We start from the raw sequence: 57,671 nt of genomic DNA, 5'->3' as shown, positions 1-57,671 counted from the left end.
TCCGTTGCCGGCCCCTGTGTCTCAGTAGCTCAATTGGATAGAGCATCCCCCTCCTAAGGGGAAGGTTGGCAGTTCGAACCTGCCCTGGGACGCCATTCACACCCTCCATTACCCGCCAACTCAACGCTGTTCGCCGACGCGCGCTCCTGTGTGGGCGGTGTGCGGTCGGGTGTAACCGAGCGCGAAGAAGGCGACCAGGCCGAAAATCAGCCCCCAGAACGCGGCGCCCAGGCCAAGGAAGCTCATGCCAGAGGCCGTGACCAGGAACGTGATCAACGCAGGCTCACGCTGCTTTTCATCGGCCATTGCACCGGTCAGCCCGGTTGCGATGGCGCCGAACAGCGCCAGGCCGGCGAGGGCGGCGATCATTTCCCGGGGCAGGGCGGCGAACACCGAGGCCAGGGTGGCGCCGAAGGTGCCCATCAGCAGATAGAAGGCGCCACAGGCAATGCCGGCGATATAGCGCTTGTCGGGGTTCTCGTGGGCTTCGCGGCCGGTGCAGATGGCTGCGGTGATCGCTGCCAGGTTGACCCCGTGGCAGGCGAACGGTGCCAGCAGCAGCGAGCCGATGGCGGTCACCGAGACGATCGGGCGTGCGGCGGTCTGGTAACCGGCGGTACGCAGCACGGCGATACCCGGTACCGACTGGCCTGTGAGCGACACCAGCGCCAGCGGCAGGCCAATGTTGACGATGGCATGCCAGCTCCACTCCGGCGCGGTCCAGAGCGGGACGGCCAGCTCCAGCACCAGTGCGCCCGTATCGAGTTGGCCCATGCTGGTGGCGAGCCCGCAGCCAACCACCAGCACCGAGAGGATGGCGTAGCGGGGCGACAGGCGCTTGAACAGCAAGTACGCCGCGAGCATCGAGAGGACCAGCAAGGGTTGCAGGCGGATGGAGCTGAACAGCTCGGCGCCGAAGCGGAACAGGATGCCGGCGAGCATGGCGGCGGCAATCGCCTTGGGCAGGCGGCGCATCAGCTTGTCGAACGCGCCGCTCAGCGCGATCACGGCGATCAGCAGCGAGGCAACGATGTAGGCCCCCACGGCCTGCGCCAGTGACACGGTCGGCAGCATCGACACCAGCAGCGCCGCGCCGGGTGTCGACCACGCGGTGATCACCGGCACTCGCAGTTTCCAGCTCAGCAGCAAGCCGGTCAGGCCACTGCCGATGGAGATCGCCCAGATCCACGAGGCGGTCGCCTCATTGCTGAGCTGGGCCTGATGGGCGGCCTGGAACACGATGATCAACGGGCCGGCGTAGGAGATGATCACTGCGATCAGGCCGGCGACCAGCGCCGAAAGCGAGAAGTCTTGTCTGAGTCTGTCCATGACGAATTGCCGATTCCCTGTAGCAAGGCGATTGAGGTGGGCTGGATTGAATCCCGATACTTGCCCGCTGTCGAGTGCTGCAGGGGCGCCAGGGGCAGCCTGTCCTGCCTCGAGAGGCGTGGCCCTGGGAAGGCCACGGTCTGGCTTAGAGCTCGATAGCCTTGAGCTCGTCGCTTTGCTGTGCGCCCTGCGCCTGCTGGTCGAGCTTGGCCAAGGCCTTGGACTCGATATCATCCTGCATTCGCTGAGCGATCTGCTCATCGATCAGCGCTTTCTTCTCCGGTGGCAGCGCGTCGTACTCCTCCTCGGTCAGGCCTAGCTCCTGGAGGAATTTCTCCTTGATCTTCTCCGCCGGCGACTTGTCCATGTAGTCGCGGAATTCCTGCAGTGCATCGCTGGGCTGCTGCTTGTCGACGCTGGCCTGCTGGCGTGCGGCAACGTCCGGGTTCTGCAGCATGACCATGAGCTTGGCAAAGGCCTCCTTACGGTTGTCTTCGCTGTTGTGCTGCGAGGTGCTGCCCTGGCTGTTCTGCTGTGCGGTGGCGCCGCTGGCGGCGGCGATCGGCTGGAACGGCAGCGCCTGTGCCAGCGCCTGTTCGTTGCCGGTGCGGCTGGATGGCTGCACTGCGGGCTGCCAAGGCATCCCGTTGATTGAACTGAGCATGTCTCCTCCTTGAATGGGTCAATAAACGCGTTCGAAGTGGCAAAAGCTGTGCCAGCGCGCCAACTCGTCGAAATAGCCCGCCCGGGCTATTCCGGCAGCGCTGTACTGGGCATATGCTTGCCCCCCAGAGGAACAGGATTGCCGACTGCGGCAATCACGATGAACATCCGCAGCACCGTGACCGGGGCGCAGTTGCCGGATACCAAGGAGAGCGTCCATGAGTCAGGCACCAAGGCCGGTACCGGCCGGCTTCAGCGAGCAGCAACTGCACACTTTGTTCGATCTGATCAGCGACGGCATCTGGGACTGGGATGCCAACACCGGCTACGTCTACCGCAACCCAGGCTGGTACGCGATGCTGGGTTACGTCAGCCACTCGATGGCCAATTCGGTCCTGACCTGGGAGAGCGTGATCCACCCGGAAGACTTCCCCCGGGTGATGGCCCACTTCGAGGCCTACATCAACCAGCGCAATGAGCGCTACCGTATCGAGTACCGCTGCCGCTGCCAGGACGGCAGCTACCTGTGGATCGAGGACAGCGGCCACATCATCGCCCGTAACGAAGATGGCTCGGTGGCACGCATGCTCGGTGCCCATCGCAACATCGATGCCGGCAAGCGCCTGGTCGCCGAGCTGGAGCAACGCAATCAGTCGCTGGAAAGCCAGGTGGCCGAGCGCACCCGCGAGCTGTCCTGGGTCAACCAGCAGTTGCAGCGTCAGCTCGACGAAAACCGTGAACTGGCCGAGCGTGATGCGTTGACCCGTACCGCCAATCGCTATCGCCTGGAAAAGACCCTGGAGCAGGAATGCGAGCGCGCCCGTCGCTACCGCCAGCCCCTGGCGGTCATCGCCATGGACCTGGATGACTTCAAGCCGATCAATGACCTGCACGGTCACGCCCGTGGCGATGCTGCGCTGGTCGAGGTGACCGAGTGCATCCGCGAGTGCCTGCGTGCCCAGGACCTGCTGGCACGTTGGGGCGGGGATGAGTTCGTGGTGGTCCTGCCGCAGACGGCCTTGGAGCAAGCAAGCGAAGCGGCGCGCAGGATACGCCAGGCCGTGGCGTCCATCGCACCGGTGGGCGATTGCCAGCTGACCATGAGCTACGGCGTGGTGCAATGGCAGGGCGGGGAGGATCAACACGCCGTGCTGGCCCGTGCCGACAAGGCGCTGTACCGGGCCAAGGCGGCCGGCAAGAACGCCATCGTCGAATAAAAAAATGCCCGCAGCGTCTGGTAACGCTGCGGGCCAAATCGGCTATTGCCGCTTCAGTGTCTCTAGATGTGCAGTGCGTGGCCAAGGGCGCGCAGCGCCGCTTCCTGCACGGCTTCACCCAGTGTCGGGTGGGCGTGGATGGTGCCGGCGATATCTTCCAGTCGAGCGCCCATCTCCAGTGACTGAGCAAAGGCGGTGGACAGCTCGGACACCGCCACCCCCACCGCTTGCCAACCGAGGATCAGGTGATTGTCGCGGCGCGCCACCACCCGCACGAAGCCGCTCTTCGACTCCAGGCTCATGGCCCGGCCGTTGGCGGCAAACGGGAATTGCGCGACGATGCAGTCCACGCCCTGTTGGCTGGCCTGTTCCGGCGTAGTGCCGGCCACCACCACTTCCGGGTCGGTGAAGCACACGGCGGCGATTGCGCTGGGCTCGAAGCGCCGCGCCTTGCCGGCGATGATTTCCGCCACCATCTCGCCCTGGGCCATGGCCCGGTGCGCCAGCATCGGCTCGCCGGCCACGTCGCCGATGGCCCAGACGTTGCGCATGCTGGTCTGGCAGCGCTCATCGATGGCGATGGCCGCCCCGTTCATCTTCAGGTCGAGGCTTTCCAGGCCAAAGCCCTGGGTACGCGGGCGACGACCCACGGCCACCAATACCTGATCGGCCTCCAGGCGCAGTTCCGCGCCCTGGCCATCGCGCGCCAGCAGGCAGCCGTCGGCATAGCCCTCGACGCTATGGCCCAGATGAAGCGCGATGCCCAGCTTCTTGAGCGAGTCGGCCACCGGTGCAGTGAGCTCGGCGTCGTAGGTGGGCAGGATGCGATCGCGGGCTTCCACCACGCTGACCTTGGCGCCCAGCTTGCGGTAGGCGATGCCCAGCTCCAGGCCGATATAGCCGCCGCCGACCACCACCAGGTGCTGCGGCAGGGCCTTGGGGGCAAGGGCTTCGGTGGACGAGATGATCGGCCCGCCGATCGGCAGCATCGGCAGTTCCACGCTGTTCGAGCCGGTGGCCAGCAACAGGTGCTCGCACTGGATGCGTTGGCCATCCACCTCGACGCTCTTGCCATCGAGGATCTTCGCCCAGCCGTGGATGACTTTCACGCCGTGTTTTTTCAGCAGGGCGGCGACGCCGCTGGTGAGGCGGTCGACGATGCCGTCCTTCCACTCGACGCTGCGGCTGATGTCCAGGCGCGGCGACGATACGCTGATGCCCAGTGCCGACGGCTCGCTGTAGCGGCTGGTCTGGTGGAACTGCTCGGCCACATGGATCAGCGCCTTGGACGGGATGCAGCCGATGTTCAGGCAGGTGCCGCCTAGCGCCTGGCCTTCGACCAGCACGGTGGGGATGCCCAGTTGCCCGGCGCGGATGGCGGCCACATAGCCGCCAGGGCCGCCACCGATGATCAGCAGGGTGGTGTCGATGATCGGTTGCATGGTCACTCCACGAACAGGCAGGCAGGTTGTTCCAGCAGGCCGCGCACGGCCTGGATGAACAGTGCGGCATCCATGCCGTCGACCACGCGATGGTCGAACGAGCTGGACAGGTTCATCATCTTGCGCACGACGATCTGGCCATCGATCACCACCGGCCGTTCGACCATGCGGTTGACGCCGACGATCGCCACTTCCGGGGTGTTGACCACTGGCGTGCTGACGATGCCGCCCAGCGCGCCGAGGCTGGTCAGGGTAATGGTCGAGCCGGACAGTTCTTCACGGGTGGCTTTGTTGTTGCGTGCGGCATGGGCCACGCGGGCAATCTCGCTGGCGTTGCTCCACAGGCTGCCGGCTTCGGCATGGCGCAGCACCGGGACCATCAGGCCGTTGTCGCCCTGGGTGGCGATGCCCACATGCACCGCACCGTGGCGGGTGATGACCTGGGCCTCGTCGTCGTAGGTGGCGTTGATCTGCGGGAAGTCGCGCAGGGCGACGACCATGGCGCGCACCAGGAACGGCAGCAGGGTCAGCTTGCCACGGCTATCGCCGTGCTTGGCGTTGAGTTGCTGGCGCAGGGCTTCGAGCGCAGTGACGTCGATTTCCTCGACGTAGCTGAAGTGGGCGACGCGACGCTTGGCGTCCTGCATGCGCTGGGCGATCTTGCGGCGCAGGCCGATCACCGGCACCTGCTCGCTGTCGGTGCGCTTGCCGTAGCCGCCCGGTGCTTGCCCGCTGGTGCTCTGCGGTTTGCTGATGAAGGCGTCGAGGTCCTCATGCAAGATGCGCCCGGCAGGGCCGCTGCCATGCACGTAACGCAGTTCGATACCGGCATCCAGCGCACGTTTGCGCACGGCGGGCGAGGCCAGTGGCTTCTCGTGCGCTTCGCGCGGCACGATCACTGCGGCGGTGTGGCCCGCTGCAAGCTGAGGCGCTGTTTCGACGCGGGGCTCGGGCTTGGCTTCGGCCTTCACTGGTGCGGCAGGCGCTTCCACCGGCTTGCTCTGTGGCGTATCGACATGGTTGCCGCTGCCTTCGACTTCGATGCGGATCAGCTCGCTGCCGACCGCCATCACTTCACCCGGCTGGCCGCCCAGGGCCAGCACCTTGCCGCTGACCGGCGAAGGGATTTCCACGGTGGCCTTGTCGGTCATGACATCGGCCACCACCTGGTCTTCGGCGATCATGTCGCCGACCTTGACGAACCACTCGACCAACTCGACCTGCGCGATGCCTTCACCGATATCCGGCATCTTGATGACGTGCGTGCCCATTCAGACCTCCATGACCCGTTTCAATGCCGCGCCTACCCGTGAAGGACCAGGGAAATAGGCCCACTCCTGTGCGTGAGGGTAGGGGGTGTCCCAACCGGTGACGCGCTCGATCGGCGCTTCGAGGTGATGGAAGCAATGCTCCTGGACCAGCGATACCAGTTCGGCACCGAAGCCGCAGGTGCGGGTCGCTTCGTGCACGACCACGCAGCGGCCGGTCTTTTTCACCGACTCGACGATGGTCTCCAGGTCCAGCGGCCAGAGGCTGCGCAGGTCGATGACTTCGGCGTCGACGCCGGTTTCTTCAGCGGCCACTTGCGACACGTACACAGTGGTGCCGTAGGTCAGCACGGTGACGTCGTTGCCCGGGCGGGTGATCGCCGCCTTGTCCAGCGGCACGCTGTAATAGCCATCCGGTACGCTGCTGTGCGGGTGCTTGGCCCAGGGGGTAACCGGGCGGTCGTGGTGGCCGTCGAACGGGCCGTTGTACAGGCGCTTGGGCTCGAGGAAGATCACCGGGTCATCGCACTCGATCGAGGCGATCAGCAGGCCCTTGGCGTCATAGGGGTTGGACGGCATGACGGTGCGCAGGCCGCACACCTGGGTGAACATCGCTTCCGGGCTCTGGCTGTGGGTCTGGCCGCCATAGATGCCGCCGCCGCAGGGCATGCGCAGGGTCAGCGGCGAAATGAACTCGCCGGCCGAGCGATAGCGCAGGCGTGCCATCTCCGAGACGATCTGGTCGGAGGCCGGGTAGAAGTAGTCGGCGAACTGGATCTCGACCACCGGGCGCAGGCCATAGGCGCCCATGCCCACGGCGGTGCCGACGATGCCGCTTTCGGAGATCGGCGCATCGAACACCCGCGACTTGCCGTACTTGGTCTGCAAGCCCTCGGTGCAGCGGAACACGCCGCCGAAGTAGCCAACGTCCTGGCCGTAGACCACCACGTTGTCGTCGCGCTCAAGCATGACATCCATGGCCGAGCGCAGGGCCTGGATCATGGTCATGGTGGTGGTGGACATGGCGTTTTCCAGGTCAATGCTGTTGTTGTGATCGTTCATCTCAGACCCCCAGTTCCTGGCGCTGACGGCGCAGGTGGTCGGGCATTTCCTTGTACACGTCCTCGAACATCGAGGCCGCGCTGGGGATATGGCCATTGCTCAGGGTGCCGAACTGCTCAGCGTCCTTCTGCGCCTTGATCACCTCGGCCTCCAGCTGTGCGCTGACCGCCTGGTGCTCCTCTTCGGACCAGTGCCCGGCCTTGATCAGGTGCTGCTTGAGGCGGGCGATCGGGTCGCCCAGCGGGAAGTGGCTCCAGTCGTCCGCAGGGCGGTACTTGGACGGGTCGTCCGACGTGGAGTGCGGGCCTGCGCGGTAGGTGACCCATTCGATCAGCGTTGGGCCCAGGCCGCGACGGGCGCGTTCGGCGGCCCAGCGCGAGGCCGCGTAGACGGCGATGAAGTCGTTGCCATCGACCCGCAGCGAAGCGATGCCGCAACCGACGCCACGGCCGGCAAAGGTGGTCGACTCGCCACCGGCGATGGCCTGGAAGGTCGAGATCGCCCACTGGTTGTTGACCACGTTGAGGATGACCGGGGCACGGTACACATGGGCGAAGGTCAGCGCGGTGTGGAAGTCGGACTCGGCGGTGGCGCCGTCACCGATCCAGGCCGAGGCGATCTTGGTATCGCCCTTGATCGCCGAGGCCATGGCCCAGCCGACCGCCTGGACAAACTGGGTGGCGAGGTTGCCGCTGATGGTGAAGAAGCCGGCTTCGCGCACCGAGTACATGATCGGCAGTTGGCGGCCCTTGAGCGGGTCACGGGTGTTGGACAGCAGTTGGCAGATCATCTCCACCAGCGACACGTCGCGGGCCATCAGGATGCTCTGCTGGCGGTAGGTGGGGAAGCACATGTCGGTGCGATTCAGGGCCAGCGCCTGGCCGCTGCCGATGGCTTCCTCGCCCAGGCTCTGCATGTAGAAGGACATTTTCTTCTGGCGCTGGGCCACGACCATGCGGCTGTCGAAGATGCGCGTCTTGAGCATGGCGCGCATGCCTTGGCGCAGCACCTGCGCGTCGATGCCCTCGGCCCATGGGCCAACGGCGTCGCCGTGCTCGTTGAGCACGCGGACCAGGCTGCCGGAAAGGTCGGCAGTGTCGGCAGGTTCTACATCGATGGGCGGTTTACGGACTTGACCCGCGTCGTTCAGGCGCAGGTAGGAGAAATCGGTCTGGCAGCCTGGCCGGCCTGTAGGCTCGGGCACATGCAGACGCAGGGGGGCGTACTCGTTCATGCTTTTTACGCTCGCTCGGCTGTTGTTTTTGTGAGCTTTGAAGCGGTCGCCGCTGACTGCCGGCTTGTGACTGGCAGGTCAGCGTCTGTTACATCATAGGGGGACGGCAGGAGAATATTTCTCTCAAGTTCATTGCCTTTGTCCGATGGTGGAGATAAACATTCCGTACAAACACAAAAACCAGGTGAATTTGTCTCATGCGCAAACTGGATCGCACGGATATCGGCATTCTCAACAGCCTTCAGGAAAACGCGCGGATCACCAACGCCGAGCTTGCGCGTTCGGTCAATCTGTCCCCCACCCCCTGTTTCAATAGGGTCAAGGCCATGGAAGAGCTGGGGGTGATCCGCCAGCAAGTGACCCTGTTGTCGCCCGAGGCGCTGGGGCTGGACGTCAACGTGTTCATCCATGTCAGCCTGGAGAAGCAGGTGGAGCAGTCGCTGCACCGGTTCGAAGAAGAGATCGCCGAGCGCCCCGAAGTGATGGAGTGCTACCTGATGACCGGCGACCCGGATTACCTGCTGCGGGTGCTGCTGCCCAGCATCCAGGCGCTGGAGCGCTTTCTCGATTACCTGACTCGCTTGCCGGGGGTGGCCAACATCCGCTCCAGCTTCGCCCTCAAGCAGGTGCGCTACAAGACTGCGCTGCCGTTGCCGGCCAATGGCATGACCTTGCGTGAGCACTAGGGGGCGGCGCGCACTGCCCATCTGCTTGAAGTTTGCAACGGCCCAAGCCAATGTTGCGCCCGGCGCCATTCCCGGCCCGCCCATCCCCCAAGAAGGACAGCGTCATGACGACCGAAGGCCCGTACAACCAGGCAGAGCACCTGAAGGGCATCGACGAGATCGAGTGCGTTACCCCAGACTTCAACGGCGTGGCTCGCGGCAAGGTCATGACCGCCGAAGGCTTCTTAGAAGGCCGACGCCTGCAGATGGCGCGCGGGGTGCTGCTGCAATGCATCATGGGTGGCTACCCGGCGGCGAAATACTATGGCAGCGACGACAGCGACCTGGCGCTGGTGGCCGACCCTGCGCAGATCCATCGCCTGCCCTGGAGTGACGAGCCTCGAGCCCTGGCCATCTGCGATGCGGTCGAACTCGACGGCACGCCGTCGCAGCTGTCCAGCCGCGGCCAGCTCAAGGCGGTGATTGCCCGTTACGCCGAGCATGGCCTGGCGCCGGTGGTGGCGACCGAGCTCGAATTCTTCGTATTCGCCCCCAACAGCGACCCGCAGCAGCCGTTCCAGCCGCCGCTGGGCAAGGATGGCCGCCGGGAGATGGGCCATTCGGCATTCAGCGTCAGCTCCAACAACGGCCTGCGGCCGTTCTTCAGCGAGGTGTACCGGTGCATGGCGGCGCTGGGCCTGCCGCGCGACACCTTCATGCACGAGATGGGTGTCAGCCAGTTCGAGATCAACCTGTTGCATGGCGACCCGCTGCTACTGGCCGATCAGACCTTCCTGTTCAAGCACCTGCTCAAGGAGGTGGCGCTGCGCCATGGCCTGACCGTGGTGTGCATGGCCAAGCCGCTGGCGCATACGCCCGGCAGTTCGATGCACATTCACCAGAGCCTGGTGGACATCGCCAGTGGTCGTAACGTATTCAGCGATGAGCAGGGCAGGGCGACCGACACCTTCCATCATTTCATTGGTGGCCTGCAGGCCTGTCTGGCCGACTTCACCGCGCTGTTCGCGCCCAACGTCAATTCGTACCAGCGCTTGTGCCACCCCTACGCTTCGCCGAACAACGCCTGCTGGTCGCACGACAACCGCGCCGCGGGCCTGCGCATTCCGGCCAGTTCGCCAGTGGCGCGGCGGGTGGAAAATCGCTTGCCCGGCGCCGACGCCAACCCTTACCTGGCAATTGCCGCCAGCCTTGCCGCCGGCTTGCATGGCATCGAGCAGCAGGTCGCCCCCACGCCCGCGATCCAGGGCGAATTCGAAGTGCCCGAGCACCTGAGGCTGCCCTGCACCCTGCATGCGGCGCTGGAACGCCTCAAGCACAGTGCGCTGGCCCATGAGCTGTTCGGCAACGAGTTCATCGAAGGCTATATCGCCACCAAGACCCTCGAGCTGAGCGACTTCCTCGACGAGATCACGCCCTGGGAGCGGCGGGTGCTGGCGGCGCAGGCCTGAGCGCGACGCAAGCTGTAACGGGCCCGCCGTTGGCGATCTTTTTCGCCTGCGGGGGCCTGCGTCGCGGCAGATTTGCTTTTATGCTTGCCTGCAACCCACCGCCACCTGCGCCAGGAGCCCACGGGACGTATGCGAAATATCTGGAAGCCGTTTCAGTCGTTGTACTTCGCTGCCTTGATGATGCTGATCGGCTCGGGCCTGCTCAGTACCTACCTGGCCTTGCGCCTCGCCGCCGATCACGTCGACAGCCTGTGGATCGGCGCGCTGATGGCGGCCAACTATTTCGGCCTGGCGGTGGGCGGCAAGGTCGGCCACCGGCTGATTGGCCGGGTCGGGCATATTCGCGCCTATGCCACCTGTGCCGGTATCGTCTGTGCGGCGGTGCTCGGGCATGGCCTGACCAGCTGGCTACCGGCCTGGATCGGGCTGCGGATGATCGTCGGCCTGGGGATGATGTGCCAGTACATGGTCATCGAAAGCTGGCTCAACGAGCAGGCCGATGCCAAGCACCGTGGCGCGGTGTTCAGCGGCTACATGATCGCTTCTTATCTGGGGCTGGTGCTGGGCCAGCTGATTCTCGTGGTGCACCCACAGCTGGGGCCGGAGCTGCTGATGCTGGTAGCCATGTGCTTTGCCCTGTGCCTGGTGCCCGTGGCCATGACCCGGCGCATCCACCCCGCACCCTTGCGCCCGGCGCCGATGGAGCCGAAGTTCTTCATCAAGCGGGTGCCGCAATCGCTCTCCACTGTGCTGGGCTCAGGGCTGATCGTCGGTTCGTTCTATGGTCTGGCACCGCTGTATGCCACCAGCCAGGGCATGTCCACCGAGCAGATCGGTTTGTTCATGGGTAGCTGCATCCTGGCCGGCCTGGTGGTGCAGTGGCCGCTGGGCTGGCTGTCCGACCGCTATGACCGCGCGGTGCTGATCCGCAGCGTGGCAATCGGCCTGGCGCTGGCCTCGGCGCCCCTGGCGATCCTGCCAGGTGTGCCGCTGGAACTGTTGTTCGGTATCGGCTTCGTGATCTCGCTGCTGCAGTTCTGCCTGTATCCGCTGGCCGTGGCGTTTTCCAACGACCATGTGGAAAGCGAACGGCGGGTATCGCTGACCGCCATGCTGCTGGTGACCTATGGCGTGGGTGCCTGTATCGGGCCGCTGGCGGCCGGGGTGCTGATGAAGCTGCTGGGCCCGCAGATGCTGTATGCGTTCTTCGTGTTCTTTGCGCTGGTGCTGGTCTGGCGTATCCGGCCCAAGGCGGTTACCGGGCTGCACCAGGTACAGGATGCGCCGCTGGGGCACGTGGCCATGCCGGCGGCCGGTTCGCCACTGTCGGCGGCACTTGACCCACGGGTCGATGAGCAGACCGTGCAGGAGGTGATGCAGACGCCGGTGGCGGCAGAGGATACCGAAGCGGATGAGAAGGGCGTTGAGCCGTCTGTGCAGCCTGGCGCCGAGGTCGACAAGTCGGTCAGTTAGGTTGTGGCGGCCGACCCTTTCTTCGGTCGGTCGCTGCGCTGCAAACAAAAACGCCACCCTATGGGTGGCGTTTGTATGTCTGGCGGTTGATCAGTAGTCGTCTTTGTCGAAGCGTCGTGCTTCGCGCTGCAACTGATACACGAAACTCTCGATCTTGCGCTGTGCCTGGCCGTTGAGGTTGTGGAAGCGTACGCCGGCGAAGGTGGTGTTGATGCGCTCTTCGAAGTGCAGGTGGCGCAGTTCGACCATGGTGTCGGCCAGGCCCAGGGGGTTGGCGGCCTTGAAGCGTTCGTACACCTGGCCCAGTTGCAGGCGCTCCTCGACGTTGCCTTCGAAGCGCAATTTGCAGCCGGTGGCAGAGATGTCCAGCAGCTTGCCGCGCAGTGCGCCATTACCTTTCAAGTGGGTGCCGTCGAGGATGATGTCGACCAGCTGCGACAGCTTGAGTGCAGCGCGGAAGGCGCTGCGGCGCTGATGGTAGGTGACTTCGGTGGGCAACGGGCCGCGGTAGCAGCGGTGGCCGTCGATCTCGGTGATGGTCAGTGGCGTGTCGCACTCCCAGGCGATGCGTACGCCGTCATGGAAGCCTTCGACGCGGAACGCTTCGCCGTTCTCGATGTACTTTTCGCCATCGCGGGGGATCATTTCATCCAGAGCCAGAACGCCGGTGTCGCGGTCGATGTGCACCACATAGCTCTGGAACCGCTGGCTGCGCTCATGGAAGCTGATGATCAGCGGGTCGTGGCTCTCCAGCAGCTGGCGCAGGTTGGCCGCGATTTCCAAAGGGGTAGTGAGCACCTTTGGTGGCTGGGGGGCATCGGTTTCATTGAACACGGGTTCTCAATCTCCAGGCAAAAACGACACACGCAAGTTACGGCATTTTGCCAGTATGCTCCGTGCCTTGAACAGGGAAAATCACACTTGGCTGAGCGCCCGGGGCTTGGCCATCGGCGAGGTGGTGCCACGGCTGTCGTACAGCGAGGGAGAGTCGCCACCCATGAGGATGCTGACCTGGTTGGCCGTGGCGCGCTGCTGTATATGGATGACCTGGCCATTGGTCTCGTTGGCCTTCTGGCAGGCGTCCATCAATGCGCTGAGTGCATCGAGCCGTTGCAGCAGGGCCTCACCATTGGGCGACTGTGCGGCCAAGGCCTGCACGCCTGCGCGATCGGTGCTGAGGCCGATGTCGCGCAGCAACTGGCTGCGTCGGCGACCCTGCTGCTCGAGCAAGATGATCAACGACTGCTTACGGGCCAGAATCTGTTCCAGTAGCGGCATGTCGCGCCCGTGCAGGGCGACCGTCTCGCTTTGGAGCAGATCGAGCAATTCCTGCGTTGGCGCGATGTCGTTTTCGATCAGTTGCAGCAGAGTGATGTCGTGCATGGCTAACTCTTGGCGTGTTGCGTCCTTGAAGTCAGCGCGCCTGGAGGTTAGCGCTGGGCTTCGAAATCAAGCAGTTTACTGGCGACGCGGTCGGCGTCGACCTTGTAGCTGCCATCCGCGATCGCTTGTTTCAACTCGGCCACACGGGCGCTGTTGACGGTCGGCTGGTCGCGCAGGCTGTCGCTGATCTTCTGCAGCTGCTGGGCCTCTGGGCTGAAGTGTACTGCTTCACCGCTGGCATTGGCGCTGGGCGCTACGCTGCTGGCGTCGGTTTTGTCGACGTTGCCAGGCGCGGCATTGCCGCGAACGCCACCCGTGCTGGGCGGAGAATTATTCACACGACTGAAGTCGATGACCATGATCAAAACCTCTGGGTATTTGTACGCATACCCTGTTTTCGGCCAACCCGAAAAAAACTTTAGGCAGGAATGCAATGCTGTCTGGCAGCACGCGTGCGTGGACCCGATAACTGACACAGTTTAGGGGGACCGGTTCCCTGCCGCCAGCCTTCTGTCGTCATCCTGCGGAGAATCTTGCCTACATGGCCACTTCGACCTGCCCTGGGCCGGTGATCCGTGCCTTGACCACGCGCTTGGAGTTGAGGTTTCGCACCCGGATCTGTTCGTACAGGCCACCTTTGCTCAAGGCCTCACCCGGCATGCGTACACTGAGGGTGCCGCTGTGCGCAACAATCACCACGTGATCACCTTTGCGCACCACCTCCGCCTGTTCCAGATGTTGCTGGGTCAGTACCTGGTCGATCACCGTCGGGCGCACCAGCTTCATGCCGACAGCCTGGTCCGTTTCTGTCAGGTAGCCACGGCTCAGCGTGCCGACATCGCGCTCGCGCAGGGCGACGTCGTTCTCGCTGATCACGCTTTCACGCTGGAGCGGACGGGTCATCACGATCACTTTGCGCAGTAAGCGCACCTGTGCAGGAATGTAGATCGACCATGGGGCTGCGCTGTCGCAGCGCACTTTCACCGTGACCCGGCCTAAAGGGGTCGGGCTTTCCAGTGACGCGTCAAGTTGCTGGCTGCATTGCGGCATGCGCAGGCGGGGGTCGAGGCTGTTGACCTGGATCTCATAGCGGCCGCCGGTCTGGGTGGTCGCCAGATAATCTTCCACGGTGAACTCAAGAAACCCTTGGGTGACACCGATAAGCTGTTCAGGCAAGGTAAAAGCATCCGCCAGCGTGCGAACACCGGGTGCCATGAGGCACAGGGTGGCCAGCGAGCCGGTCAGCAGGCGCGTCAGTCGTCGGGAAAATGTCGTTTTCGTATACATGACGCTCAAAAAAGCAAAGCCCGTGCCGATTTGGTATGCAGGCAATCGTTGGAGGGGTCCGGCATGGCTGGAGTGATGGATTCGGTCAACCAGCGCACGCAGCTGGTGGGGCAGAATCGCCTGGAGCTGTTGTTGTTTCGCCTCAATGGCGACCAGCTCTACGGCATCAATGTGTTCAAGGTCCGGGAGGTGTTGCAGTGCCCGGATCTGACGGTGCTGCCCAAGTCGCATTCGGTAGTGCGTGGGGTGGCCAACATTCGCGGGGCGACCATTCCGATCCTGGACCTGTCGATGGCGACGGGCTTGCCGGGGTTGAAGGAAGACACGCGTAACAGCTTTGTGATCATCACCGAGTACAACACCAAGACCCAGGGTTTTTTGGTGCACTCGGTCGAGCGCATCGTCAACATGAACTGGGAAGAGATCCATCCGCCACCCAAGGGGACCGGGCGCGATCACTACCTGACCGCGGTCACCCGGGTCGACAATCGCATGGTCGAGATCATCGATGTTGAAAAGGTGCTGGCGGAAGTGGCGCCGTCGTCCGAGTCGGTGTCCGAGGGTGTGATCGATGCCGAGGTGCAGGACAAGGCCGTGCTGCTGCGGGTGCTGACCGTCGATGATTCGTCGGTGGCACGCAAGCAGGTCAGCCGCTGTCTGCAGACTGTCGGTGTCGAGGTGGTGGCGCTCAACGATGGTCGTCAGGCGCTGGATTACCTGCGCAAGCTGGTCGATGAAGGCAAGCGGCCGGAGGAGGAATTCCTCATGATGATCTCGGATATCGAGATGCCGGAAATGGACGGCTACACCCTCACGGCCGAGATCCGCAGCGACCCGCGCATGCAAAAGCTGCACATCGTCCTGCATACTTCGCTGTCCGGGGTCTTCAACCAGGCCATGGTCAAGAAGGTCGGGGCCGATGATTTCCTGGCCAAGTTCAAGCCGGACGACCTTGCCCAGCGGGTAGTCGACCGGATCAAGGCAACGCATTGAAACGGCCGGGGCCAGTCCCCGGCGCTAGCGATTTAGAAAGAGGCGGCACCATTGTCTACGGGTAATTTGGATTTCGAACAGTTCCGGGTCTTCCTGGAGAAAGCCTGTGGCATCCTGCTGGGCGAGAATAAGCAGTACCTGGTCTCCAGCCGTCTCAACAAGCTGATGGAGCAGCAGGGCATCAAGTCGTTGGGCGAGCTGGTGCAGCGTATCCAGGCACAGCCGCGGGGTGGTTTGCGTGAGCAGGTGGTCGATGCCATGACCACCAACGAAACCCTGTGGTTTCGTGATACCTACCCCTTCGAGGTGCTCAAGAACAAGGTCATCCCCGAGTTCATCAAGGGTAACCCGGGCCAGCGCCTGCGCATCTGGTCGGCGGCCTGCTCGTCGGGGCAGGAGCCGTACTCCATCTCCATGGCCATCGACGAGTTCGAGCGCGGCAACCTTGGCCAGCTGAAGATGGGCGCGCAGATCGTTGCGACTGACCTGTCCGGCTCGATGCTCACCAACTGCAAGACCGGCGAATACGACAGCCTGGCCATTGCTCGCGGCCTGTCGCAGGAGCGCCTGCAGCGCTACTTCGACCCCAAGGGGCCGGGGCGCTGGGCGGTCAAGGCGCCGATCCGCAGCCGCGTCGAGTTCCGCTCGTACAACCTGCTGGACAGCTATGCGCCCTTGGGCAAGTTCGACATCGTGTTCTGCCGCAACGTGCTGATCTACTTCTCGGCCCAGGTCAAGAAGGACATTCTGTTGCGTATCCATGGCACGCTGAAGCCCGGTGGCTATCTGTTCCTTGGCGCATCCGAGGCGCTCAACGGTTTGCCGGACCACTATCAGATGGTCCAGTGCAGCCCGGGCATCATCTATCAGGCCAAGTAACGCCTGAGGCTGCAAGCGAAGGCCGGTGTCGTGAGACACCGGCCTTTTTCATGGGCGTGGCAAATGACGTCAATTTTTTGGTTTGCCGCTTTTGCCGGGTGGCAATTGCCGCTTGCCTGCTGCGCGGCGGAAGCGATTTGCCGCTTTTCTGGCAATGGCGGCAGGCCGAAAAGCCCCGGGGGCCAGTGAATGCGGGGCTTTGCAAAGCTGGCATAGCCCTTGCTAAAGCTTAGCCAACGAAATTCTGGTCACCTATGAAGGTTTCCCTGATATGAGCATCAGCTTCGACAAGGCGCTTGGCATACACGAAAAGGCATTGGGCTTCCGCGCCCAGCGTGCCGAAGTGCTGGCCAACAACATCGCCAACGCCGATACGCCGAACTACAAGGCGCGTGACATGGACTTCTCGTCGGTGCTCGCCGCCGAGGCCGACAAGCAGCAGAAAGGGCGCATCGCCCTGGACCGCACCAACAATCGGCATATCGAGGCTGAAGGGTTGGCAATGGCCGACGACACCCTGCAGTACCGTACCCCGATGCAGCCGTCGATCGACCAGAACACCGTCGATGCCCAGATCGAGCAATCGAACTACACAGAGAACGCGATCGGCTTCCAGGCCAGCTTCACGTTGCTCAACAGTAAATTCAAAGGGCTGGTATCGGCCCTGCGCGGAGAGTGACCATGTCCCTTGCCAGTGTCTTCAATATCGCCGGTAGCGGCATGAGCGCGCAGAACACGCGCCTGAACACCGTTGCCTCGAACATCGCCAACGCCGAGACCGTCTCCTCGAGCATCGACCAGACCTACCGTGCACGCCACCCGGTGTTCGCCACTACCTTCCAGAACGCGCAGGCCGGCGTCGGCCAGTCGCTGTTCGAAGAGCAGGGCGAGGCCGGGCAGGGCGTGCAGGTCAAGGGCATCATCGAGGACCAGAGCAACCTCGAGGCGCGCTACGAGCCGAACCATCCGGCGGCCAACAAGGACGGCTACGTCTACTACCCGAATGTGAACGTGGTCGAGGAGATGGCCGACATGATCTCCGCCAGCCGCGCGTTCCAGACCAACGCCGAGCTGATGAACACCGCCAAGAACATGATGCAGAAAGTGCTGACCCTGGGTCAGTAAGCACGGAGCCGCCATGACCACAACCAATACCAGTAACGATGTCGGTAGTTCCTACCTGAAATCGTTGCAGAAGACCGACAGCAAGAACAGCAGTACCACCGGTCAGGCCGGCAGTGCGCTGGGCAAGGATGCGTTCCTGCAGCTGCTGGTCACGCAGATGAAAAACCAGAACCCGCTCGATCCGCAGGAGAACGGTGAGTTCGTCGCGCAGCTGGCGCAGTTCAGCAGCCTGGAAGGTATCCAGTCGCTGAACGATTCGGTCAACGGGATCCTGACCGGCATTGGCTCGTCCCAGGCGCTGCAGGCCACCTCTCTGGTCGGCCGCTCGGTGATCGTGCAGACCGACAAGGCCGTGGTGGACACCACTGCCAGCTTCAATGGCCAGGTCGTGGTGCCGCAGAGCATCAGCGATGGCAAGGTCAGCATCAAGGACAAGGACGGTAACGTCGTCAAGACCATCCAGCTGGGTGCGCAAAAGGCCGGTACCGCCGACTTCATCTGGGATGGCACCAATGAAAAGGGCGAGAAAGTCGCCCCAGGCACCTACACCTTCACGGCTGAGACCACGGTCGAGGGCAAGGCCAAGACGCTGTCCACCTTGCTCCCGGCAAGGGTCAACAGTGTCAGCTTCCAGAACGGCAGCGAGATGATGCTCGACCTGGCCGGCATCGGCAAAATCGGCATCTCCAAAGTCACCAGCATCGGAATCTAACGCCGCAGAATCGGCACAAGGAGCGAGTCAATGTCTTTCAATATCGGCCTGAGCGGTCTCTACGCGGCGAACAAGGCTCTGAACGTTACCGGCAACAACATTGCCAACGTGGCCACCACCGGTTTCAAATCGTCGCGCGCCGAGTTCGCCGACCAGTATTCGCAGTCGATCCGCGGTACCTCCGGCGGCAAGACCCAGGTCGGCAGCGGCGTGAAAACCATGGCCGTTTCGCAGATGTTCAACCCGGGCAACATCAATGGCACCGGCCAGGCGCTGGACATGGCCATCGACGGTAACGGTTTCTTCGCTCTGAGCGACAACGGTTCGCGCATCTATACCCGTGCCGGCGCCTTCTACAGCGACAAGGACGGCTACGTCGTCAACTCCAGCGGTGCCAACCTGCAGGGTTATGCGGTGGACGCCAACGGCAAGGTCGTCAAGGGCGTGCTGACCGATCTGAAGATCGACACTTCGAACCTCAAGCCCAACCCGACCGGCCGTGTCTCCGAGACCGTCAACCTCAACTCCAGCGCCACCGCGCCGAGCGTGGCGGTGTTCGATCCGGCCAACGTCAACAGCTACAACTACACCTTCAACACCGATGTCTATGACAGCCAGGGCAACGCGCACCAGCTCAACCAGTACTTCGTCAAGGATGCCGGCACCAACTCCTGGACCATGTACACCACCGTCGACGGTCGCAACCCGGCCGACCCGACCTTGACCACGCCGCTGGTCAACAAGCTGCCGTTCAATACCGACGGTACCTTGAATACCGCAGGCATGACGGCAGGTCCGGTAGCCGGCGGCCTGACCATTAGTGCCGACAAGACCTTCCAGCTCACCGGCTGGGTGCCGGCCGAGAAGACTGCGGCGGGCGCCTGGGTTGCCAACGGCGCCACCGCGCGCCCGGGTGGCGTTACCCTCGATATGCTGGCTACTACCCAGTACAACTCGGCGTCGGCCACCACCGCCAAGAGCCAGGACGGCTATGCCACCGGTGAACTCGCCGGCTTGACCGTCGACCAGAGCGGCAACATGTTCGCCAACTTCACCAACGGCCAGGACAAGATCATCGGCCAGGTGGCGATCGCCAACTTCGCCAACCTGCAAGGTCTGACCCCGGTGGGCGGCACGGCCTGGAAAGAGTCCTACGCTTCGGGCGTGCCGATCATCGGCGAGCCGGATACCGGCACCCTGGGCCGCATTGCTGGCAGCTCCCTGGAAGACTCCAACGTCGACCTGACTGGCGAGTTGGTCAACCTGATCAAGGCGCAGAGCAACTACCAGGCCAACGCCAAGACCATTTCCACTGAAAGCACCATCATGCAGACCATCATCCAGATGACCTGATGATCGTGGTTGGGCAAAGCCCCTGCTTGCAGGGGCTTTTTCACATCTGGCGGAGGGTGATGCCATGAGCACAGTGTCGAGGATTGCGGGGTTGCTGGTTGTGCTGCTGGTTGCGTCCTCGCTGCAGGCTGCGCCAGCGCCCTGGTACCAGTGGCAAAGCCTGGCTACCGGGCGCTACCTGTGTTCGGCAACCAACCCGGGTGATGGCTGGAAGCTGCACTCGGGGCCATACAGCAATGGGGCATGCCGCAATGACTGATTCGGCGCTTGCCGCCAGCGGCAAACATTCGCCGACAAACTGACGCTCGGCAGGCCTGCGTGGCCTTGAAAGCCCCGTATTGAAAGGCTTTGCCAGTGTGGTTCGATAATTGCTTAAGCCTTGCCAACGACAGCGCGGCAAGGTTCGCGCAGAGGAGATGCTGTGGACAAGATGCTTTATGTGGCCATGACCGGTGCCAGCCAGAACGCGCTGGCGCAGAAGGCCCATGCCAACAACCTGGCGAACGTTTCCACCAATGGTTTCCAGCGTGACCTGGAGCAGGCGCGTTCCATGCCGGTGTTTGGTGACAGCTTTCCGGCGCGTGCCTTCGCCATGAGTGAGCGGCCGGCCACCGACTTCACCGGTGGTGCCCTGGTAGAGACCGGGCGCGATCTGGACGTGGCTGTCAGTGGCCAGGGCTTCATCGCCGTGCAGGCTCCGGATGGCAGCGAGGCCTACGTGCGTACCGGGAGCCTGAACATTGACGCCCTCGGTATGCTGCGCGCCGGCAACGGCATGCCGGTGATCGGCAACGGCGGCCCGATTGCTGTCCCGCCTGAGCAGAAGGTCGAGGTCGGCGAGGATGGCACCATCAGCATCCGCGCCATGGGTGAAGACCCGCGCGCGTTGGCCCAGGTCGATCGGATCAAGCTGGTCAACCCAGACATCAAGGGCCTGACCAAGGGGCTCGACGGCATGATCCACACCACCAGCGGCCAGCCCGCCAATGCCGACGTCAATGTCCGCGTGGTCTCGGGTTTCCTTGAGTCGAGCAACGTCAATGCGGTCGAGGAAATGACCTCGGTGCTGGCGCTGTCCCGGCAGTTCGAACTGCACGTCAAGATGATGAACGCGGCCAAGGAAGGCGACGAAGCCATGGCTCGGGTTTTGCAAATCGGCTAATCACATTTGAACGGGTGCCGTAAAACAGGCGCACGAGGAGAACACTAGATGCTTCCGGCTCTTTGGGTCGCTAAAACCGGCCTGTCCGCCCAGGACACCAACCTCACGGTCATTTCCAACAACCTGGCCAACGTCTCGACCACGGGCTTCAAGCGCGACCGCGCCGAGTTCCAGGACCTGCTGTACCAGATCAAGCGCCAGCCTGGCGCGCAGTCCACCCAGGACAGCGAACTGCCTTCGGGCCTGCAGGTCGGTACCGGTGTGCGCATCGTCGGCACCCAGAAGAGCTTCACCGCCGGCAGCCTGCAAACCACCGAGAACCCGCTGGACATGGCGGTCGATGGCCGTGGTTTCTTCCAGATCCTGCAGCCTGATGGCACCGTGTCGTACACCCGTGACGGCACCTTCCACCTGAACTCCGACGGCCAGATCGTCACCGCCAGCGGTTTCGCCCTGGAACCGGCCATCGTCGTGCCGCCGGACGCCCAGACCTTCACCGTCGGCCGGGATGGCACCGTGTCGATCACCACCGCCGGGAACCCGGCCGTGCAGGTCATCGGCAACATCCAGACCGCCGACTTCATCAACCCGGCCGGCCTGCAGGCGATCGGCGGCAACCTGTTCCTCGAGACCGCCGCCAGCGGCGCGCCGCAGATCGGCACCCCGGGCCTGAACGGTTTCGGCACCACCCAGCAACAGACCTTGGAAAACTCCAACGTCAGTACCGTCGAAGAGCTGGTGAACATGATCACCACCCAGCGGGCCTACGAAATGAACTCCAAGGTTATCTCCACTGCCGACCAGATGCTGTCGTTCGTCACCCAGCAGCTGTAAGCCATGACGGCCCGCCGATGCGGGCCGTTTGAACATCCGCTGGCTGTTGCCGCGGCCGTTACACCATGAGGTAAGTGACATGAATCGTCTGTTGTCCGTTTTCGCCCTGGGGGGGGCGGTGTTGCTGGCCGGTTGCGTCGCGCCGACGCCCAAGCCAAACGACCCGTACTATGCGCCGGTGTTGCCGCGCACCCCGTTGCCGGCAGCGGCCAACAATGGCTCGATCTACCAGGCCGGTTTCGAGCAGGGCCTGTATACCGATCGCAAGGCGTTCCGGGTTGGTGACATCATCACCATCACCCTCAACGAGCGCACCTCGGCGAGCAAGAACGCCGGCTCGCAGATCCAGAAGAACAGCAAGGCCGATATCGGCCTGACCTCGTTGTTCGGCACCATCCCGAATACCAACAACCCGCTCGGCAACGGCGACCTCACCCTCGAGGCTGGTTACAGCGGTGACCGCACCACCAAAGGCGACAGCAAGGCGACCCAGGGCAACACCCTGACCGGTTCGATCACCGTCACCGTCGCCGAAGTGCTGCCCAACGGCATCATCGCCGTGCGTGGCGAAAAGTGGATGACCCTGAACACCGGTGAAGAGCTGGTGCGCATTGCTGGCCTGGTGCGTGCCGATGACATCGCCACGGACAACACCGTGCCGTCCACTCGCGTGGCCGACGCGCGCATCACCTATTCCGGCACCGGCTCGTTCGCCGATGCCAGCCAGCCCGGTTGGCTGGACCGTTTCTTCATCAGCCCGCTCTGGCCCTTCTGAGTACGGATGACCATGTTCAACGCTAGGCGGTTGATTGCCGCGACACTTCTTCTGTCCTGTGCGTTCGGCGCCCACGCCGAGCGCTTGAAGGACATCGCCAGTATTTCCGGCGTGCGTGCCAACCAGCTGATCGGCTACGGTCTGGTGGTGGGGCTCAACGGTACGGGCGACCAGACCACCCAGACCCCGTTCACCCTGCAGACCTTCAACAACATGTTGTCGCAGTTCGGCATCAAGGTGCCGCCGGGTTCGGGCAACGTGCAGTTGAAAAACGTTGCCGCGGTGTCGGTGCATGCCGACCTGCCGGCCTTCGCCAAGCCCGGCCAGGTGGTCGACATCACTGTGTCGTCGATCGGTAACTCCAAGAGCCTGCGTGGCGGCAGCCTGCTGATGACCCCGCTCAAGGGTATCGACGGCAACGTCTACGCCATCGCCCAGGGCAACCTGGTGGTCGGTGGTTTCGACGCCGAAGGTCGCGATGGCTCGAAGATCACCGTCAACGTCCCGTCGGCTGGCCGCATTCCGGGCGGTGCGAGCGTCGAGCGTGCAGTGCCGAGCGGTTTCAACCAGGGCAACAGCCTGACGCTGAACCTCAACCGGCCCGACTTCACCACCGCCAAGCGCATCGTCGACAAGGTCAACGAACTGCTCGGCCCAGGGGTGGCCCAGGCCCTGGATGGTGGATCGGTGCGGGTGACCGCGCCGATGGATCCGAGCCAGCGTGTCGACTACCTGTCGATCCTGGAAAACCTCGAGATCGACCCAGGCCAGGCCGTGGCCAAGGTCATCATCAACTCGCGTACCGGCACTATCGTGATTGGCCAGAACGTCAAGGTGTCGCCGGCGGCGGTTACTCACGGCAGCCTGACCGTGACCATCACCGAAGACCCGATCGTCAGCCAGCCGGGGCCGTTCTCCAATGGCGAGACGGCCGTCGTGCCGCGCTCTCGGGTCAATGCCCAGCAGGAAGCCAAGCCGATGTTCAAGTTCGGTCCGGGCACCACGCTGGATGAAATCGTCCGTGCGGTGAACCAGGTCGGCGCAGCCCCAAGCGACCTGATGGCCATCCTTGAAGCCCTGAAACAGGCCGGCGCGTTGCAGGCCGACCTGATCGTGATCTGAGGACGACTGGGATGAATCCGAAAAGCCTGGTTTCCGGTCATGTCGACAGTGGCGCCTACACCGACCTCAATCGCTTGAGTTCACTCAAACACGGCGACCGCGACAGTGAGGGCAACATCCGCAAGGTGGCCCAGGAGTTCGAGTCGCTGTTCATCAGCGAGATGCTCAAGGCTTCGCGCAAGGCCAGCGACGTGCTGGCCGATGAAGAAAACCCGATGAACAGCAATACCACCAAGCAATACCGTGACATGTACGACCAGCAGTTGGCCGTGAGCATGTCCCGCGAGGGGGGCGGCATCGGCCTGCAGGATGTGCTGGTGCGCCAACTGAGCAAACGCAAGGCCAGCACGGTCAACAACAGCCCATTCCCGCGTGGTGATGGGCCGGCCCCGGCGCTCTGGGGCAGCCGGGCGGCGGAACCGGCGCGCGTTGAGCAGCCTGCTGCGGGGCGCAACGATGTGGCGGCCCTCAATTCGCGGCGCCTGGCCTTGCCGGTCAAGCTCACCGACCGCCTGCTGGCCGGTATCGTGCCTTCCGCGGCCGCTGGCGATGCGGCCCAGCCTGCGCCGTCGCTGGCCGGTGTCGCCCGCGGCGAATGGCAGCCGGCGCGGACCTTTGCCGCGCCCGCCGAGGGCATGCGTATCGTCGGGCGTGCGGTGGCCCAGCCGCCGTTGGCGCCCAACAAGGCCTTCGGCAACAGCGATGCCTTCGTCAACACCATGCTGCCGATGGCCGAGCAGGCGGCCAAGCGCATTGGTATCGATCCGCGTTACCTGGTGGCCCAGGCGGCGCTGGAAACCGGTTGGGGCAAGTCGGTCATGCGCAACCCTGACGGCAGCAGCAGCCACAACCTGTTCGGCATCAAGGCCACCGGCAACTGGCAGGGTGGCGAGGCGCGGGCGATCACCAGCGAGTTCCGTGGCGGTCAGTTCGTCAAGGAGACTGCGGCATTCCGCTCGTACGACTCGTACCAGGACAGTTTCCACGACTTGGTCAGCCTGTTGCAGAACAACAGTCGCTATAAAGATGCGGTCGGAGCAGCCGATAACCCAGAACAGTTTGCAAGAGAGCTGCAGAAGGCCGGTTACGCAACCGACCCGGACTATGCCCGCAAGATCATCAGCATCGCCCGGCAACTGCAGCCCACCCAGCAATACGCCATGGCTGGCACTACCACGAATCTATAAGGATTGAACCATGTCTCTGATCTCGATCGGGCTGTCCGGCCTGAGTGCCAGCCAGGCGGCGCTGTCGGTCACCAGTAACAACATCGCCAACGCTGCGACCTCCGGCTACTCGCGCCAGCAGACCCTTCAGGTCTCGGGGCCTGCGCACAATATCGGCTCGGGTTTCATCGGTACCGGTACTCAGCTTGCGGATGTGCGCCGGGTCTACAACGCCTACCTGGACAACCAGCTGCGCACCGCGACCTCGCTGAGCACCGATGCGGCCACCTACCTCGATCAGATCGGCAGTGTCGACAAATTGCTGGGCGACAGCAGCACCGGTATCAGCTCGGTGCTGACGGCATTCTTCTCGGCCCTGCAGACCGCCGCGGCCAAACCCAGCGATGTGGCGTCCCGCCAGCTGTTGCTGACTCAGGCACAGACGCTGAGTAATCGTTTCAATTCCATCTCCAACGAGATGAACAAGCAGAACGAGAGCATCAACAGCCAGCTCGGCACGCTCGCCGGCCAGGTGAACAAGCTGAGCTCGAGCATCGCCGACCTCAACAAGCAGATCACGCAGCTGTCGGCGTCCGGCGCTACGCCGAACACCCTGCTGGATGCGCGCAGCGAGGCCGTGCGCCAGCTCAACGAGCTGGTGGGTGTCACCGTGCAGGAGCGTGATGGCAACTACGACGTGTACCTGGGTACCGGCCAGTCGCTGGTCACCGGCAACCGCGCCAACACCCTGACCGCCGGGCCGAGCGCGGCCGACAAGAGCCAGTACAGCCTGCAGGTCAACTACCCGACCTTCTCCTCCGATGTCACCTCGGTGATCACCGGCGGGCAGATCGGCGGCTTGCTGCGCTATCGTCAGGATGTGCTCACCCCGTCGATGAACGAGCTGGGTCGTGTGGCCCTGGTGGTCGCTGACAGCATTAACAGCCAGCTGGGGCAGGGCCTGGATGCCAACGGCCAGTTCGGCAGCTCGCTGTTCTCCAGCATCAACAGCGCCGCGGCAATCAGCCAGCGCAGCCTGGGTGCCACTGGCAACAGCGCCGGCTCCGGCAACCTTGACGTGACCATCGCTGACAGCAGCCTGCTGACCACTCATGACTATCAGGTCACCTTCAGCAGTGCCACCGGATACAGCGTGCGCCGTTCCGACGGCACTGACATGGGCAGCTTCGACCTGACCGACACGCCACCACCGGTGATCGACGGTTTCACCCTGAAGCTCAATGGTGGTGGCCTGGCGGCGGGCGACAGTTTCAAGGTGATCCCCACCCGCGCGGCGGCGGGCTCGATCAGCACCACCCTCACCGATGCCAACAAGCTGGCGTTCGCCGGGCCGATCAATGGCACGGTCGGCAGCGGCAACGACGGTACCGGCACCATCACCCAACCGAAACTGGGTGCGGAGCTGGATATTTACGGCGGTGCCGGCACCGCGCTGATCCAGGACTCGATCAAGCATTCGATGCCGGTGCGCATGGTGTTCGATGCTGCCAGTGGTGGCACCCAGGGCTATAGCCTGTTCGACGCCAAGGGTGGCCTCATTGGCAGCGGCACTATCGTGCCGGGGCAGGAGAACAAGCTGACGATCAACGTGCCGATGCTCAATGCTGCCGGTGCGCCGATTCTCGATGGTAGTGGCAACCCGCGTACCTTCAGCATGGAAACCTCGGTAGGCGGCAGCCCGGCGGAAGATGACACTTTCACCTTCGGCTTCAACGTCGACGGCAAGTCCGATAACCGCAACGCCCAGTCGTTGCTCGACCTGCAGACCAAATCCACGGTCGGTGTCAATTCCGGCGGTGGCAGCAGCTTCACCTCGGCCTATGCCTCGATGGTGGAGCGGGTCGGCGCCAAGGCCAACCAGGCCAGTATCGATACCACGGCGACCAAGGCCGTGTACGACTCGGCCAAGGAGGCCCGCAATGGGGTTTCCGGTGTCAACCTGGACGATGAGGCGGCCAACCTGATCAAGTTCCAGCATTACTACACCGCATCTTCACAGATCATCAAGGCGGCGCAGGAAACCTTCGCCACCCTGATCAACGCATTGTAAGGAGTAGCCATCGTGCGTATTTCCACCGCTCAGTTCTATGAGTCGAGCGCTACCAGCTACACCAGCAACTTTGCCAACCTGATGAAGGTCAAGCAGCAGATCGACACCGGCGTGCGCATCCAGTCCGCTGGTGACGACCCGGTCGGCGCCGCACGCCTGCTGCTGCTGCAGCAGCAACAGGCCCTGCTCAAGCAATACGACAGCAACATGACCACGGTGAACAACTCGCTGCTGCAGGAAGAGAGCGTGTTGGCGACCATCAACGACGCCATGCAGCGCGCCAGCGACCTGGCGATCCGGGCGGGCGGCGCCGGGGTCAGTGCGGCCGACCGCACCTCCATCAGCAGCGAGCTCAAGGAGATCGAGGCGAACATCTTCGGCCTGCTCAACTCGCGCGATGCCAATGGCGACTACATGTTCGGTGGCACCAAGACTTCGTCGCCACCCTACGTGCGTAACGCCGACGGCAGTTACAGCTACCAGGGCGATCAGACCCAGCTGAGCCTGCAGGTGTCCGACACCCTGAAACTGGCGACCAACGACACCGGTTTCAGCGTCTTCGATTCGGCCAAGAACAAGAGCCGTACCGAGTCCGCCCTGGTGGCGCCGACGGTCGACGATGGCCGTGTATCCGTTTCGCCGGGCCTGCTGACTTCGAGCAGCGCCTACAACAGCAACTTCAGTGCCGGCCAGCCGTACAAGGTCACCTTTACCAGTGCCACCCAGTACAGCGTCACCGATGCCCTGGGCAATGACATCACCGCCGAGACCCCGACCAACGGCACCTACGACAGCAAGGCCGAAGGCGGCAACCGCATCGCGTTTCGCGGCGTCGAGTTCGAGATCACCTTGTCGCTCAAGGAGGGTGATGACGATCCAGACGCTGTCGTCGCCGGCCATGAGTTCAGCCTGCAGGCGCGTCCCGACACGCTGACCACCGTTCGTGGCGCCGGCAACCCCTCGGGTGCGCAGGTCACCGGCGGTGCTGTAACCGACCAGGCGGTCTACCGCAGCACCTTCCCTGACAGCGGTGCGGTCATCAAGTTTACCGGCGCCAACACTTACGAGCTCTACGCGCAGCCCCTGACCGCCGACAGCAAGGTAGTGGCCAGCGGTACCTTCACCGCGCCGTCACTGACCGTGGCGGGTGTTACCTACCAGGTGGCCGGTGTGCCGCAGACGGGTGACCAGTTCGCGGTCAATGCCAACACTCACCAGAACCAGAGCGTGCTGGAGACCATCAGCCAGCTGCGCACGGCCCTGGATGCACCAGGCACAGGTGATGCGGGGAACATCGCGCTGAAGAACTCCATCGCTTCGGCGGTCGCCAACCTGGCCAGTGCCCGCGAGCAGGTCGATATCACCCGGGGCTCCATCGGTGCGCGTGGCAACTCGCTCGATATCCAGCGCCAGGAAAACACCAGCCTGACCACCGCCAACAAGGTCACCCAGGATGCCATCGGCAACACCGACATGGCCGACGCGTCGATCATGCTGGCGCTGCATCAAGCCATGCTGCAGGCTTCGCAGCTGAGCTTCACGCAGATCTCCAAGCTGAGCCTGTTCAACCAGATGTAACTGAGCGGGTGCCCAAAAGCCCCGGCCAGCCTCGCGCTGCCGGGGCTTTTTTGTGCCTGGCGCACGACGCTGAGCGGCAGTTGGCAATAAATGAGTGTGACCAATGAGTCAAATCGCGCATCTTCCCTGTATTCTATGCGGCAGCTGCTGCAGCAATTTGTTACCGGTTCGCCAGTGACCTGCCCGATGTCGGCATGTCACGGATCCGGTAGTGGGCGCCCTCAATTCACCGAGTGGCGGTCTTTGCCTGTTTTCATTGGGAAGCCAGAATGATTGGCATCAAAAGCATCGCGAGTTACGTGCCCACCGCTGGCCTGGACAACTACGTCCAGGGTGCGAAGTTCGGCAAGGACGAAGAGTTCATGTTCGGCAAGATCGGCGCGTCGTTCCTGCCGCGCAAGGCCGAAGAGCAAGAAACCTCCGATCTGTGCGTCGAGGCCGCCCGTGCCTTGTTCGCCAGCAACCCCGAGCTCGATCCGCAGTCGATCGATGTGTTGATCGTGGTCACCCAGAACGGTGACGAAGAAGGGCTGCCGCACACCGCGGCAATCGTCCAGCACAAGCTGGGCCTGTCCACCCGGGTGGCGGCGTTCGACGTTTCGCTGGGCTGCTCCGGCTACGTCTATGGCCTGTACGCGATCAAGGGCTTCATGCAGGCGGCGGGGCTGAAGAACGGCCTGCTGATCACCGCCGACCCGTATTCGAAGATCGTCGATCCGGAAGACCGCAACACCACCATGCTGTTCGGCGATGCCGCCACCGCCACCTGGATGGGCGAGGACGCGGTATGGCAACTGGGCGAGGCGCGTTTTGGTACCGACGGTTCCGGTGCCGAGCACCTGAAGGTCACCAACGGCAATTTCTTCATGAACGGCCGTCAGGTGTTCAACTTCGCCCTGGTCAAGGTGCCGGCGCACCTGCATGAGCTGCTCGATGCCAGTGGCCTGCAGTCGGCCGATATCGATGCCTTCTGCATCCATCAGGGCAGTGCGGCGATCGTCGATGCGGTGGCGCGACGCTTTGAAGAGCAGCACCCGGAGAAGTTCGTCAAGGACATGCTCGAAACCGGCAATACAGTGTCCTCCAGCGTGCCGCTGTTGCTGCAGAAGCACATGCTCGACAGCAGTTGGAAGCGCGTGGCCATCAGTGGCTTTGGCGTGGGCCTGTCGTGGGGCTCGGCGATTCTCTATCGCGGCTGATCCGGCACGGTCAAAAAAAAGCGCCTGGCGTATTCCGCCAGGCGCTTTTTTTTGCCTTCGAGTAAGTGCAGAAAAGCCATAACCCCCTGATTTCGTGGGGGTGGCAGCGTGATGGCATTTTTTTTTTGCAAATGCCCTCAAGCAACCCCCGCAAACGACGATAAACATTACGAAGGTTCTCTAGGCCATACCCGGCGGATGCCAGGGCCGGAAGCCGCAGTACCCATCCAACGAGGATTTCGTCATGGCTTTAACTGTAAACACCAACATTGCTTCGGTTACTACTCAGGTTAACCTGAACAAGGCCAGCACCGCCCAGACCACTTCGATGCAGCGCCTGTCTTCCGGCCTGCGCATCAACAGCGCCAAAGACGACGCTGCCGGCCTGCAGATCGCCAACCGTCTGACCAGCCAGATCAACGGCCTGGGCCAGGCAGTTAAGAACGCCAACGACGGTATCTCGATCGCCCAGACCGCCGAAGGCGCAATGCAGGCTTCGACCGACATCCTGCAAAAAATGCGTACCCTGGCTCTGTCCTCGGCTACTGGCTCCCTGAGCGCCGACGACCGTAAGTCGAACAACGACGAATACCAGGCTCTGACTTCCGAGCTGAACCGTATCTCCGCTACCACCACCTTCGGTGGCCAGAAGCTGCTGGACGGTTCGTACGGCACCAAGGCCATCCAGGTCGGCGCCAACGCCAACGAAACCATCAACCTGAGCCTGGAAAACGTTGCTGCCAGCAACATCGGTTCGCAGCAGGTCAAGTCCACCGCCATCGCCCCGAGCGCGAGCGGCCTGGCTGCTGGCAGCCTCTCCGTTACCGGCAACGGCCAAACCGCCACTGTCGCCTACGCTGCTGGTGCCTCCGCCAAGCAGATCGCCAGCGATCTGAACGGCTCGATCGGTGGTCTGACCGCATCCGCCAGCACCGAACTGCAACTGGACGTAACCGGCGCTACTCCGGCCAACTTCAAGCTGTCTGTAGGTTCCAGCGGCACTGTTGACTTCGTAGGCGTGACTGACAAGGCCGGCCTGGCCGACCAGCTGAAATCCAACGCTGCCAAGCTGGGTATCAGCGTCAACTACGACGAAGTCAAGAAAACCCTGAGCATCAAGTCGGACACCGGTGAGAACATCAGCTTCTCGGGTGCGGACGCCAACGCCCAGGCCAACATCTCGATCGCTGCCAAAGACGGCTCCGGCAACTTCGCTACTGGCGCTGCTCTGGGTGCTGCTGCCATCGTCGTCACCGGTCAGGTTTCGCTGGACTCGGCCAAAGGCTTCTCGCTGGGCGGCGCTACTGCTCTGTTCGGTGCTGCAACCGTTACCTCGGCCAAGACCACCATCTCGCAAACCGACGTCACCGACGCCACCAAGGCCCAGAACGCCCTGGCCGTTATCGACAAGGCCATCGGTTCGATCGACAGCGTCCGTTCGGGCCTGGGTGCTACCCAGAACCGTCTGACCACCACCGTCGACAACCTGCAGAACATCCAGAAGAACTCCACCGCTGCCCGTTCCACCGTGCAGGACGTGGACTTCGCTTCGGAAACTGCAGAGCTGACCAAGCAGCAGACCCTGCAGCAGGCTTCGACTGCGATCCTGTCGCAGGCTAACCAGCTGCCATCCTCGGTCCTGAAACTGCTCCAGTAATTCAGGCGCCTGAGTAAGAGGTGGAAGGGCGCGTTTACGTGCCCTTTCACCTTTTTGACATGAGGAGTTCGAAGCATGGACATGAGTGTCAAGTTGAACCAGATGTACCCTTCGATGCCGCCCCAGGCAGCAGCGACGGCCAAGGACCCGGTGGTGGCGCCTGTCAAGGTGCAGGAGGCTGCGCCTTCTGAAGACAAGCCGCACACCCGCGAGGACCTGGAGAAAGCGGTGGGCGATATCCGCGATTTCGTCCAGTCGAGCCAGCGCAAGCTGGACTTCTCCATTGATGATTCAACCGGCCAGGTAGTGGTCAAGGTCATCGCCACCGAGTCCGGTGACGTGATCCGCCAGCTCCCGTCGGAAACCGCGCTGAAGCTGGCACAAAGCCTCAGCGAAGCTGGCAGCCTGCTGTTCGACGGCAAGGCATAGGCTGGCATGATTTTTGTTGCTGTCGGTCATTTGATGGATTTATCCGCCAAGGATCCGGCAGCTACTGAACAAGGAGAGCAATGATGGCAGGTACAACAGTCAGCGGTATCGGATCGGGCATCGATACCCAGGCGATTGTGAAGTCTCTGGTGGACGCGCAAAAGGCGCCGAAGCAGACACAGATCAATACCCAGACACTGAAGGCAACCACCACGTTGTCCTCTATCGGCAAGATCCAGGCGGCGCTGGACGCCTTCCGTGGCGCCTTGACCAGCATGACCACTGGCAACAGCTTCGGTGGCCTGAGCTTGAAGTCCTCGGATGAAAAGGTTGCGACCATCACCGCAGGGGCGGGCGCAGCCAACGGCTCCTTCAACCTGGTGGTGACCCAGCTGGCGTCGGCTTCCAAGGTCTCCACCAAGGTGTACGCCGGTGGCGCGACCAGCGTGGTCAACGCCACGACCAGTACCACCAAGTTGACCATCACCCAGAACGGCAAGGCTCACGACGTGAGCATTCCCCCGGGGGCCACGCTGCAAGATGTGCGTGAGAACATCAACAGCCAGTACGGCACGGCGGGCTTCAGTGCCAACATCCTGACCGATGCCGCGGGTTCGCGCCTGGTCATTACGTCCACCAAGATGGGCGAGGGCTCCGAGATCACCCTGGGCGGGAACTCGGGTGTCGACCTCGGGTATACCGAGGTCGATAAGCCCAAGAACGCCGAATACAAGCTCGATGGCATTGCCATGAAGTCCAAGAGCAATGACATCACCGATGCGGTGAGTGGCCTGAACATCAAGTTGGTGGGTGTTTCGCCTAACGCGACCGGCACTACCGACCCTGTGGTAACGACGCTTTCCCTGACTACCAGTTCGATTGCGTTGAAGTCGGGTCTCAAGGGCTTCATCGACACCTACAACGCATTGATCAAAGTGGTCAACGCGGAGACCAGGGTCACCAAGAATGCCGACGGCACCGTGACTGCGGCAGCCCTTACCGGTGATGCATCCATGCGTGCGCTGATGACCTCCATCCGCGAAGAAATGAATGCACTGTCCGGCAACGGCACCCTGAAGTCGCTTGCTGCGTTTGGCGTCACGACCGCCCAGGACGGCGGTGCGCTGAGCCTGGACGACAAGAAGTGGGATAAAGCCGCTGCCACCAACGCCGCTGACCTTACCAGCATCTTCAACGGCAAGGATGGCTTGATTGCGCGCCTGCAGAGTGTCACCGAGCCCTACGCCAAGGCCGCCACCGGCACCCTGGCCGAGCGCAGCAAGACCCTGACCGAAAGCCTGACCAAGCTCAAGTCCGAACAAGACACCTTGGACACGCGCATGGAGGCCTTGCAAAAGAGCCTGCAGGACAAGTACAACAACATGGACACCCTGGTCACCCAGTTGCGCCAGCAGCAGAACAACGTGCTGGGCACGCTCAACGCCCTGAACAACGCCAAGAGCGACAAGTAATCAGTGATTGATGCGAATGGCCGGGCCTGATGCCCGGCCTTTTTGCACCGGCCGGTAAAGTTTTGACCATCCGGCCCGATACAGGGACTATCGAACCTTAAGTTTTTTGCCCGTTACGAGGTCGCAAGATGAATCCCATGAGAGCCCTTCGTCAGTACCAGAAGGTCAATTCCCATGCCCAGATTTCCGAAGCCACACCCCATCGCCTGGTGCAGATGCTGATGGAAGGTGGGCTCGATCGCATGGCTCAGGCCAAGGGCGCACTGGCCCGTGGCGACATCGCCGAGAAAGGCTTGATGCTGGGCAAGGCGATCGACATCATCATCGGCCTGAGCGACGGCCTGGATGCGCAGAAGAGCCACGACCCGGCCTACATCGAGCAGCTTTCCAGCCTGTACGCTTACATGACCAACCGCTTGATGCAGGCCAACATCGACAACGATCCGGCGATCATCGACGAAGTTGCGCAACTGCTGATCACCGTCAAGAGTGGTTGGGATGCCATTGCCGACGCACAGCAGGCCGAGTGAGCCGGTGGAGGAGAGCAAGGTGAACAGCGAGCTGCAACGATTCGACGAAACCCGTGAGGCTCTGCTCTCAGCCCTGGGGGCGCGGGACTGGGGCGCGATCGGCCGGCTCGACGAGAGCTGCCGGGGCCTTATCGACGAGATGCTCAAGGCGCCGGAGCTCGACGAAGCGGTGGTCAAGGCGCGTCTTGAAGACTTGCTGCACGTCTACCGCGAACTGCTCGACGTTACAATGGGCGAGCGGCAGGCCATCGCCGATGAAATGACGCAGATCAATCAAGCAAAGAATGCGTCGAAGGTTTACCATTTGTTCAGTTAAGATGCACCGAACTGGGGAAAAGGCGCCATAAATTTGACTATGCAGGCCTTTTTGACTTAACTAGTGGCTGTTTTCGAAATTCAGACGTCCGAACACTGACCATTCAGTCGGGATGATGTCGCGCACGCCCGCCGGGCGCCGATATGACTAGGGAAGTTGCTATTGCATGTGGCGTGAAACCAAGATTCTCCTGATCGATGACGATAGCGCTCGCCGCCGCGATCTGGCGGTGGTCCTGAACTTTCTCGGCGAAGAAAACCTCCCGTGCTCCAGTGATGACTGGCAGCAGACGGTCGAGTCTCTTGCCTCCAGCCGCGAAGTGCTGTGCGTGCTGATCGGGGCAGTGAAGGCACCGGCCAGTGTGCTGGGGCTCCTTAAGACAGTGGCAGCGTGGGATGAGTTCCTTCCGGTGCTGTTGCTGGGCGATATTTCTTCTGCCGAGTTCCCCGAAGAGCTGCGCCGTCGCGTGCTGTCCAACCTCGAGATGCCGCCGAGCTACAGCCAGGTGCTCGATTCGCTGCACCGCGCCCAGGTGTACCGCGAGATGTACGACCAGGCCCGTGAGCGCGGCCGCCAGCGCGAGCCCAACCTGTTCCGCAGCCTGGTAGGCACCAGCCGTGCCATCCAGCATGTGCGGCAGATGATGCAGCAGGTGGCCGACACCGACGCCAGCGTGCTGATCCTCGGCGAGTCCGGCACCGGCAAGGAGGTGGTGGCGCGCAACCTGCACTACCACTCCAAGCGCCGTGAGGCACCCTTCGTGCCGGTCAACTGCGGGGCGATTCCGGCAGAGCTGCTCGAAAGCGAACTGTTCGGCCACGAGAAGGGCGCCTTCACCGGGGCCATCACCAGCCGTGCCGGGCGTTTCGAACTGGCCAACGGCGGTACGCTGTTCCTCGACGAAATCGGCGACATGCCGCTGCCCATGCAGGTCAAGCTGTTGCGGGTACTGCAGGAGCGCACCTTCGAGCGCGTGGGCAGCAACAAGACGCAAAGCATCGATGTGCGCATCATTGCCGCAACCCACAAGAATCTCGAGAACATGATCGAGGACGGGACCTTCCGCGAGGACCTGTACTACCGCCTCAACGTGTTCCCCATCGAGATGGCTCCGCTGCGTGAGCGCGTCGAAGATATTCCGTTGCTGATGAACGAGCTGATCTCGCGCATGGAGCACGAGAAGCGCGGTTCGATCCGTTTCAACTCCGCCTCGATCATGTCGCTGTGCCGACATGGCTGGCCGGGCAACGTGCGCGAGCTGGCCAACCTGGTGGAGCGCATGGCGATCATGCATCCGTATGGGGTGATCGGCGTGTCGGAGCTGCCCAAGAAGTTCCGCTATGTCGACGACGAAGACGAGCAGTTGGTGGACAGCCTGCGCAGCGACCTCGAAGAGCGCGTGGCCATCAACGGCCATACGCCGAACTTCGCCAACCACGCCATGCTGCCGCCAGAAGGGCTGGACCTCAAGGACTACCTTGGCAGCCTGGAGCAGGGTCTGATCCAGCAGGCGCTGGACGATGCCAACGGTATCGTTGCGCGTGCGGCTGAACGTTTGCGTATTCGTCGTACCACCCTGGTCGAGAAAATGCGCAAGTACGGCATGAGCCGCCAGGGCGGCGAGGACCAGGCGGAGGATTGACGCCCGGTCTTGCGCCTGGACCGGCCTCTTCGCGGGCAAGCCCGCTCTCACGGGATTGATGCAAGTTAGAAGTCTGCGCTGTTCCTGTGGGAGCGGGCTTGCCCGCGAAGAGGCCGGTACAGGTAGCCTGCATCCCCATCCGTGCCGCGCTCGCTTAGCCGCCGGAGCGGCGCTGGCATTCATCAAAAAGTCCGCAGGGACAAAACCGATTCCGCAGTGTCCGCCATCTTAAAGCAGGCATGCGTTTTGCTTTGGCTAGCATAAAGGGCCAGGGGACAGTTTTTTGTCACCCCTCCGACCAATGCGGACCAACAGCACAATGAAAGCAGTCATTCTGGCCGGTGGGCTGGGCACACGCATCAGCGAAGAATCCCACCTGCGCCCCAAGCCGATGATCGAAATAGGCGGCAAACCGATCATCTGGCACATCATGAAGATCTACTCGCACTACGGTATCAACGACTTCGTCATTTGCCTGGGCTACAAGGGGTACGTGATCAAGGAGTATTTCGCCAACTACTTCCTGCACATGTCGGACGTGACCTTCGACATGGCGCAAAACCGCATGGATATCCACAACCGCCATGCCGAACCTTGGCGGGTGACACTGGTGGATACTGGCGAAAACACCGCCACTGGTGGCCGCCTCAAGCGTGTCCGTGAGTACGTTGGCGATGAAACCTTTTGCCTGACTTACGGCGACGGTGTATCCGACGTCGACCTTCCCCGACTGATCGACTTCCACCGGCAGCACGGCAAGCTGGCCACGGTTACCGCCGTGCAGCCGCCGGGGCGTTATGGCGCGTTGGATGTGCAGGGCGAACAGGTACGCGGCTTCCAGGAGAAACCACTGGGCGACGGTGGCTGGATCAATGGCGGCTTCTTCGTGCTCGAGCCGGCTGTGCTCGATTACATCGCGGGCGATGGCACCACCTGGGAAAACGAGCCCATGCGTCGTCTGGCCGAGGACGGCCAGTTGATGAGCCACCTGCACCGTGGCTTCTGGCAACCGATGGATACCCTGCGTGATCGCATGCTGCTCGAAGCACACTGGAAGAACGGCGAAGCCGCATGGCAGCTATGGCGCTGAATCCGGCATTCTGGGCGGGGCGCCGCGTTCTGCTGACCGGGCATACCGGCTTCAAGGGCGGTTGGCTGGCCGTATGGCTGCGTCAGTTGGGCGCCGAACTGCGCGGCTTCGCCTTGCCTGCCGCAACCACGCCATCGCTGTGGCAGGTTGCGCAGTTGCAACAGCAGGTTCCCGGCGATTTTGCCGATATCCGTGATGCCTCGGCCCTGGCCGGAGCCCTGCAGGATTTTCAGCCCGAACTGGTGCTGCATCTGGCCGCTCAGCCACTGGTGCGTGAATCCTATCGTGCGCCTGCGGACACCTACGCAACCAATGTCATGGGTACGCTCAACCTGCTCGAAGCGGTGCGGGCCACGCCGTCCGTGCGTGGCGTGCTGGTGGTGACCACGGACAAGTGCTACGAGAACCGCGAGTGGCCCTGGCCCTACCGGGAGCAGGATGCCCTGGGCGGCTTCGATCCCTATAGCAGCAGCAAGGCCTGTGTCGAGCTGCTGTGCGCGAGTTACCGCGACTCTTTCCTGCGTTCCTCTGGCGTTGCCCTGGGCACTGCGCGCGCGGGCAACGTGCTGGGGGGCGGGGACTGGTCTGCCGACCGCTTGTTGCCGGACATCTTTCGCGCCTGGCAGGACGGCCAAGAGGTGACCTTGCGTTATCCCGATGCGACGCGGCCCTGGCAGCACGTGCTCGACCCGCTGATGGGCTATCTGCAGCTGGCGCAGGGCTTGCTCACTGACGCCGAGCAGCATGCCGCAGCCTGGAACTTTGGCCCTGACAGCGCAGGGCTGGCCACCGTCGGCGAAATCGTCGAACGCCTTGCCGACCGATGGCCAGGCGAGGCGCGCTGGTCGGTTGCCAGCGATGCCCAGCCGCACGAAGCCGGTCTGCTGGCCCTGGACTCCAGCAAGGCGAGGCAGAGGCTTGGCTGGGCGCCGCGCTGGTCGCTGGATGACACCCTGAAACATACCCTCGACTGGCATCTGGCCTGGCGCGCAGGGCGTGATATGAACATCGTTACCCGCGAGCAGCTCGCGGTTCACCAAGGCGGAACCCATGAGTGACAGTACGGCGCAGCAGTTGCGCCAACAGATTGCCGAGCTGGTCGGGCGCTACGCCGAGCTGCAGATGGCGCCCAAACCCTTCGTGGCCGGGCAGAGCAGCGTTCCGCCAGCCGGCAAGGTGATCGGTGCGGGCGAACTGCAGGCCATGACCGAGGCCGTGCTGGATGGCTGGCTGACCACCGGGCGCTTCAACGAGGCGTTCGAAAAGCGCCTGGCCAAGTACCTGGGGCGCCGCTGCGTACTCACCACCAACTCCGGCTCGTCGGCCAACCTGCTGGCGTTTTCCGCCTTGACCTCGCCACGCCTCGGCGACCGGGCGATCAAGCCGGGCGACGAGGTGATCGGCGTTGCCGCCGGTTTCCCAACCACCGTCAACCCGATCCTGCAGTTCGGCGCGGTACCGGTGTTCGTCGATGTCGAGATGGGTACCTACAACATCAACCCGGCACTGATCGAAGCGGCCATCGGCCCGAAGACCAAGGCCATCATGCTGGCCCATACCTTGGGCAACCCCTTCGACCTGAGTGTGATCCGCGCCCTGTGCGACAAGTACGGCCTGTGGCTGATCGAAGACTGCTGCGATGCCCTGGGTTCCACTTACCAAGGGCGCATGGTCGGCACCTTTGGTGATATCGGTACCCTCAGTTTCTACCCGGCGCACCACATCACCATGGGCGAGGGCGGAGCGGTGTTCACCGACTCTCCGCTGCTCAAGCGCATCATTGAGTCGTTCCGCGACTGGGGCCGCGATTGCTATTGCCCCCCGGGCGAGGACAACACCTGTGGCAAGCGCTTCTGCTGGCAACTGGGTAGCTTGCCGGAAGGCTACGACCACAAGTACACCTACTCGCACCTGGGCTACAACCTGAAGATCACCGACATGCAGGCCGCATGCGCGCTGGCGCAGATGGACCGGATCGATGATTTCGTTGCCGCGCGCAAGCGCAACTTCGCCTGGCTCAGCGAGCGTCTGGCCGGTTGTGCGGACAAATTGATCCTGCCGCAGGCCACCCACGAAAGTGACCCTTCCTGGTTCGGCTATCCGCTCACCCTGCGCGACGGCTGTGGGGTAAAGCGCGTCGAGCTGTTGCGCTACCTGGATGAGCAGGGTGTGGGTACACGCCTGCTGTTCGCTGGCAATCTGACCCGCCAGCCGTACATGCAGGGGCAGCAATACCGGGTTGCCGGCGAGCTGCCGGTAACCGACAAGATCATGAACGACACGTTCTGGATCGGCCTCTGGCCGGGCTTGAGCGATGACCATCTGGAGCATGCGGCGCGCAGCCTCGAAACCTTCCTGCAGAGGCTGTGCTGATGCGCGCCTATGTCCTGTGTGGCGGTTTCGGTACGCGCCTGCGCAGCGTCACGGACGCGCAGAAGGCCCTGGTCCCCGTTCACGGTGAGCCCTTTCTGGCGCGCGTATTGAGCCAGTTGGCCCGTGCCGGCATCAGCGAAGGCGTACTGTGCGCGCATTACCGCGCCGAACAGGTGGCCGAGCAGCTTGCCGAGTTGTCTCGCCATGCGGGTCTGCCACTGTCGCTGGTGGTGGAGCAGAGCCCACTGGGCACGGGCGGCGCACTGCTCAACGCGTTGCGCGAGCAACCGGCTCAGGGGCGGTATCTGGTCCTCAACGCCGACACCTTTGTCGACGCGCAAGGTTATCGGCAGATGATGCTGAGCGAAGGCAATGCCGTGCTGGCAGCGCGGGTCGATGACCGCGGCCGTTATGGCAGCCTGGCGCTCAATGCCACGGGGCACCTGGCTGGCTTGCAGGAAAAGGGCCTGCAGGGGCCCGGCCTGATCAACGCGGGGGTATATGCCTTCACCGCGCCGGCCTTCGCCGCCACGCCCGTTGGCGCGTGCTCCATGGAGCACGATCTGTTGCCCGAGTTGCTCCAGCGCGAGGCCGTTTCCGTTGTCGATTACAACGGGCGCTTCATTGATATCGGCACGCCAGAATCGCTCGCGCGCTACACCGACGAATTTTTTCCGGATACATCGCTATGAGCCTGCTGGTGCAGACCCTGAGCATTGGCGAACGCCAGAGCATTCTTGATGCGGTCAAGTGCATCGAGGCCGGCGCCTTGCAGATCGCCTTCGTGGTGGCCGACGATCAGCGTTTGCTGGGTGTGGTCACCAACGGTGACGTACGTCGCCACCTGCTGCAGGGCGGCCAGACCGACCTGCCGGTAACCACCTGCATGAACAGCCATTACCGCGCCGTTCAGGCCGATGCGTCGCGCGAGGAGTTGCTCAAGGCATTCGACCTTGGTTTCAACGCCATCCCGGCCGTGGACGAGCAGGGGCGCCTGGTCGAGGTCTACACCCGCCTGATGGCGGCCAGCCCGGAAGTGCCGGTGCTGGCACGGGCTCGTGCGCCGGTACGCATGAGCTTCTGCGGCGGCGGTGCCGACCTGACCTATTTCTTCATCGACCACCCGGCAGCGGTGCTCAGCTGCACCGTCGGCCTCTATGCCCATGCCACCCTGGTTCCCCGGGGCGACCGTGGCATTCGCATCTTCTCCGAGGACCTGGGGCGCGAGGAGGACTACGACTCCCTGGCTGACCTGCTGGCCGCCAGTGAAAAAAGCCTGTTGGCGACCATCGTTTCGGTGATCAAGCCGCAATACGGCTTCGACCTCTACCTGCGTTCGGACTTCCCGGTGGGCTCCGGGCTGGGCGGCTCCTCCGCTGCCACCACGGCCACCATCGCGGTATTCAACGAACTGCGCCAGGATCGCTGGAGCACCTACGAGATCGCGGAACTTGCGTTCCAGGCCGAGCGCCTGTGCTTCGGCATCGCCGGTGGCTGGCAGGACCAGTACGCCTCGGCCTTCGGCGGCTTCAACCTGATCGAATTCGAGAACCAGCGCAACCTGGTGCACCCGATTCGCCTGGAAGAGGCGATCCGCAATGAGCTGGAGTCCTGCCTGGTGTTGTGCGACACCGGCATCTCCCACGACTCTGGCCGCCTGCATGATCTGCAGCGCGAGGAGATGCAGGCCGAGGCCTCGCAAACCGACCTGCTCCACGCCAGCGTGGCGCTGTGCCGGCGCATGCACCGCTATCTGATTCGCGGCGAGCTGCGCGATTTCGGCCTGTGCCTGGACGAAGCCTGGCGCCTGAAAAAGCGCTTTTCCTCGGCCATCAGCCATGGGCGCCTCGATGAAATCTACGCCGCTGCACTGGCGGCCGGCGCGCTCGGCGGCAAGCTGCTCGGCGCCGGCGGCGGTGGCTTCTTCCTGTTCTACGTACAACCCCAGCATCGCCAGCGAGTGGTGCATGCGGTGCGCGCACTGGGCTGCCAGACTCAAGGCTTCCGCTTCGAGTCCTGCGGTGTTACTTCCTGGCGGACGAAAATCCAATGACCCCGATTATTCTCGACGGCATCGCCCTGGGTGGCGAGCGCGTCTATGTCATCGCCGAAGCCGGCAACAACCATAACGGCTCGCTGGCATTGGCCAAACAACTGGTGGATGCCGCCATCGCGGCGGGCGCCGACTGCGTCAAGTTCCAGCTGCGCAACCGCGAGGCGCTGTACCGGCGCAAGGCCGATGGCTCGCGTGCCGAAGACCTCGGCGTGGAGTACATCCAGGACCTGCTGGACAAGGTCGAGCTGAGTCTCGACGAGCACCGCCAACTGCGCGCCTACTGCGCGCAACAGGGCATCACCTACCTGTGCACCCCCTGGGATGAACCCAGTGTCGATGCCCTGGCAGCGTTCGACGTGGCGGCGCTGAAAATCGCCTCGGCGGACCTGAGCAACCCCTACCTGATCGCCAAGGCCGCCAGCCTGGGCAAGCCGCTGATCCTGTCCACCGGCATGTCCTTCGAGCACGAAATCATCCGTGCCATCGAACAGCTCAATGCCTTGGGTACGCCCTTCGCGCTGCTGCACTGCAACAGCGCCTACCCGGCGCCGGAAGGGGATATCCAGCTTGGCTACCTGCGCCGCCTGCAGCAGCTGCACGGCCTGATCGGCTATTCCGGCCATGAGCGCGGTATCGCCATTACCCTCGGTGCCGTGGCCCTGGGTGCCAAGCTGGTGGAGCGCCACATTACTCTGGACCGCAACATGGAAGGCCCGGATCACCTGGCCAGCCTGGAGCCTACCGAATTCCGCCAACTGGTGGACGGCATTCGCCAGCTGGAGCTGGCGCTGCCATGGCAAGGCCCTGGCCGTCATGCCAGCCAAGGGGAACTGCTGAACCGCGAGAACCTCGGCAAGAGCGTGATCGCAGCGCGCGAAATCCCCCGTGGTGCAGTCCTGGAGCCGGGCATGCTGCGTATCGCCAGCCCCGGCCAGGGCTTGGCGCCGTACCGGCTGCCAGAGCTGCTGGGCAAGCCCGCCCAGCGCGACATCGCCCAGGGCGATTTCCTGTTCGAGAGCGACCTGCAGGAACAACCCGCCGAGCAGAAACTGGCGTTCGACATGCCGATTCGTTGGGGTGTGCCGGTGCGCTATCACGACTTCCTCGATTACCGTCGGCGCATCGAGCCGGACCTGTTCGAGTTCCACCTGTCCTACCGCGACCTCAGCCTGAAACCGCAGCCCTTCCTGGCCCAGGTGGAATGCTCGCGCCTGGTGGTACACGCCCCGGAGCTGTTCGAGAACAGCGAGCTGCTGGACCTGGTGGCGGACGACCCGGCCTATCGCCGGCGCTCCATCGACAACCTGCAGCGCGTGGTCGATGCCACCCTGCAGATCGGCGAGTTCTTCCCCGCCGCCGATGCCCGGCTGATCGTCGCCAACATCGGTGGTTTTTCTGCCGACGCGCCACGCCCGCTGGCCATGCGCCCCGAGCTCTACGAGCGTTTCCATGAGGCCTGCCGCCAGGTGGATTTCGCCGGCACTGAGCTGATCCCGCAGAACATGGCGCCGTTCCCCTGGCACTTCGGCGGCCAGCGCCACCAGAACATTTTCATGATGCCCGACGAACTGGCGGCCCAGGCCCGCGAGCACGGCCTGCGCTTGTGCCTGGACCTGTCGCACCTGCAGATGACCTGCTTCCACTTCGGCCTCGACTTCCAGGCCGCACTGGCGCTGCTGCTGCCGCACTCGGCGCACCTGCACGTGGCCGACGCCAAGGGCACCAACGGCGAAGGCGTGCTGATGGGCACCGGCGACATCGACTGGCCGGCCAGCTGGGCACAGATTCGCCAACATCCCGAGGTCAGCTTCATTCCTGAAGTCTGGCAAGGGCACAAGGATCATGGTGCCGGCTTCTGGTCGGCACTGCAGTATTTGACGCGGCTTGCTTAAGCGCCGGTTTCGAGGGGGAATTCAAGGTGACACAGACTATCCGTGTAGCGGACTACATCATGGAGCGCCTGGCGCGTTTGGGCGTGGGGCAGGTCTACTTCCTGCCAGGCGGCGGTGCCATGCACCTCAACGACGCGTTGGGTCGCCACCCTGAACTTGAGCCGGTGCTGTGCCTGCACGAGCAGGCGGCGGCGATTGCCGCTGAAGCTGCCGGCAAGCTCACCGGTGGGCCGGCGGCGTGCATGACCACCTGTGGCCCGGGTGCGACCAATACGGTTACCGCAGTGCTCGGTGCCTGGCTGGACTCGACACCGGTGTTCTTCGTGTCCGGCCAGGTCAAAAGTGCTGACCTCAAAGCCGGTACTGGCCTGCGCATGCTTGGCGTGCAGGAAGCCGACATCGTTTCGATTGTCGAGCCGATTACCAAGGCGGCGGTCACCCTGACCGATCCCGAGGCGGTAGCCGAGGTCTTCGACCTGCTTGAACATGCCGCGCTCAGCGGCCGTCGTGGCCCGGTATGGCTGGATGTACCGCTAGACGTGCAGGCTGCCCGGATTGATCCGGCGACCCTGCGCCGGGCGCAGTTGCCTGCGGCTAGCGAGCAACCGGACATCAGCGCGGCGGTTGCGCAAACCTTGAGTTTGCTGCGCCAAGCCAAACGCCCAGGCATCATCGCCGGTAGCGGCATTCGCATGGCGGGTGCGGTTGACGCATTCAACCAGTTGATCGAAGCCGCGGGCGTACCGGTCATGCCGACCTGGCTGGCCATGGACATCATCGAAGACGAGCATCCACTTTACGGTGGCCGTCCCGGCTCCATTGCACCGCGCTGGGCCAACTTTGCGCTGCAGAACTGCGACCTGCTGATTGTCCTTGGCTCGCGCCTGGACATGGCCTTGACCGCTTACAACCATGCTCACTTCGCGCCCTATGCGAAGAAAGTCGTGGTGGATATCGACCCTGCGGAAATCGCCAAGCTGCAGATGCCCATCGAGGTGTCGGTAGTCTCTGACGTCAAACCCTTCATCGAAGCCTTGGCTGCGCAAATCGGCCGTGATCGCCTGCCGTCCTACGCCGACTGGCTGGCGCGCATCGCGCAGTGGCGCGAGCAATACCCGCTGCTGCAGAGCGAGCACGCTGACGACAGCCAGGGCGTGAGCATGTACTACTTCACCGACCAGCTGTCCTCGCTGCTCAATGAGGGTGACGTGATCGCGCCGGGCAGTTCGGGTTTCGCTTCCGAATTGTTCCTGCTCAATCTGCGCCTCAAGAAGGGCCAGCGCTGCTTCCACAACCGTGGCACGGGCTCGATGGGCTTTGGCATTCCGTCGGCAATCGGCGCGTGCCTGGCCTCCGGGCGCCAGCCGACCGTCTGTGTTGAAGGTGACGGTGGCTTGCAGTTGAACATCCAGGAGCTGGCGACCCTGGCCGCGCACAAGCTGCCGGTCAAATGCTTCGTCATCAACAATCAGGGCTATGCCTCGATTCGTGCATCGCAAAGTGCGCATTTCAACCTGCTGGTCGGTGCCGATGCCACCAGTGGCCTGCAACTGCCGGATCTGGCCCAGCTGGCCAGTGCGTATGGCGTGGGTTACGCGCGCATCGAGTCGCATGCCAACCTGCAGGCCAACCTCCAAGCTGTGCTGGAGCGCGATGGCCCGGTGATCATCGAGGTGCTGGTCCAGGTTGAAGAGCCACGGATTCCGCGGGTCATGACCCGCATGGATGAAAATGGCAAGCCGGTAACCGGTGCCCTGGAAGACCTGTATCCGTTCCTCAGCCGCGAAGAGCTGGCGCAGCAGATGGCCGTTTCGCTGGATGCCGGGGCATGAAAGTGTGGCTCAATCGCCGCTTGACCGGGTTGTGCTACGGCTACCTGCGTAGCCAGCGCGACTGGGCGCACGAAAAATCGCCGCGGGTGCGTCACGCCCGCGTGCTGCCCATGGCCAGCCACGCGCCCTGGGTCAATGACAGCGCGTTTCTGAACACCTACGAGAGCGTGCGTCAGCACACGCTGGTCGACATCATGCGCTTGTACGAGCTGTGGACGCTGGCGCGTCAACTTGAGCATGTCGAGGGTGATTTCCTCGAGGTTGGCGTGTGGCGCGGTGGCTCCGGGTGCTTGCTGGCAATGGCCGGTCAGCGTGAGGGGCGTAGGGTGTTCCTGGCTGATACGTTCACTGGCGTGGTCAAGGCCGGGGCACAGGACACCAACTACCGCGGCGGCGAGCATGCCGACACCGGTGTTGATCTGGTTCTGGAGTTGGCCAAGCGTTGCCAAGTGCAAGACAGCGTGCGCGTGCTGGTCGGCATGTTCCCAGAGCGCAATGCCGAGCAGGTCAGTGACAGGCTGGCGTTACTGCATATCGATGTGGACGTTTTCGAGTCCGCCCGCGATGTATTGCTTTGGGCTGCCCCCAGGCTCGTGCGCGGCGCCGTGGTGGTGTTCGACGATTACGGGTTCTACGGCTGTGAAGGGGTGACGCGCATGGTCGATGAGTTCGTCGCGCAGAACAGCGGGTATCGCTTCCTGCATAACCTCAATGGGCATGCCGTGCTGATCAAGGTAGCGGATCATGGCGAATGAGTTCGGCTACGACCACCTGCTGATCTATGGGGGCAGGCTCGCCGGGCGGCGTGTACGGGACTACCTGGCTGCTCGTGGGCAGCGCGTGGATGCTTTTCTCGATCGCGATGAAAGCCTGGGTGAAGTGGACGGTGTGCCGGTCTTCAGCGCTCAGGGCTGGGCTGCCAGGCATGACCCGGCTAAAGCCTGTGTGCTGATCGGGGTGTTCAACGCCCATGTGGATACCAAGACCATTTTCGATGATCTGGAGGCGTTGGGGTTTGGCCGTCTGGTCAGCCTGGTCGAGTTCGTACGCCTTTATCCAGAAGACCAGCCATTTCGTTACTGGCTGGTTGCCCCCGCATTCTATGAACAGCATGCACCGCGTATTGCAGCGTTGCGCGCTGCGCTTGAGGATGAAGCCAGCAAGCAGCTGTTGGACGCAATCGTCGAGTACCGCACCCTGGGTGATCCGCGTTGCCTTCCTGCGGTTACCGGCCAGCAGTATTTCCCGGCAGACCTGCCGCGCTTGCCAGAACCACTGCGCTTTATCGATTGCGGTGCCTACGTCGGCGACACCGTTGAGGAATTGCTGGCTGCCGGGTTTGCCTTCACCAGCCTTGCGACATTCGAACCGGATCTGGATAACTACCGCCAGCTGACGGCGCAGCTTGGCAAGGTGCCGGGCGCGATCCACTTCCCTTGCGGCGTGTCCGACAGCAACCGCTTGAGCGGATATGACCCCAGCCTGGGGGCGGGTGGTCACCTGGTCGAATCTGGCGGCAATCCGGTGTGCTGTGTGCGCCTGGATGATGCCTTGCCGGGATTTGCGCCGAACTTCATCAAGATGGATATCGAAGGCGAAGAGCCGGCAGCGCTGCGCGGCGCGCAGGCGCTGCTGCGTACACATCGCCCGCACCTGGCCATCAGCATCTATCACCGTGCGGAGCACCTCTGGGAAATAGCCGAGCAGTTGCAAGGCTATGCGTTGGGCTACCGCTTCTACCTGCGCTGTCACTCGCCCAGTACCTTTGATGCAGTGCTCTACGCGATACCTGGAAAGCCGTGAGCAGCAACTCTGCTTTTTCATCAGCGAAATGCCTGGCGGTCGCTTTGCAAGGAAATTGGACGTGCGGTCAATGAATAAACCTTCGACGATAGACGAGCCAGTCGTTATCTACGGTGGCGGTCAGATAGGTGTTGGTTTTTGCCGGCGCTTGATGCAAAGCGGCGTGAATGTTCGCGCCATCATCGATCGCAATCCGCAAGGCGTAACGAATGCGCCGGTCCCGGTGATGACGGTGGAGGCGTGCATTCAAAGCAATGGCAATGCGCTGGTGTTCGTGGCGATAGGCAATGGCCTTGCCCACCCGGCCATTGCACGTGCCTTGCACAGCGTCGGCTACAACAGGGTATTGCACCTGCCTGTGTTTCTTCGTGGGGAAAGGGCGGCGGCCATGACGCAGGCATGGAACGCATTTTATTCGGGTGACTATGCAGTGCCGTTCTGCAGTTTTGACGAACTGTATACCGTACGTGCCGGCGACTACCTGTTGAGCGCGTTTTCAGATTATGTGACTGCCATCGTGCACAAGGACTATGTCTATACCGTAAGGCGTTCCTACGAAGGCATCGAGCACGATTACGCTGATTACTTCAAGTGGCAAGGCCAGGAACAGGACGTTATCGACAAGGCGACCAATGTCCGCCTGGATGATCCGGCGGTCAAGGCGCTGCTGCCTTGTGATGAATTGTTTACCCAAGAGCAATTGGATTTCTATCGCGCGAAAACCTTCTTTGATATGGGGCACTATTATCGCGAGGCTGCGTCGGTCGCGGTGTTTGATGGTGCCTCGCATCGTTTCAATATCCTCGATGGCTCTCACCGCGCCTTCTACCTGGAGCGTCAGGGCTTCGATGGCATTCCGCTCAAAATGAAGCGAGCGGAGTGGGACGCTTATTTCAGAGAGCACCAGGCGCAGGCGCTGATGGATTATTGCAGGCAGTTGCAATCGCTCCCGGCTGTGGTCAAGCATCCGGCGTTCATGTCATTCCCGGTACTCGAGCGTGAGCCAGACGCTGAGTTCCTGCGCCTGCTCGAAGGGGTATGCCCGCTATGATGCTGACGTCTGATACGCCGGTAGTTCTGTACGGTGCCGCCCATCGTGGAACGATGGTCTCGCGCTACCTGAAGGGGCGCTGCAATGTTATCGGCTTTATTGACAAGCGTGCTGCCGAGATAGCCCATCACGAGGGGCTGCCGGTCAGCCGTGTCGCCGATGCAGATAAAGCGGCACTGGTTATCGTCTGTGTAAACAATATTTTCGAGCACGAAAGCATTGCACTGAGTTTGGCGGCAGAGGGTTTCGAGCGGGTTGTCTTTTGCCCGGTAAACGGCTCCAACATGGCGTGGCGATCCGCTGAAGAGCGGGCGCAGATGGCAAGTGTTCACAACGCTATCATCGACGAGCAGCTGACCCTGCCCGTCGAAGTTCCCGCGTTGCATGGGCTGTTTCGTCCGGAGTACAAGGATGATGCGCTGATCAGTGCCGACGACGGTGAGGTGCTGGCGTGGATACCCGCCTGGTTGGTCTGTGCACGCCGAAACGGCAATGGGCTGTTCAAGGACAGCCCGGTGTTTACCCTGTTCCCCTACCTGGAGCTGTTCAAGTGGTTCGATGGCGAGGCTGACGCAACCCCGAACCATTACCTGGACCTCTACTGTCGCAACGCGGCTGATCAATTCGGTATCGCGCAGACAGACGCGTGGGTGGAAAACGTGCTTAGAAGCCGTAGGCAGGTGTATGAGCGCATGCGGCAAACCGAGTCGGTCGATCCCTTGTTCTTTGTGAATCATGCGGTCAACGCGGATTGGAATAGTGATGAAAGTCACTTCAACATGGACAGCGGCAAGCACCGTGCAGCGTTCCTGATCCATCGCAAGCGCTCACTGGTTCCGCTCAAGCTAGCCAATGCGGACTATGAGGCCTACCTCAATCGGCCTGCGTTGAAAGCACTGATCGATTGCATGCTGCGCTCAAACATCACCGAGCTGCCTTATCCGGTGATGCATTCGTACTTTCTGAGAGTTCCCTATCGGGCAGACAGTGCTTTTTATGAGACGTTGCTGAAGTCATGCCGTGCCCTCGTGCTGAAAAATTTCAGTGAGACCGGCAGGGTTAGCCTTAGCGGCGTTCGACTGCGGGCAGAAAGCGCTGATCTTGAGCCATTGGCTCAAGCGTTTGCCGTGCTGGGGTGTTCAGTTCAGCACGGTTATCAAGAAAGCGAGTTTGATCGAGCTGTCAGGGATTTGTATCGCATTTCCGATCGCTTCGCACGGTCGGGCGATGTGCCGCAGGCGTGTGATTTTGTACTGGATGAGTGGGTGGCTCGATAATGCGTGCGCAACTAATTGATGTGTGTGCGAAGCCTGATTTGCAGCAGCAGGTGGACGATGTCATTGAGCGAATGGAGCGGCACTGTCCAGTGCGCATTGTGTGCTACTCGCTGATGGGCTCCATACCTCTTGGTATGGGCAATGCTTCGTCTGATTATGATTTGCTGGCATTTTACCAGCCGCAGAAGGCCATAAGCTCAGATCAGTACGACGTTATCAATAATAAAACCCCTCTGCTGGGGGCGGCGCATATTGCCGGGCAGGTGAATATACTGCTGGCGGATAGTGAGTTGTGTTCGTTGAAATTTGTGGATATGCCTGAGGCGGCTTTCGCTCAGGGCTACCCTCATCACCTGAACTCACTGACAGTTCATGATCGTGCGTTTGATATTTCTGTGGTGCCTGGTAACACCTCACCCAAGGTGGCCTCGATTTTTTCCGATATGTTTTATTACGGTGGCGGTGTACTGACCGATCGCCTGGGTACCGTCCGAGATAATTTTTCGGAGATGAAGCACTTTCTGCGCGTCTATGATTTTTGCAAGCGCCGGTTTGTGACAACGTATGGGCGGCTTCAGTACTACCTTGTCGAGCCAGGCAATGTCAGGCTGCGTACCTATTTGCAAAGCATCAACGATATATTGGCGATTGAGTATGCGCTCGATCGTCTCGATGTGCCGCCGGCTGATGTTTCGGTGATGTTGAATTATCTTGATGATGCGCAGGTGCTGGATATTGCCCGGCGCTATGTCGAGATTAACAGCAGTGCCACGATTGCAAAGGAAAAGCTACTGCTTGATCCAAGCCCAATCTTGAATCAATGGATTTCCGAGAGGCTGGAGCGTATAAGGCCACGTTTGGTGGATTTTTACCCGCAACGCGCACATGCACTTTTCAACGTCGTTATTGATTGACAAGGGCGAGCGCATTTTTTCAGGTGTTTGGTTGATTTTTTGTTGCAGGATGGCAGCCCCTGGCCGTTCTGATCTGTTAGGCAGGTAATAAGATGAATGCTGGCTTGTCCTTGTGCGGTGCCGATTTTTCCAAGATGCAGAAAGGTGGCATCTATTCCTTCGCACTTGCGTCAGGCCAGCGTGTGCCGGTTTGCTGGTCGGATGCGCTTCTGCGTGATGCTCAAGACCACATCGTGGTCAGGCAGCCATCAAGGCTGCAGGCGCTATCGCGCCTTGATGACTACCCCAATATCAGGCGCTTGCTGGACGCGCAGGCCGGCCTGGCCGATTTGGCGGCGTTCAAGCGCCAGGCTCGCGACTGGCTGAATGAGGGGTTCTATATCTTTGGCGCCTTCAAGGTCGGTTTGCGCTTGGCACGTCACGCGCAATTGCTCAATCTTGAAGTCAAAGGATTTATCGACAATGACCGGACCAAGGACGGTGGTTCATTGGAAGGGCTTTCGATCTCTCATCCTTCCAGTCTTTCGCTTGAGAACGCCGTCGTCGTTGTTGCCAGTGGCCGGCATGGCAACGCCATTTCCAGGCAATTGAGCCAGGTGCCGGGGATTCGTCTGGTCAACATGCACGAGTTTCTGTACGCACTTGATGGCCCGGGGCCGGGCTTGGGTTGCGAGCAATTTTCAAGTTTTGTCGAAGCGCCGTTGCGTGACCCTTGGCGCTTCATCTCCGCGTTCCTGTGCCTGGATGATGAGCCGTCACGCCAGGTTTTTGATGCGTTGATTGGCATGCGAACTCGCCTGTCGATCGCCTGTGCAGAACAGGCCAAGTCGCCTTGGGATGAAGAGTATTTCGACAAGGCATTTGTACGGCCTGAACAAGCGGCGCGCTTTGTGGACGCCGGTGCAGCAGCGGGCGATACCCTGCATCGCCTGGAGAAACATTTTGGGCCGGTCGAGCAGGCTTGGCTGTTCGAGCCCGAGTTACCGGCGTACTACGAAGCGCTCAAGAGTGTCGCCAATCGCCCTGATGTCTGGCTGTTCAACATGGGGCTGGACGAAGTGCCCAGCCGAGCTGTCTATCAGCCTGAATTGACGTATGACATTGCCGGCGAGTTGAGCAGTGATGTGCCCGCAAACATCACTTCTTTCATACAGGGCGTGCCTCTGGATGCCGTGGTGCCGGGCAAAGTTGGCTTGTTCAAGCTCGACATCGAGGGCATGGAAGCCTCTGCCTTGCGGGGGGCGCGTACGATCATCGAGCGCGACAAGCCCGTGTTGGCTGTCTGTGCCTACCATCGTTCCGACGATTATTGGTGCTTGATGGATGAAGTGCAGTCCATCCGCGGTGACTACAGAGTGGGCATTCGTCTATACGCGGACATCCTCGAAGACATCACCTTGTATTTCTATTAGGGCAACAGGCCGCGGCGGCATCTCTACCCCTCGTTCCCAATTACTATGAGCCCCTGACGCCAATGCCTAGTTTCTCCTTGCCTTCACCCATTATCAGCAGCGCGTTGCAGGCCATTCCCTCCACGCTGGGTTTGCACAACGCGCTGGCTGGGCAGCATGTGTTGGTCACCGGCGGTACAGGCTTTTTTGGCTTGTGGTTGTTGGCGTTGTTTCAACAACTGAACCAGCAAGGCGCAGGGGTGACGGTCACGGTTCTGTCACGCAACCCATCGCGTTTTCTCGATGCACAGCCCGGTTACCGTGATTGCGCCTGGCTGCATTGGGTCAGCGGTGACGTGCGTGAACTGCTGGCCGTTCCGGGGCAGCCTGTGAGCCTGATTATTCATGCGGCAACCGAGACGTCCTCGGCGGCTCATGGCAAACCGTTGGAAATCTTCGACACCATCGTCACCGGCGCGCGCCGGGTATTCGACTTGGCGGTGCGTACTCGGGCCCGCGTGCTCCTGACAGGCTCGGGTGCACAGTATGGGGCTTTGCGGGCAGGTGCAGATCAGGGCGCCGGGGTCGCCGAAGGCTTCACTGGCGCTTGTGCCAGCAACAGTGCAGGGAGTGCCTATGCCGAAGGTAAACGGGCACAGGAAACCTTGGGCGCGATTTATGCACAGACTCACGGCATTGACGTAATCATGGCGCGTTGCTTTGCCTTTTCCGGGCCAGGCCTGCCGCTCGATGGCCATTTTGCCATTGGCAACTTTGTTCGTGATGCCCTGTGTGCGGATCAGGTCGTGATCCGCTCTTGTGGCACCGCAGTCCGCAGTTACTTGCACGGTGCAGATTTGGCCGCCTGGCTGCTGGCGTTGCTGGTGAGCGGCAAAGCCGGCGAAGCCTACAACGTGGGCTCCGATCAGGCGATCAGCATTGCTGATCTGGCACATCGCGTTGTCGCGCGAGTGGCACCAGGAAAACAGGTGTTGATCATGGGGCGTACCGAGGGTACGGCTCCTTCGTTTTATGTACCGGATATCAGCCAGGCCCGCGGGGTGGGGCTGGATGTCTGGACCAACCTGGATCAGTCGATCGACAGCATGGCTGTCTGGGCGAAATCCGTGGGTTATGGCATTTGAATTTCAACGAGGCTGCGTGTGAGCGAGGCCGTGACAGAGGGGATGCGTGATGGATTGGGCCTCAATTGCAGGCGGTAGTTGCCAGGGTGCGCCTTGGCGAGTGGGTATCGCCGGGGTTCAGCTGGGGCAGGAGCAAAAGGCATTCCTCATCAGCGATGAGCAATGGCAGAAGCTGCAGGCCCTATTTCCTCTTGGCCCGTTGCAGGCCTATGGCAACGGCAACGGCCTTGTCTTCGAACGAATCGCTGTATCGGACGTCGCCGGTCACCATGACAGTGTGCTGCTGATTGAGCTGGCTTATGCAGGCACGGGGGAGCTGACTTTATCCTCCGCTACGCGTAGCTATCTGATGCGGCTAGAGAGCTCGGTGGATGACGCGCAGTTGTTCGAGCAGTTCGACAGAGTCTTTTTACCTGCCAAAGAGGCGTTCACAGGCCAGCACCTGGTGCGACTCAATCAGCCGCTGGAACTGCCGCTTGCTGAATTGGACTCGCGCCCTGCTTTCAAAGGAAAGGCCTGTGTGCTTGGGCGCGACGATATCGAGTTGCAGCGAGCGCACTTTGCGCTGTGCGATCATGAGCCCGAATTAGCTGATTGGTTGTCCCCTCAGTGGCAGTCTTGCCTGTTGTCGGGCACCGTGCCTGTACATACCGCAGCCACTTCGCTGCCAGAGTGGTTCCCGCGTGATTGCTATGTAGACGGCAGTGTATTTAGCAATAGAGCAGACTTGTTCGCTTTCCTTGATGGCATGGCATGGGCGGAATACGAGGCACTGGCGAGTCGCCTGCGGTCGTTTCTCATGCAGGGCAGTGCTCGGCCGGATGAGCGAATTTATCCTTACACCGTCGATTTCTGGATCAATGCGCTGACGTCGGGCATTGCGCTGGACGCCTCTGAGGTGCGTGGTGTTGCGCCGTTATTGAGCGTCGTGATTCCGGCCTATAACTATGGTCGGTATTTGGGGCAGGCGGTACGGTCCGTATTGGATCAGGGTGTCGAGGGCATTGAAGTCCTGGTTGTGGACAATGCTTCGACGGACAACACGCAATCGGTCATGGCCGAGTTTTCGTCTGATACGCGGGTGCGCTACATGCGCAACCGACGAAATTTCGGGGCCGGAAACAGTTCTCAGAATGGCTTTTGGGTCGCCAAGGGCAAATACATAGTCTTGTTCATGGCCGACGATTATATGAATCCCGGTCATGTCATGCGCCTGCTCCCTATTCTGGAAAGCAATGCGCAGCATGCCCTGGGTTACAGCCCAATCTGTTGGGTTGATGAGCAGGGCGATCCTGTAGAAGGGCCTAGCCACCCCGGCCATCGCAGTGAAGATTACAGTGGCGGGCGTAATGAGGTTGCGGACCTTCTGATTTACGACAGCTATATCACCCCCTCTGCGGCGATCATTCGCCGGGACGCCTTTTTCAAGGCTTGGCGCCGTGATGTCAGAATTCGTGGATCGGGTGACTGGCAGCTCATGGTTCAGCTTGGGGAGTTGTTCCCTGACTTCGTTTTCACCACCGTGCCGGGTGTGAGCTATCGCGTTCATGCGGCGCAGCACTCCCATGAGTTCTATGTTTCCTCGGCGCCGCTGGAAGGGCATACCTGTATTCTCGAGGGCGTATTCGAACGTGGCAACGAGGGGCACCTGAAAGGCTATGAGCGTGAGGTTGCTGCTCATCTCAAGCGCAGGCTGACGCTTTATCCGCACGAGCAGGGTACTGCGTTGGGCAAGCGGGTGCGGCAGCTGTGCGGGCGTCTGGAAGCCTTGGCTGAAGACGCTGAGCGGGCGATGTTCTCCATCATTGTCACCACGTTCAACCGTCCCGAACTGCTCAGGGATGCGCTGAACAGTATTGGCCGGCAGTCCTTCAAGGACTTCGAAGTCATCCTGGTCAATGACAACGGCAACCCGGTCGAATCGCTGCTGGCTGGGTACGATTTCCCTGTCACCTATATCCGCCAAGGTCGTAACCGCGGCCCAGCCGCTGCCCGTAATAGCGCCTTGCGACTAGCCCGTGGCCGGTATGTCGTCTATCTGGACGATGACGATCTGTATCTGCCTGGCCATCTTGAAGCATTGGCTACAGCGCTGGCTGAGCACCCCGACACTGTGGTGTATACGGATGCTGTGTTCGTTGAGGAAACGATAGCGGCGGGCAAGCGCAGCGAGGTGGCGCGTGAGCAACGCTATCCCCACGAGGCGTACTCCAGGGAGCGTTTGCTGGTTAACAACTACATCCCAGTCAACACCTTTGCCTGCCCACGTGCACTTGCCCTTGCGGTGGGCGACTTCGACGAATCGCTGGCAGGTTTGGAGGATTGGGATTTCCTCATGCGTTTGAGCGCTCGCAGCGCATTCAACCATATTCATTGCGAGACAGTGGAAGTGCGCATGCGCCGGGATGTCAGTGCACCTGCACGGCGTTCGGAACAGGCACTCAAAGATTACCCCGCGCTTTACCGCGAGTTGTATGCACGCCATTGCGACTACGGTAGCGAAGAAATCAAGCGCGGGCGCCAGCAAATGCTGGAGCATTTGAGTGGAGAGCCCAAGGCAGCGACACTGCAGGACTGGCTGGACGAACGCGTTCCGGATGCCATGCAGAGCCGTCTGATCGAACAGCGTCTGCAAGCGCATCAGGGCGGTCCGGTGATCGGGATCATCGTGCTGGACGCTGATGGCCGCATGGATGCATTGAATGCCTCCGTGCAAAGCTTGAGTCGCGATAACTGCCTCTATGCCACAGTGAAAATCATCGCGTTGACAGCAGGGGAGGCGCCCTCGACCGGGCTGCAGAACGAACTGCATTGCTTGCGACTGACTGATGCCAGCCTGAGCGACCAGCTCAACCAGGTGGTTCAGGCAGGTGAGTTCGACTGGTTCATGCTGGTAGAGGCGGGGAGTGAGTTCACTGCGAGCGGCTTGCTGATTGCTGCGCTTGATCTGTTGGCAGCGCCAGGCTGTCGGGCAGTTTACGGTGATGAAGCGCTGCGTGCCGGTGGCGCGGAAATTGGCGCTGCGCTGCGTCCTGATCTGAACCTTGATCTGCTGCTCAGTTTGCCGGCGAGCATGTCGCGCCACTGGCTGTTCAACCGTCAGGTGTGGCTGGAGATGGGTGGCTTCCGTCAGGAGGCGGGCCAGGCAATCGAGCTGGATTACATCCTGCGCCTGATCGAGTCAGCCGGTTTCGAGGGGCTGGGGCATATCAGCGAGCCGCTGTTGATCAGCAATGCCCCGTCGCTGCGCGACTGCCCGGATGAGCGCGGGGTGATCCTGCGTCATTTGCATGCACGCGGTTTTGCCCAGGCTCGCGTCGAGTCTCGTTTGCCCGGGCGTTATGACCTCGACTACGGCGCCTCCAGCGACGCATCGGTCAGCATCCTGATCCTGCTTCAGGGCAACAGCCCGGAGCGGGCGCAGCGTTGCATGGAAACCATTCTGGAGAAGAGCACCCATCGCAACTACGAGGTGCTTCTGCTGGCGTCGAATGATGCCGGCCCTGCGGTGAACAGCTGGCTCGACGGTGTTGCCCAGCTCGGTGTCGATACCATTCGTTGCATGCGTTTCCCTGGCGGGATGGCACCGGCGCGCATGCGCAACCAGGCCGCCGCGCAGGCACGTGGTGACTTCCTGCTGTGGCTGGACGAAGGCGCTGCCGTACTCGATAGCGATTGGTTGCAGCAGATGCTCAACCACGGCATGCGCCAAGAAGTCGGCGTAGTGGGGGCCAAGCTGGTAGCGGGGGAGGCAACCATCAGCCATGCCGGTTTCGTGCTCGGCCTGAACGGCCCGGTTGGTGAAGCCTTTGCCGGTCAGCCGATGGATGCCCCTGGTTACATGCAGCGTCTGCAGATCGACCAGAACTATGTCGCGGTGAGCGGCAAGTGCCTGCTGGTGAACAAAGGCCTGTTCCAGGAGCTGGGCGGTTTCGACGAGGCGCCTGAGCTGCAGCGTTGGACCGATGTCGACCTGTGCCTGCGTTTGCACCGTGCCGGCTACCTGAACGTCTGGACGCCGCGTGTGCAGTTGCTGCTCAGCGAGGATGCCGCAACGCCGGCCAGCGCCGAGGAAGAAGACGCCTTGTATGCACGCTGGCTGCCTGCACTGGCGCGAGATCCGTTCTACAACCCGAACTTCTCGCTGTCGTGCGCCAATGGCTTCGGCCTGGAGTGCGCCGAGCTGAGCTGGCGACCGTTGTCGTCCTGGAAGCCGCTGCCGACGATCCTGGCCCATGCGGCGGATGAGGGGGGGTGTGGCAATTACCGGGTTATCCAGCCGCTCGCTGCGCTCAAGCGCGAGGGGCTGGCCGAGGGGCAGCTGTCCTGGGCTCACCTGACGCCAGCTGAGCTTGAGCGTTACCAGCCGGACAGCATCGTGCTGCAGCGCCAGATTGGCGATCAGCAGATTGAGCACATGCGCCGGATGCACGCGTTTTCAGGGGCGTTCAAGGTCTTCGAGCTGGACGACTATTTGCCTAACCTGCCGCTGAAGAGCGTGCACAGGGCGGAGATGCCCAAGGATATTTTGCGCGCCCTGCGCCGCGGCCTGGCGTATGTGGACCGCTTCGTCGTCTCTACGCAGCCGCTGGCCGAGGCCTTCGCTGGTCTGCATGGCGACATCCGGGTGGTGCACAACACCTTGGATGGCCGTTTCTGGAAAGGCCTTGAAGCCCAACGCCGGCAGTCGCGCAAGCCGCGTGTCGGCTGGGCGGGTGGGGCGAGCCACTCCGGCGACCTGGAAGTGATCGCCGACGTAGTCAAGGAATTGGCCAACGAGGTGGAGTGGGTGTTCTTCGGCATGTGCCCGGATAAGCTGCGGCCCTATATCCATGAGTTCCACGAGGGTGTTTCGCTTGAGAATTACCCGCAGACGCTGGCCAGAATGAATCTGGACCTGGCCCTTGCGCCCGTGGAGCAGAACCTGTTCAACGAGTGCAAGAGCAACCTGCGCCTGCTGGAGTACGGCGCCTGCGGTTTCCCGGTGATCGCCAGCGACCTGCGTTGCTACCAGGGATACAACGACTTGCCAGTGACCTTGGTGAAGAACCGTTTCCGTAGCTGGGTGGAGGCCATCCGCATGCACATCAGCGATCTGGACGCCACGGCCAAGGCGGGCGATGCACTGCGCAATGCAGTGCTGGGTGGCTGGATGCTAGAAGGCGACAATCTGAGCAATTGGCACAAGGCCTGGCTGGCGGACTGATCCCGGCTTGACGCCCTCGCTCTTTCCGGTGAGGGCCTGGCGGTGAGCCTGTTCCGGCCTCTTCGCGGGTAAACCCGCTCCCACATGTGAGTACTGCGCTGTACTTGTGGGAGCGGGTTTACCCGCGAAGAGGC

50 protein-coding genes and 1 tRNA gene are annotated in these 57,671 nt (G+C 62.1%); 41 read left to right on the top strand and 10 right to left on the bottom strand.

All coding sequences use genetic code 11. From position 1 onward, the window contains the following. Nucleotides 1-18 precede the first annotated feature (18 nt). Nucleotides 19-95, top strand: a tRNA-Arg gene (locus ACO6VM_RS09505). A gap of 25 nt (nt 96-120) precedes the next feature. Here the strand turns inward: ACO6VM_RS09505 and ACO6VM_RS09500 are convergent. Further along, a complete protein-coding gene (locus ACO6VM_RS09500; RefSeq protein ID WP_347148322.1) occupies nt 121-1,329 on the bottom strand; it encodes a benzoate/H(+) symporter BenE family transporter in 1,209 nt (402 codons plus the stop codon). Between the two features lie 145 nt (nt 1,330-1,474). Then, a complete protein-coding gene (locus tag ACO6VM_RS09495; RefSeq protein ID WP_422403182.1) occupies nt 1,475-1,993 on the bottom strand; it encodes a hypothetical protein in 519 nt (172 codons plus the stop codon). Nucleotides 1,994-2,210: 217 nt separating this feature from the next. Between ACO6VM_RS09495 and ACO6VM_RS09490 the strand changes: the two genes are divergently transcribed. Further along, the gene (locus ACO6VM_RS09490) at nt 2,211-3,209 is read left to right on the top strand and encodes a diguanylate cyclase domain-containing protein (protein WP_401056455.1); all 999 of its coding nucleotides are present in this window, start codon (nt 2,211-2,213) and stop codon (nt 3,207-3,209) included. 62 nt (nt 3,210-3,271) lie between these two features. On the opposite strand, the gene lpdA is transcribed toward ACO6VM_RS09490, so the two are convergent. The 4 genes from lpdA to ACO6VM_RS09470 are packed head-to-tail and all read right to left on the bottom strand — an operon-like array spanning nt 3,272 to nt 8,215. Then, on the bottom strand, nt 3,272-4,651 hold the full coding sequence (lpdA, locus tag ACO6VM_RS09485; RefSeq protein ID WP_422403181.1) for a dihydrolipoyl dehydrogenase: 1,380 nt from the start codon (nt 4,649-4,651) through the stop codon (nt 3,272-3,274). Nucleotides 4,652-4,653: 2 nt separating this feature from the next. Beyond that, nucleotides 4,654-5,922, bottom strand: coding sequence for a dihydrolipoamide acetyltransferase family protein (locus ACO6VM_RS09480; protein ID WP_422403180.1), 1,269 nt, complete (start codon nt 5,920-5,922; stop codon nt 4,654-4,656). After that, nucleotides 5,923-6,981 carry an alpha-ketoacid dehydrogenase subunit beta gene (locus ACO6VM_RS09475; protein ID WP_401056449.1) on the bottom strand — a complete coding sequence of 353 codons (1,059 nt, stop codon included), beginning with the start codon at nt 6,979-6,981 and terminating at the stop codon, nt 5,923-5,925. Between the two features lies 1 nt (nt 6,982). Further along, nucleotides 6,983-8,215: a 3-methyl-2-oxobutanoate dehydrogenase (2-methylpropanoyl-transferring) subunit alpha gene (locus tag ACO6VM_RS09470; protein ID WP_125465001.1), complete on the bottom strand. Its 1,233-nt coding sequence runs from the start codon at nt 8,213-8,215 to the stop codon at nt 6,983-6,985. Between the two features lie 197 nt (nt 8,216-8,412). Here ACO6VM_RS09470 and bkdR point away from each other — a divergent pair, with 197 nt between their 5' ends. The 3 genes from bkdR (at nt 8,413) to ACO6VM_RS09455 (ending at nt 11,822) form a co-directional block, all read left to right on the top strand. Continuing rightward, complete coding sequence (gene bkdR, locus ACO6VM_RS09465; protein WP_125465000.1) at nt 8,413-8,901, top strand: Bkd operon transcriptional regulator BkdR; 489 nt, start codon at nt 8,413-8,415, stop codon at nt 8,899-8,901. 206 nt (nt 8,902-9,107) lie between these two features. Next, nucleotides 9,108-10,349, top strand: coding sequence for a glutamine synthetase family protein (locus ACO6VM_RS09460; protein ID WP_401056776.1), 1,242 nt, complete (start codon nt 9,108-9,110; stop codon nt 10,347-10,349). A 129-nt stretch (nt 10,350-10,478) separates the two neighbouring features. Continuing rightward, on the top strand, nt 10,479-11,822 hold the full coding sequence (locus ACO6VM_RS09455) for an MFS transporter (RefSeq protein WP_125464998.1): 1,344 nt from the start codon (nt 10,479-10,481) through the stop codon (nt 11,820-11,822). 90 nt (nt 11,823-11,912) lie between these two features. Here ACO6VM_RS09455 and ACO6VM_RS09450 read toward each other — a convergent pair whose 3' ends face one another. The 4 genes from ACO6VM_RS09450 to flgA all read right to left on the bottom strand — a co-directional run bounded on the left by ACO6VM_RS09450 (nt 11,913) and on the right by flgA (nt 14,492). Beyond that, complete coding sequence (locus ACO6VM_RS09450; RefSeq protein ID WP_401056444.1) at nt 11,913-12,656, bottom strand: flagellar brake protein; 744 nt, start codon at nt 12,654-12,656, stop codon at nt 11,913-11,915. A gap of 81 nt (nt 12,657-12,737) precedes the next feature. Continuing rightward, nucleotides 12,738-13,205, bottom strand: coding sequence for a flagellar protein FlgN (locus tag ACO6VM_RS09445; protein WP_347148332.1), 468 nt, complete (start codon nt 13,203-13,205; stop codon nt 12,738-12,740). Between the two features lie 47 nt (nt 13,206-13,252). Then, the gene (gene flgM / locus ACO6VM_RS09440; protein ID WP_110991894.1) at nt 13,253-13,564 is read right to left on the bottom strand and encodes a flagellar biosynthesis anti-sigma factor FlgM; all 312 of its coding nucleotides are present in this window, start codon (nt 13,562-13,564) and stop codon (nt 13,253-13,255) included. A gap of 178 nt (nt 13,565-13,742) precedes the next feature. Then, a complete protein-coding gene (flgA, locus tag ACO6VM_RS09435; protein ID WP_347148333.1) occupies nt 13,743-14,492 on the bottom strand; it encodes a flagellar basal body P-ring formation chaperone FlgA in 750 nt (249 codons plus the stop codon). A 63-nt stretch (nt 14,493-14,555) separates the two neighbouring features. On the opposite strand from flgA, the gene ACO6VM_RS09430 reads away from it, so the two are divergent. The 36 genes from ACO6VM_RS09430 (at nt 14,556) to ACO6VM_RS09255 (ending at nt 57,537) form a co-directional block, all read left to right on the top strand. Then, nucleotides 14,556-15,485, top strand: coding sequence for a chemotaxis protein CheV (locus ACO6VM_RS09430; protein ID WP_153787307.1), 930 nt, complete (start codon nt 14,556-14,558; stop codon nt 15,483-15,485). A gap of 51 nt (nt 15,486-15,536) precedes the next feature. Then, nucleotides 15,537-16,364 (top strand): protein-glutamate O-methyltransferase CheR, encoded by an 828-nt coding sequence (gene cheR / locus ACO6VM_RS09425; RefSeq protein WP_347148335.1) that lies wholly within the window; start codon nt 15,537-15,539, stop codon nt 16,362-16,364. 271 nt (nt 16,365-16,635) lie between these two features. Further along, on the top strand, nt 16,636-17,043 hold the full coding sequence (gene flgB, locus ACO6VM_RS09420) for a flagellar basal body rod protein FlgB (RefSeq protein ID WP_125464992.1): 408 nt from the start codon (nt 16,636-16,638) through the stop codon (nt 17,041-17,043). 2 nt (nt 17,044-17,045) lie between these two features. Then, nucleotides 17,046-17,489 carry a flagellar basal body rod protein FlgC gene (gene flgC / locus ACO6VM_RS09415; RefSeq protein WP_401056441.1) on the top strand — a complete coding sequence of 148 codons (444 nt, stop codon included), beginning with the start codon at nt 17,046-17,048 and terminating at the stop codon, nt 17,487-17,489. A gap of 13 nt (nt 17,490-17,502) precedes the next feature. Then, on the top strand, nt 17,503-18,201 hold the full coding sequence (gene flgD / locus ACO6VM_RS09410) for a flagellar hook assembly protein FlgD (protein ID WP_401056439.1): 699 nt from the start codon (nt 17,503-17,505) through the stop codon (nt 18,199-18,201). Nucleotides 18,202-18,231: 30 nt separating this feature from the next. After that, nucleotides 18,232-19,554: a flagellar hook protein FlgE gene (flgE, locus tag ACO6VM_RS09405; protein WP_401056438.1), complete on the top strand. Its 1,323-nt coding sequence runs from the start codon at nt 18,232-18,234 to the stop codon at nt 19,552-19,554. A gap of 64 nt (nt 19,555-19,618) precedes the next feature. Next, on the top strand, nt 19,619-19,813 hold the full coding sequence (locus tag ACO6VM_RS09400; protein ID WP_401056436.1) for a hypothetical protein: 195 nt from the start codon (nt 19,619-19,621) through the stop codon (nt 19,811-19,813). A gap of 162 nt (nt 19,814-19,975) precedes the next feature. Then, complete coding sequence (gene flgF, locus ACO6VM_RS09395) at nt 19,976-20,716, top strand: flagellar basal-body rod protein FlgF (RefSeq protein ID WP_401056434.1); 741 nt, start codon at nt 19,976-19,978, stop codon at nt 20,714-20,716. A gap of 48 nt (nt 20,717-20,764) precedes the next feature. Beyond that, nucleotides 20,765-21,550, top strand: a complete 786-nt coding sequence (gene flgG, locus ACO6VM_RS09390; RefSeq protein WP_347148343.1) for a flagellar basal-body rod protein FlgG — start codon at nt 20,765-20,767, stop codon at nt 21,548-21,550. Nucleotides 21,551-21,629: 79 nt separating this feature from the next. Continuing rightward, on the top strand, nt 21,630-22,325 hold the full coding sequence (gene flgH / locus ACO6VM_RS09385) for a flagellar basal body L-ring protein FlgH (RefSeq protein WP_401056432.1): 696 nt from the start codon (nt 21,630-21,632) through the stop codon (nt 22,323-22,325). Nucleotides 22,326-22,337: 12 nt separating this feature from the next. Continuing rightward, complete coding sequence (locus ACO6VM_RS09380) at nt 22,338-23,447, top strand: flagellar basal body P-ring protein FlgI (protein ID WP_110991963.1); 1,110 nt, start codon at nt 22,338-22,340, stop codon at nt 23,445-23,447. Nucleotides 23,448-23,458: 11 nt separating this feature from the next. Then, on the top strand, nt 23,459-24,634 hold the full coding sequence (gene flgJ / locus ACO6VM_RS09375; protein WP_401056430.1) for a flagellar assembly peptidoglycan hydrolase FlgJ: 1,176 nt from the start codon (nt 23,459-23,461) through the stop codon (nt 24,632-24,634). Nucleotides 24,635-24,644: 10 nt separating this feature from the next. Further along, nucleotides 24,645-26,684 carry a flagellar hook-associated protein FlgK gene (gene flgK / locus ACO6VM_RS09370; protein ID WP_401056428.1) on the top strand — a complete coding sequence of 680 codons (2,040 nt, stop codon included), beginning with the start codon at nt 24,645-24,647 and terminating at the stop codon, nt 26,682-26,684. Between the two features lie 12 nt (nt 26,685-26,696). Beyond that, nucleotides 26,697-28,262: a flagellar hook-associated protein 3 gene (locus ACO6VM_RS09365; protein ID WP_401056426.1), complete on the top strand. Its 1,566-nt coding sequence runs from the start codon at nt 26,697-26,699 to the stop codon at nt 28,260-28,262. A gap of 269 nt (nt 28,263-28,531) precedes the next feature. Continuing rightward, nucleotides 28,532-29,461 carry a ketoacyl-ACP synthase III gene (locus ACO6VM_RS09360; protein WP_390967262.1) on the top strand — a complete coding sequence of 310 codons (930 nt, stop codon included), beginning with the start codon at nt 28,532-28,534 and terminating at the stop codon, nt 29,459-29,461. 244 nt (nt 29,462-29,705) lie between these two features. Further along, the gene (locus tag ACO6VM_RS09355; protein ID WP_401056424.1) at nt 29,706-31,118 is read left to right on the top strand and encodes a flagellin; all 1,413 of its coding nucleotides are present in this window, start codon (nt 29,706-29,708) and stop codon (nt 31,116-31,118) included. Nucleotides 31,119-31,193: 75 nt separating this feature from the next. Then, entirely contained in the window at nt 31,194-31,547 is a 354-nt protein-coding gene (locus ACO6VM_RS09350) for a flagellar protein FlaG (protein ID WP_153787294.1), read from the top strand. An 83-nt stretch (nt 31,548-31,630) separates the two neighbouring features. After that, a complete protein-coding gene (fliD, locus tag ACO6VM_RS09345; protein ID WP_401056422.1) occupies nt 31,631-33,019 on the top strand; it encodes a flagellar filament capping protein FliD in 1,389 nt (462 codons plus the stop codon). 128 nt (nt 33,020-33,147) lie between these two features. After that, on the top strand, nt 33,148-33,549 hold the full coding sequence (gene fliS, locus ACO6VM_RS09340; RefSeq protein ID WP_401056420.1) for a flagellar export chaperone FliS: 402 nt from the start codon (nt 33,148-33,150) through the stop codon (nt 33,547-33,549). A 19-nt stretch (nt 33,550-33,568) separates the two neighbouring features. Beyond that, nucleotides 33,569-33,865 (top strand): flagellar protein FliT, encoded by a 297-nt coding sequence (locus tag ACO6VM_RS09335; RefSeq protein ID WP_401056418.1) that lies wholly within the window; start codon nt 33,569-33,571, stop codon nt 33,863-33,865. Nucleotides 33,866-34,031: 166 nt separating this feature from the next. Further along, a complete protein-coding gene (gene fleQ, locus ACO6VM_RS09330; RefSeq protein ID WP_125859531.1) occupies nt 34,032-35,507 on the top strand; it encodes a transcriptional regulator FleQ in 1,476 nt (491 codons plus the stop codon). Between the two features lie 319 nt (nt 35,508-35,826). Beyond that, nucleotides 35,827-36,597 carry a glucose-1-phosphate cytidylyltransferase gene (gene rfbF, locus ACO6VM_RS09325; RefSeq protein ID WP_110991873.1) on the top strand — a complete coding sequence of 257 codons (771 nt, stop codon included), beginning with the start codon at nt 35,827-35,829 and terminating at the stop codon, nt 36,595-36,597. Then, the gene (rfbG, locus tag ACO6VM_RS09320) at nt 36,579-37,655 is read left to right on the top strand and encodes a CDP-glucose 4,6-dehydratase (RefSeq protein WP_401056416.1); all 1,077 of its coding nucleotides are present in this window, start codon (nt 36,579-36,581) and stop codon (nt 37,653-37,655) included. The genes rfbF and rfbG overlap by 19 nt, the downstream gene beginning before the upstream one ends. Next, a complete protein-coding gene (gene rfbH, locus ACO6VM_RS09315; protein WP_401056414.1) occupies nt 37,648-38,970 on the top strand; it encodes a lipopolysaccharide biosynthesis protein RfbH in 1,323 nt (440 codons plus the stop codon). The genes rfbG and rfbH overlap by 8 nt, the downstream gene beginning before the upstream one ends. Then, nucleotides 38,970-39,662: a sugar phosphate nucleotidyltransferase gene (locus tag ACO6VM_RS09310; protein WP_401056412.1), complete on the top strand. Its 693-nt coding sequence runs from the start codon at nt 38,970-38,972 to the stop codon at nt 39,660-39,662. Before rfbH ends, ACO6VM_RS09310 begins: the two co-directional genes overlap by 1 nt. Beyond that, the gene (locus ACO6VM_RS09305) at nt 39,659-41,023 is read left to right on the top strand and encodes a CBS domain-containing protein (RefSeq protein ID WP_323828350.1); all 1,365 of its coding nucleotides are present in this window, start codon (nt 39,659-39,661) and stop codon (nt 41,021-41,023) included. Before ACO6VM_RS09310 ends, ACO6VM_RS09305 begins: the two co-directional genes overlap by 4 nt. Then, entirely contained in the window at nt 41,020-42,918 is a 1,899-nt protein-coding gene (locus tag ACO6VM_RS09300) for an N-acetylneuraminate synthase family protein (protein ID WP_401056410.1), read from the top strand. The genes ACO6VM_RS09305 and ACO6VM_RS09300 overlap by 4 nt, the downstream gene beginning before the upstream one ends. Before the next feature lie 26 nt (nt 42,919-42,944). Further along, nucleotides 42,945-44,750 carry a thiamine pyrophosphate-binding protein gene (locus ACO6VM_RS09295; protein WP_401056408.1) on the top strand — a complete coding sequence of 602 codons (1,806 nt, stop codon included), beginning with the start codon at nt 42,945-42,947 and terminating at the stop codon, nt 44,748-44,750. Next, nucleotides 44,747-45,505 carry a TylF/MycF/NovP-related O-methyltransferase gene (locus ACO6VM_RS09290; protein WP_422403179.1) on the top strand — a complete coding sequence of 253 codons (759 nt, stop codon included), beginning with the start codon at nt 44,747-44,749 and terminating at the stop codon, nt 45,503-45,505. The genes ACO6VM_RS09295 and ACO6VM_RS09290 overlap by 4 nt, the downstream gene beginning before the upstream one ends. After that, nucleotides 45,495-46,553 carry an FkbM family methyltransferase gene (locus tag ACO6VM_RS09285; RefSeq protein ID WP_401056404.1) on the top strand — a complete coding sequence of 353 codons (1,059 nt, stop codon included), beginning with the start codon at nt 45,495-45,497 and terminating at the stop codon, nt 46,551-46,553. Before ACO6VM_RS09290 ends, ACO6VM_RS09285 begins: the two co-directional genes overlap by 11 nt. 70 nt (nt 46,554-46,623) lie before the next feature. Then, nucleotides 46,624-47,604: a hypothetical protein gene (locus tag ACO6VM_RS09280; protein ID WP_401056403.1), complete on the top strand. Its 981-nt coding sequence runs from the start codon at nt 46,624-46,626 to the stop codon at nt 47,602-47,604. Beyond that, on the top strand, nt 47,601-48,881 hold the full coding sequence (locus tag ACO6VM_RS09275; protein WP_422403178.1) for a hypothetical protein: 1,281 nt from the start codon (nt 47,601-47,603) through the stop codon (nt 48,879-48,881). The genes ACO6VM_RS09280 and ACO6VM_RS09275 overlap by 4 nt, the downstream gene beginning before the upstream one ends. Next, entirely contained in the window at nt 48,881-49,795 is a 915-nt protein-coding gene (locus ACO6VM_RS09270; RefSeq protein ID WP_422403177.1) for a hypothetical protein, read from the top strand. The genes ACO6VM_RS09275 and ACO6VM_RS09270 overlap by 1 nt, the downstream gene beginning before the upstream one ends. 92 nt (nt 49,796-49,887) lie before the next feature. Next, nucleotides 49,888-51,207: an FkbM family methyltransferase gene (locus tag ACO6VM_RS09265; protein WP_401056397.1), complete on the top strand. Its 1,320-nt coding sequence runs from the start codon at nt 49,888-49,890 to the stop codon at nt 51,205-51,207. Nucleotides 51,208-51,269: 62 nt separating this feature from the next. Next, nucleotides 51,270-52,331 (top strand): NAD-dependent epimerase/dehydratase family protein, encoded by a 1,062-nt coding sequence (locus ACO6VM_RS09260; protein WP_422403176.1) that lies wholly within the window; start codon nt 51,270-51,272, stop codon nt 52,329-52,331. 100 nt (nt 52,332-52,431) lie between these two features. Next, complete coding sequence (locus tag ACO6VM_RS09255; RefSeq protein WP_422403175.1) at nt 52,432-57,537, top strand: glycosyltransferase; 5,106 nt, start codon at nt 52,432-52,434, stop codon at nt 57,535-57,537. Nucleotides 57,538-57,671: the final 134 nt, after the last annotated feature.

This window comes from Pseudomonas sp. GZD-209, assembly GCF_049310485.1.
Classification (GTDB): Bacteria; Pseudomonadota; Gammaproteobacteria; order Pseudomonadales; family Pseudomonadaceae; genus Aquipseudomonas; species Aquipseudomonas sichuanensis.
Note: the sequence above shows the minus strand (reverse complement) of the source record. Positions and strands in the feature narration are given on the sequence as shown.

Coding starts and splice junctions, on each gene's coding strand:
- ACO6VM_RS09500 (WP_347148322.1), bottom strand. CDS start 1,329: ATGGACAGACTCAGACAAGACTTCTCGCTTTCGGCGCTGGTCGCCGGC.
- ACO6VM_RS09495 (WP_422403182.1), bottom strand. CDS start 1,993: ATGCTCAGTTCAATCAACGGGATGCCTTGGCAGCCCGCAGTGCAGCCA.
- ACO6VM_RS09490 (WP_401056455.1), top strand. CDS start 2,211: ATGAGTCAGGCACCAAGGCCGGTACCGGCCGGCTTCAGCGAGCAGCAA.
- lpdA (WP_422403181.1), bottom strand. CDS start 4,651: ATGCAACCGATCATCGACACCACCCTGCTGATCATCGGTGGCGGCCCT.
- ACO6VM_RS09480 (WP_422403180.1), bottom strand. CDS start 5,922: ATGGGCACGCACGTCATCAAGATGCCGGATATCGGTGAAGGCATCGCG.
- ACO6VM_RS09475 (WP_401056449.1), bottom strand. CDS start 6,981: ATGAACGATCACAACAACAGCATTGACCTGGAAAACGCCATGTCCACC.
- ACO6VM_RS09470 (WP_125465001.1), bottom strand. CDS start 8,215: ATGAACGAGTACGCCCCCCTGCGTCTGCATGTGCCCGAGCCTACAGGC.
- bkdR (WP_125465000.1), top strand. CDS start 8,413: ATGCGCAAACTGGATCGCACGGATATCGGCATTCTCAACAGCCTTCAG.
- ACO6VM_RS09460 (WP_401056776.1), top strand. CDS start 9,108: ATGACCGCCGAAGGCTTCTTAGAAGGCCGACGCCTGCAGATGGCGCGC.
- ACO6VM_RS09455 (WP_125464998.1), top strand. CDS start 10,479: ATGCGAAATATCTGGAAGCCGTTTCAGTCGTTGTACTTCGCTGCCTTG.
- ACO6VM_RS09445 (WP_347148332.1), bottom strand. CDS start 13,205: ATGCACGACATCACTCTGCTGCAACTGATCGAAAACGACATCGCGCCA.
- flgM (WP_110991894.1), bottom strand. CDS start 13,564: ATGGTCATCGACTTCAGTCGTGTGAATAATTCTCCGCCCAGCACGGGT.
- flgA (WP_347148333.1), bottom strand. CDS start 14,492: ATGTATACGAAAACGACATTTTCCCGACGACTGACGCGCCTGCTGACC.
- ACO6VM_RS09430 (WP_153787307.1), top strand. CDS start 14,556: ATGGCTGGAGTGATGGATTCGGTCAACCAGCGCACGCAGCTGGTGGGG.
- flgB (WP_125464992.1), top strand. CDS start 16,636: ATGAGCATCAGCTTCGACAAGGCGCTTGGCATACACGAAAAGGCATTG.
- flgC (WP_401056441.1), top strand. CDS start 17,046: ATGTCCCTTGCCAGTGTCTTCAATATCGCCGGTAGCGGCATGAGCGCG.
- flgD (WP_401056439.1), top strand. CDS start 17,503: ATGACCACAACCAATACCAGTAACGATGTCGGTAGTTCCTACCTGAAA.
- flgE (WP_401056438.1), top strand. CDS start 18,232: ATGTCTTTCAATATCGGCCTGAGCGGTCTCTACGCGGCGAACAAGGCT.
- ACO6VM_RS09400 (WP_401056436.1), top strand. CDS start 19,619: ATGAGCACAGTGTCGAGGATTGCGGGGTTGCTGGTTGTGCTGCTGGTT.
- flgG (WP_347148343.1), top strand. CDS start 20,765: ATGCTTCCGGCTCTTTGGGTCGCTAAAACCGGCCTGTCCGCCCAGGAC.
- flgH (WP_401056432.1), top strand. CDS start 21,630: ATGAATCGTCTGTTGTCCGTTTTCGCCCTGGGGGGGGCGGTGTTGCTG.
- ACO6VM_RS09380 (WP_110991963.1), top strand. CDS start 22,338: ATGTTCAACGCTAGGCGGTTGATTGCCGCGACACTTCTTCTGTCCTGT.
- flgJ (WP_401056430.1), top strand. CDS start 23,459: ATGAATCCGAAAAGCCTGGTTTCCGGTCATGTCGACAGTGGCGCCTAC.
- flgK (WP_401056428.1), top strand. CDS start 24,645: ATGTCTCTGATCTCGATCGGGCTGTCCGGCCTGAGTGCCAGCCAGGCG.
- ACO6VM_RS09360 (WP_390967262.1), top strand. CDS start 28,532: ATGATTGGCATCAAAAGCATCGCGAGTTACGTGCCCACCGCTGGCCTG.
- ACO6VM_RS09355 (WP_401056424.1), top strand. CDS start 29,706: ATGGCTTTAACTGTAAACACCAACATTGCTTCGGTTACTACTCAGGTT.
- ACO6VM_RS09350 (WP_153787294.1), top strand. CDS start 31,194: ATGGACATGAGTGTCAAGTTGAACCAGATGTACCCTTCGATGCCGCCC.
- fliD (WP_401056422.1), top strand. CDS start 31,631: ATGGCAGGTACAACAGTCAGCGGTATCGGATCGGGCATCGATACCCAG.
- fliS (WP_401056420.1), top strand. CDS start 33,148: ATGAATCCCATGAGAGCCCTTCGTCAGTACCAGAAGGTCAATTCCCAT.
- fleQ (WP_125859531.1), top strand. CDS start 34,032: ATGTGGCGTGAAACCAAGATTCTCCTGATCGATGACGATAGCGCTCGC.
- rfbF (WP_110991873.1), top strand. CDS start 35,827: ATGAAAGCAGTCATTCTGGCCGGTGGGCTGGGCACACGCATCAGCGAA.
- rfbG (WP_401056416.1), top strand. CDS start 36,579: ATGGCAGCTATGGCGCTGAATCCGGCATTCTGGGCGGGGCGCCGCGTT.
- rfbH (WP_401056414.1), top strand. CDS start 37,648: ATGAGTGACAGTACGGCGCAGCAGTTGCGCCAACAGATTGCCGAGCTG.
- ACO6VM_RS09310 (WP_401056412.1), top strand. CDS start 38,970: ATGCGCGCCTATGTCCTGTGTGGCGGTTTCGGTACGCGCCTGCGCAGC.
- ACO6VM_RS09305 (WP_323828350.1), top strand. CDS start 39,659: ATGAGCCTGCTGGTGCAGACCCTGAGCATTGGCGAACGCCAGAGCATT.
- ACO6VM_RS09300 (WP_401056410.1), top strand. CDS start 41,020: ATGACCCCGATTATTCTCGACGGCATCGCCCTGGGTGGCGAGCGCGTC.
- ACO6VM_RS09290 (WP_422403179.1), top strand. CDS start 44,747: ATGAAAGTGTGGCTCAATCGCCGCTTGACCGGGTTGTGCTACGGCTAC.
- ACO6VM_RS09285 (WP_401056404.1), top strand. CDS start 45,495: ATGGCGAATGAGTTCGGCTACGACCACCTGCTGATCTATGGGGGCAGG.
- ACO6VM_RS09280 (WP_401056403.1), top strand. CDS start 46,624: ATGAATAAACCTTCGACGATAGACGAGCCAGTCGTTATCTACGGTGGC.
- ACO6VM_RS09275 (WP_422403178.1), top strand. CDS start 47,601: ATGATGCTGACGTCTGATACGCCGGTAGTTCTGTACGGTGCCGCCCAT.
- ACO6VM_RS09270 (WP_422403177.1), top strand. CDS start 48,881: ATGCGTGCGCAACTAATTGATGTGTGTGCGAAGCCTGATTTGCAGCAG.
- ACO6VM_RS09265 (WP_401056397.1), top strand. CDS start 49,888: ATGAATGCTGGCTTGTCCTTGTGCGGTGCCGATTTTTCCAAGATGCAG.
- ACO6VM_RS09260 (WP_422403176.1), top strand. CDS start 51,270: ATGCCTAGTTTCTCCTTGCCTTCACCCATTATCAGCAGCGCGTTGCAG.